The following is a 57,671-nucleotide window of genomic DNA, read 5'->3' as shown; positions in this document are numbered from 1 at the left end:
GTATCTTGTCATTTGTTGTATTCTGTTCTTTCCACTCATGGATTTTTCTCAGTATGGTTCTTGCAGTGATGATGCCGCAACATACAGGCAAAACAATAACAGAATAATCCAGAGGATCGTTATCTATTTTAGCTCCGACTATCTGTATCGTATAAACAATTAACTGGATCATTCCCAGATACATAGCAGAAATCGAATGCACAACTACTAACGGTGGCATTTTTGTCAGCTCTTTACGCTGAAGCAGAACGTATCCTGCAAAAGCGATTATAAAGATAACTACAACCGTGAAAAGCGAATCTGTATAGATTGGCGCATGTCTTTCTGCATTTACAAGCTGTACATTCCAGTCTTCCCATGTAATCCATTTATACACCCCATATAGGCGAGCATATATAGCTCCGAAAATGAACACCAGTGCATCAATAGCCCAACTTTCATCGAATGGATTCTTTTTTAGCTCACGTATAAATAAAGCTATTTCCCATATTGTAAGAAATATTGGTATGGATAAAAGTAAAATCATAATAAACCTCAACCACTGTACGCGGTTATCTCAAAACATCCACAACTTCCCCAATGTACATATCATGCTCCGCATCCCCGTCATAGAAGCGCTTTGAAATGTCCTGATGCATGTTCTTTGGATCAAGTCTCTGGCAAAAGAGCTTTTTGCAGACCAGAGTTACCTCTGCCTCCTCAAAAGTCATTGAGCCATTAACTTCTTTGGCAGTCAGCCCCGATGAATGCATCTTATCGATTTCTTTTCCTGATTTTGTTCCAAGTACTACAAGTGTATCCTTATACTTCTCAGGGTAGAAGCTGATCGTGAAATATTCGTTATTATCCATGAAATCATGAGTGTAACGGGGTGTCCTTACATAAACTGTAGCAACCGGCTTATTCCATAATGTTCCAAGACCGCCCCAACTAATCGTCATTGTGTTAAAATTGTCCTTTTCCCCCGCTGTAAGAAGTGCCCACTTCTTATCAAACTGACTGAAAATATCTGTTGTAAATTCCATAAACTCTCTCCTTTTGTATGCTTTCACATTAATCCAAAAGCAATCTTTCCACTGCTTCCACTGCTTTAACATAACGCTCCTGATATGTTCCGTTTATAACTATAAAATTCTTGCCGTGAGATGTGATCAGGTCTTTTATCTTATTGCTGTAGGTCTCCCTGTCATCGCGGATGACTTCGCTTCGATCACCGTCTTGAACGAAAGCAACATCCGGCTCCAGGAACAGGATAAGATCATATTCATTGACAGCATCTATCGCATCTGAAAGTGCTTTGTTCCTGTCTATTTCCGGATCGTTCAGAAAACTCATATAAAACTGTGTTACCAGTGTGTCCGTATCTATAAACAAAACTTTATTGCTGTTATTTATGGCGTTGATCTCATTCAACTTATGCTGCAATAAGATCTCCGTGAAATCCTCCGAGAGCATTAACATGTCGGTTCCGCTTCGCTCTGAGATTTCTCTTCCGGCTTCGTCAATATAGTTTGTATTGAATCTGTTTGCCAGGTTAATGGTAAGCGTTGATTTTCCGGTGCTCTCCCCGCCCATGAGGAGAACTTTTTTTACAAAATAAGGCTTTGCAACATTCGGGATCCAATCCCATCGCTTATACGGATTCTTCCTAATCTCTGTAGAACTTATATCATTCCGCGGGAAAAAATAGATCTCGCTTTCCGGATAGCACTTGTTCCAGAAGCTGTTTTCATCATAATCGTCTCCGCAAAAAACGATATCTATCGGCTTTCCGATCTGCTCCTTAACCTTCTTTGCATCGCTGTCCCAGTACTCTTCTGTATAATCAGCTTTTGTGGCAGCATCATCAAACAAAGTTATTATCTTTACATTTCCGATATGTTTTGTGAGCTGATAAAGCCATCTGTAGCGGACTCTGTAATTTATTTCGCCTCTGTTATTTCCTACGCTCAGAACTATATATAATTCACGACACATGTTTGCAGCCTGTATAATGCAATCCACATGCCCCAAATGAAGCGGATTAAAGCTGCCACCGTACATACCAACGTTATACTGCATTCTTTTTTGCCTCCTTATACCAGCGAATAAACATGATAAAAGCGTTTATAAGATATATGCTCCACATGGCAAGAGTAGAAATAGATTCTCCTCCCTTCATAAAATCCACTGCCCACATAAACACGGTAACAATATCAACGACGATCCACAGAACCCACTGTTCCGTTAATCGTTTAATGGAAAGAACCTGTGCAACAACCGAAACAACCGTGCTCATGCTGTCAACATACGGCAAATTTCCACCCATTCTTTTCAATATAGAACCATATATCACGATTGATACCGCAGTTATCGCATAGACAACAATACTCTTTGATAAGCTCAGGCGCTCCTTAATAACTTCGCCCGTCTCATCATTCATATACTTTTTCCATGCAATAAAGCCCACAAAATTCATCGGGAGGTAATAAATAAGATTCAGCATTACTTCCCCATAGTATTTTGCCCACAAAGCGACTATCGCGTACAAAATCGTATTTACAAGTCCAAAGATAAAAGAAGACCTTTTTCCTTTTCCTGTCAGAATAACACAGCAAACGCCTGTGACAGCGGCCCAGAGGCTGACCGGAGAATCCTTCCAGTAAATTGACAATCCCAGGATTACCGCAGTCGCAAAAACAAGCCAAATAACATCAAACGGCTTCCATCCGCTAAGTTCGCTTTTTACAAATTTTTTTATGGCATCCATTTTTTATTTCTCCTTAATCCCTCAAAAAAAGTGTCTTTTCACTAGAGTATATCACATAAAAATATACTCTACGCCGATGCGACTATTGCATATTTTTCCCACCTTGCTATTATTTTTTTATGAACACGAGAAATCTAAAATGTTTTCAAATCATATATGAAGAGCGCAACCTGCAGGTAGCTGCAAATAAACTTTTTCTGTCACCGCAAGGACTAAGTAAGATCATAAAGAACCTTGAAGAGGAATGTGGCACTCAACTTTTTTTAAGAACTAAAGACGGCTTTGTACCTACGGAGAGCGGAAAGATTTTTTATGAAAAATCCAAGACTATAATTAAAAGCATGAATGAAATGTTCTCGGAGATAAGAGCTGTGAATGACAGGGAGAAGCGCTTCAGGATTGGATTTGCGGCCGGGACACTGCGAGCTGTAGATATTCCTTCGGTGCATTCTTTTATGAAATCGAATCCGGAAATTGTTGCAAGCTGGGATGAACAGGAAAACAAAACTGTCCTGAAGCGTGTGCTGAACGATGAGATAAACTGCGGTCTCGTTGTAGGAAAGCCGCAGGTTCCGGGGCTTTTGTCGGAACTCATCAAATCTGTAGATATCGTCCTGTATGTCCACAAAGACCACAGACTCAGAAGCAAACAGCAGATCAGTATTACGGAGATCAAAGATGAACCTCTTATCTCCATGAACGAGAAATACCACATTTATCACGATTTCATAAACGCCTGCCACATGAATGATTTCAATCCCGAGATTGTTGCAAAGGTTGGCGAAGGGGATTCTATTTACCGTCTTGTAAAAAATGGGATCGGAATCGGCATTGCTCCAAGGTTTTTCAAAGATGATACCGACGTTAAAGCGATTCCTATAACTGATACCTATACTTGGGATGTGTATGGGATTTATCTGGAAAATTCACCTGATGCGGAACTGGCGAAGAGGTTTTTGGAGCAGTGTTCAGATAAGCTTCACTGAGCTTGTTAACTGCTCTACACAAAAACGACGAATGATTTATAAAATGAGCCATTCGTCGTTTATATTTATAATATTGATTTTTCTTTTTATCAGATATGATTTGCTACTTCAAATGCATCCCAGATACCGTACATAATGTTGGATACCTGTCTTGCATCTCCGAGAAGATAGATCTCATCCACATCGTTCTTGTACTGATTATAGAGAGTATTTTCGCTCGAATATCCAACGCATAAAACAACGCTGTCTGCGGCAAGTTCCTTAGTGCTGTCTGCAACTTCAGCTTTAAGAACGCCGTTCTTATACTCTGTAACCTTCGCTCCTGTTACAACTTCAATTCCGTTGAAAGGAATAAGCTTCTCAAGCATTTCCTTATTTGCTGAGCATAGAGGTCCGTTTACTGCCAAAATCTTATCAAGAGCTTCAACAATAGTAACCTTCTTACCCTTCATGGCAAGGTCAAGCGCGAGCTCACATCCGACAAGTCCGCCACCAACTACTGCTACGTTATCACCTGTTTCCTTCCGGCCAAGAAGTACCTGCTCTGCAGAATATACCTTCTCGTCATCTCCAAGTGAGAACATCTTCGGGCGAGAACCTGTAGCAATAATAACAGCATCGAACTGCTCGTCGAGAATTTCTTTTTCAGTAGCCTTGGTATTAAGGTGAACCTCAACTCTGAGACGGGTCATTTCATCTTCATACCACTTTGCAAGAGCTATATCGTCTTCCTTAAATGAAGGTGCGCCTCCGGGAATAAGATTTCCGCCAAGTCTGCCTGTAGCCTCATAAAGAACAGGCTCGTGACCTCTCTCTGCAAGTACACGTGCAGCCTCAAGGCCGGCAACACCACCACCTACTACGAGCACTTTTTTCTTTTTAACAATAGGATTGTACCTGTTTAATCTCTCTTTACCTGCCTGAGGGTTAACGGCACAGTTTATAAGCGAATAGCTCTGAATACGACCCATACAGCCTTCCTGACAGCTGATGCAAGGACGGATCTGACTCAAATTGTTTCTGCGAATCTTGTTTACGATATCAGGATCTGCAAGAGTCGGGCGTCCGAGAGATATCATGTCGCAAATATTGCTTTCAAGACACTCAAGAGCTGTGTCGGGATTATCTACACGTCCTGCCATGATAACAGGGATATTTACATTTTCTTTTGTAATTCTTGCAAACTCTTTGTAAGGTGCCTTCTCCATGTACATCGGGGGATGATTCCACCACCATGCATCATATGTTCCGGCATCAACATCAAGAGCATCATAGCCGTATTTCTCGAGAAGCTTTGCAGCCTCGATACCTTCTTCGATATCACGTCCCTTCTCCTCGAATTCTTCTCCGGGAAGTGCTCCTTCACGGAAATCTTTAACCATGCTCTTTAATGAGAATCTTAACGCAACGGGGAAATCCCATCCGCAAGTCTTAGCGATCTCTTCACGGATTTCTTTTGCAAATCTGAGTCTGTTTTCAAGTGATCCGCCATATTCATCTGTACGCTGGTTGAAGAAAGAAATAGCGAACTGATCGATAAGATATCCTTCGTGAACGGCGTGAATCTCAACACCGTCAAATCCCGCACGCTTAGCATTATATGCGCCTTTTCCGAAACTCTCTACGATTCCGTGAATCTCTTCAACAGTAAGAGGACGGCAAGTCTTATCAAGCCATCTGTGAGGAATTGGTGATGCAGATACAGGCGGAAATTCACCTAAGTTTGTAGGAATTGTAACTCGTCCGAATCCACCGCTCATCTGTAAAAAGATCTTTGATCCGTAAGCATGAACACGCTCTGTCATCTCACGGCTGGTTCTTACGAACTGAACCGGATTGTATGTTGAATTGGGTGTGTTGGGGAAAGAAGGTTTTTCCACCTCTGTATCCGAAAAAGTTACACCCGTAATAATAAGACCGATACCACCCTGAGCACGTCTGGTGTAGTAGTCGATACCTCTGTCATTCCATCCGCCTTCGCAGTCTCCGAGACCAAGCGGTCCCATGGGAGCCATGGCATAGCGGTTTTTGATTTCCAGTTTGCCGATTTTGATCGGCTCAAAAAGCCCTTTGTATTTCATTGAAACCTCCTTATTATCCGGCATATTTTTTAGTTCTGCCATATGCCGATAACCATCGTTTAAAAAAATTTGCCATAGAAATATTTTAAAATACGGGCTTTTTGATAACCATCAACAAATAGTTGTTGTGTAGCAACGTTTTATTTATGAAGAAAATAGAATCATATAAAATTTGAAAAACTAGCGGGTAAATATTTTTGTCTTTCTTTTTCAATTACTTTAGTAATCCATTCCTTGTCCATTATGTTATCGAAAGCGCCTGCAACTACGGACTCATCAGCATAGTTATCAAATTCTGTCTGTTTCTCATCAAGGATCAGCATCATCTCATCATCTATAGTATCAGGGCATAACAGCCTGTATACAAGCACGTTTCTGACCTGTCCCATTCTGTACACTCTTGAAAGGGCCTGGCTTTCCAAAGACGGTTTAATCTGTGGTTCGCAAAACACCACTATACTGGCAGCCTGAATATTTAATCCGACGCCCCCTGCAATTATCTGGCTAACAAGAGCGCTTCCTCCGGGAGCCTCGCCCAGCTTATCCACAAGAAACTGCCTTGTACTCATCTTAGTGTCTCCGCTGATCACACCTATGCATCTTCTTCCAAGAAGATCACTGACTTTAGATATTGTTTCTCTAAAGAAAGAATATATGATAACCTTTCTTCCTTCACTTTCTGCCTGATCAAGAAGTTCCAGAAGTCGCATGCACTTTGATGATGTAGTCATGTCATCCTGAAGAAAAGAAACCCTTCTCATATCGGAGAATCTTCCACTTACAATCGCATCTTTATAGGTGTCTTTATCTGTATCTGTAAGGCTGCACCACTCCTGTTCCTGTGCGATTTCCGGAAGTTCCTTGAGAACCTGCTGCCTTGTTCTTCTGATATATACCGGTGCCAAGCTTTCTTTAAACTGCGGCAAGTGACTGATATTTGCCAGTGCCTTTACCTGTTCTGTCATATCGGGCCGAACAAAATCAATCAGGTTGCACATCTCGTCAACGCTGTTTTCAAGCGGCGTTCCTGTCATCAAAAGAATTCTCTCCGACTCGTTATCAAGCCTTCTGATGTACATAGTTCTTTTGGCATCCGGATTCTTCATGTAATGCGCTTCATCTATAACCAACATAGAAAGAGACATGTGATTATCTATGCGATCTACAATCTTTCCCATGGACTCGTAGTTGGTTATTGCAGCACCGCCATTATCCTGCCATCTTTCAAAAGAATCTTCAAGTGTCTGACCATGTATAATAAAAGCCTCTATCCTGCTAAATTTCTTTAGTTCCCTTGCCCAGTTTATAAGCACGCTGGCAGGACAAACGATCAGAAAATAACATTTCTTTTGCTGCGTCACCTGTATATGAGCCATTGCAGCAATGGCCTGGATTGTCTTTCCAAGTCCCATCTCATCGCCAAGAAGAACCTTCTTCTGATGTAAAATATATTTTGCTCCAAATATCTGATAAGCCCTAAGCGATCCACTAAATCCATCCAAATTAAGAGCTGTTTTATTTATCTCTTCTGCAAGCTGCGCCGGAATACTGTCATATACAAAAGGCTTGTTGCCGGTCATATTGCCAAGGCTCTCCAGCAGCACATAGAATTCAGCGCTATTCCTGTTAAAAGCCTCCATGGCCGCAACCTTAGTTGTATGAGATGCTTCCTGATACTGATTAATGGCATGAAGCATATTATCAAAGAAAGAGCTACTCACAAACTCATATATGTCTTCAGCCATAGTCACGGTATTCTGCTTAGAAACACCTGAGGAAAAGATCCAGTGGAACCCGTTTCTTATCATCCCGCTGTTCTTTATCCTCTGAGCATAATCATCAAGATTTGATGAACCTTCCGAAACATCTCTTCTTACTTTTTCGCTATTAAGATAATTAGCAAGTTCTGTAATAAGCTCAGCATTGTCGTCTGCATTTTCAGACTTATCATCCGGATCAAGACGGATTGTCACTCTTGACGCCAAACTATTGGCAAATTCAGTAACGACATTTCTTATAGCCTCTGTCTGCTTTTCTCCTATGCCGTCAAGAGACTGTATTTCATAGTCAGTAGCTTTTGCCAGCTGTCCCAGACTCGTATAACCTGCATCCACAAGTGCCTGAACACGAATGCCTGCTCTTGCTTTTTTTAGCTCATCCACAGGAATGTTAAAAAGCTCCTTCCGAGCCTCAATTCCTGCGATCTTATTGCAAATCTGCTTGATATTACTTTCCTGCAGCGTCCGGTCATTATAGATATTTTTAAATGCCGCATTTGCATCATCAATTGCGTTTATTAACTTCTTTAAATCTTTGAAATTTGGTTTGTCCATAAGTATCGCCTAGTGGTATGAATCTTCTGCTTATAATCCATCAAAAATTCCCTATATATGTATAAATAGCGTGATTAAGATATCCATTCCATATCCTATCACGCCAAAATGTGACACTAATTATTCGCCCCAATATTCTTCTGTTTCTTGAGAAGTCGTTTTTATTCCAAACAATTTCCACATATAATCTTCACGTTCATCATAAATATTCACAATATATATCTGATTATCATCAATCCTGTAGAAAATATAATTCTTTGCAACATAAATAAAATAGTAATCAGTATCGATTCCAAACATATTTTTGACAGATATTCCTATATTTTCATTTTCCTTGACTTCATGGATTCTGCCATTTATTTTTGCGAATACTTCTTTCCTTTTTGCTTCTCCAAAATACGAGTCAATGTACTTCCGCATTTCTATAATCTTTTCTTTATAATCCTGAGAATAACGTAATGCCTTCAATCGTCAAGTCCCATCACTTTCTGCATTTCTTCATCACTAACCCAACCTTCTCGATTCGAACGCATTTCAGCCTTCTTAAGATTACCTAATACATTATGAAGAGTCCTTAAGCGATCAAGTTCATCTGCTTCCTCCACAGTCATTATTGCATAAGCACCTCTACCATTTCTGGTAAGGTATACTCTACTACTTGAATCAACTTCTTTAAGTACATCTGTATAATTTCTAAGATCGGAAATAGGCATAATAGCTGGCATGTTAAATAACCTCCTATCTACTACAATATATATAACTCTAACTTTTAGTATAAAACTCTTCCAGAAAAATCACAAGTTAATTCACCCGTAAATAAACACTGCTAATTTACAGCATATAACTTTTTATCCCTCTATGACCTACGCATCTTCAAGCTCTTCTTGTTTTCATACATTCTTTTGTCTGCAATTTCAAATACTGCAGCCACACAATCTTGTTGGTCATATTTTGCCATACCACAGGCAACGACTACTCCGCCGTTTATAAGAGCATCCTTGTTATGCCGTGCAATTACATCTACAAGTTCCTCACTACGAGCATAGTCCTCATCCTGCGAAATAACCACAAATTCATCGCCGCCTATTCTGTAAACAGGGCTGCGCTTAAAAATATTGCAGATTATGTCACACGCATCACATATATATTTATCACCGGCTTCATGCCCTTCAGTATCATTAATTTTCTTAAGATCATTTACATCCAAAACCACAATAGCGAACTCAGGCTGACGCTGCTCCTGAATTCTCTGATTCATGATACTCTCTCTTACCTTATATGCATTCTTGTTCTTGATGCCTGTAAGCGAATCAATCTCAGCCATATTCTGCACAAGCGCAAGCTTCTCCGTATATTCACGTTTAATGCGCATAGCATCAGTCACATCCTGACACAGACCTAACAAGCATTCCCTTCCGGTATCATCTGTAAATTTAAGCTTTGTTGTCTGAAACTGTCTCGGATTGCCGGCCGCATCAGGCACGTCCTCATAGAAAATATACGGTCCATCCATCGCAAGAGCTTTCTTATCATCCTCTATAAAATGAATATCAGTCTCTTCGTCAAAAATCTCTAAATCAGTCAGCCCTACAACACCTTCCGGAGTTTCTTTATTTGCATACTCGGTAAAGGCTTGATTACAAGCAAGATATTTCCCTGTGTCTACATCTTTTGAAAATGTCATGGCCGGCATATTGGTCAAAAGATCTGAAAGCGATTTCTTAAGGCTCATTATCTTTCGGCTTGCATCAGCCTCTTTCCTAAGACGCTCATTCTCCTGCTGAAGCCTCGCATATTCTGCTGAAATATCCTCATTTTCATTTATACTTTCTCCAACAAAAGCTCCCTGATCCGTGTACCAGACAAAAGCAAGTCTTGTGCCGTCTTCTTTGTAAATGTGCCTGCCATATGAATGGACTACCCTGTATTCTCCATCCTTTTTTTGCCTGTAGATCACATCAAATACGCCGCCTTCTGCCAAAAAGCAATTTACAGCCTCAACTATAGAAGACAGATCATCAGGATGTACATTACGATATATGTCGTCATTTACAAAATTATAGATTTCTTTTTTATCCACATCCTCATATCCTGAAAGCTCCAAAAAGCCTTCAGACATGACTATTGTAACCACTTTCCCATCAATACACTGGTAAATTGCAAAGGGAATCGGGCTACTTTCCAATAGATTTAGTTCTTCATCACTATACCTGTATTTTTCCAAGAGAGCCACCTTCTGTATAAGACAACAAAGAAACTGTTTTCCATAATATATTTTATCATGTAATTGCCAGTCTCCATCATTATTGCGATTATTTTATGAATTATTAACAAATTTACATTTACCGGTTATCACATTGATGATATAGTCTAATAAGAGATAACGATATTGTGATAACATTATTCAAAAGAAAGGACGTTCTTATGGAGAAAAAAAGCGGTTCTTTGATGTTACCTATCGTCGGATCTATCATCCTTGCAGTAGTGATCACTGCTTTTTCCATCGCCGGTTTTAATATGTACAGCACCATCAAGACCAATGCTTCCCAGGCACAGGCCTACGAGAACAGGCTTAGGGAAGATATTATGTCTGAGCTAAAAAATGAAACTCAGGAAGCCATGAGCATTTGTCAGGTTATGTATGACAGATCTCAAGCCGGTACAATGTCTCTGGAAGAAGCTAAATTAGAAGCTGCCAATATCATCAGAGAGCTAAAGTATAATGATGGATCAGGCTACTTTTGGGTTGATACTTCTGAAGGCATTAACGTGGTTCTTTTAGGCCGAGATACTGAAGGACAGTCAAGATGGGACAGCGTTGACCCTAACGGGACGTACTTTATCCAGGAAATGATAAAAAATGGTATGCAGTCCGGAGGCGGTTACACAAATCTTATGTTTGCTAAGCCCAATGAAACCGAGCCTCTTCCCAAGATCAACTATACAGCATATTTCGAGCCTTTTGACTGGGTTATGGGCACCGGCGTATGGGTTGATTATATCGATACGCTTAAGAGCGAATATACAACGGAATCCGGCAAAGCACTTGCAGCCACCATCAGAAACAGCATTATTACCATGATAATTCTTTTGCTCATCGGAATTGCCATCGCTGCTTATATGGGAAAAAGAATTACCACTCCCATTAAACTTGCTACAAGCCAGATGGTCAGAATGTCCAATAATGATTTTTCTGATAATAAAGAAATGAATAGCGTCCGAGCGCTTCCTGCCAGAGAGAACAATGAAATCGGACAGATTGCAAAGGCACTTGACCTTATGCACAACAACATAAGAGAACTTATGCTAAAAATCTCTGACACAACATCTTACGTAGCATCAGCATCTGAAGAGCTTTCATCAAGCGCTTCGCAATCCGCGAAAGCCAGTGAAATGGTTGCTACCTCCTGCACTTCAGTTGCCGAGTCATGTTCCGGACAGATAACCTCTGTAGCGGAAGCAAGTAACGAAACACAGGCATTTGTAAATAACATGCAGGAATTCCAGGATGCGATCAACAAGACCACTGAAATGATAAAAACCACTAATGAAGCTGCTACCAAGGGTGCTTCTGACATGACCAATGCTACAAATATGATGAGTTCAATCAAAAATTCCGTGGAAAGCACTGCCTCTGTAGTAGAAGCCTTAGGCGATCAGCTCAAGAATATCGACACTTTTGTTGATACCATAGCAGAAATAGCAAGCCAGACCAATCTTCTTTCCCTCAATGCCAGCATAGAAGCTGCAAGAGCCGGAGAAATGGGTAAAGGTTTCGCGGTTGTTGCCAGCGAGATCAGCAAGCTTGCCGACCAGTCCAATGAAGCTGCTTCAAAGATCACGGAACTGATTGATGAAATAATGCACAACTCCGACGAAGCTGTTTCTTCAATGCGTCAGGGTGCTCAGGACGTTGTATCCGGAACAGAAACCGTCAACGACGCAGGAAATACCTTCAACAATATCGTAGATATGGTATACTCAATCTCCGAGCAATCAGAAAGAATGAGTGAAATTGTCAACCAGCTTTCTGAAGGCACCGACACCATTGCAAGTAACATCAGCAAGATAGAGGATATGAGCGCCAGCGTTGCAGATGAAACCCAGAACGTTTCCGCCGCTTCACAGGAACAAACCGCTTCTTCGCATGAAGTTGCAGAAGCTTCCGATAAACTTGCCAGCAATGCACAAGACCTGCAGGAGTTCGTTTCCAAATTCTCACTTTAATAAACAAAAAACCGGATGCTTTCCTATATTTGACAGGACGCATCCGTTTTTTTATTCTATTATTCTACGTAGTAAACATAGTTTTCTTTTCTGGGAGCAGCATCCTTAGCAGGCTCAGCAGCATAGCCAAGTGCACAATGACCGATTCCTTCGAAGTTGCCTTCAACTCCTAATTTCTTAAGGAGGTCTTTTCCAAACTCAGAATCAAACTCTTCTTTTGCTCTGTGGATCCAGATGCTGGCAACACCGAGACTCTCTGCGGCATTCATAAGATTTCCCATTACAAGAGATCCATCATAAATATATGTTGGAATATCCGGATTAAAATTTCTACAGCTTCTCCTTGTTTCCAAAACTTTCAGTGTCCCGTTCATATTCTGCTTCCTCCGTTTCTTTACTCATCTATCTTGTTCTCTGTTTTGTAATATTAAATTGTATGCAATCTTTATTGCATTTATTTCAACTTAAAAATCAAGCCCCTAACTTCACAAAAAGTCAGAGGCGCTATTACACATCATTATACCCTGGTTTCTTAAGCAGCTTTGAAAATTCCAAAGCCTTTCCAACATCACCATCAACCTTAAGCTTGCCAATTGTAAATGCTGCAACAGGATCAAGTTTGCCGAAGATCAGCTTGTTAAAATCATCAGACTTGATAGTAATTGCGCAGTTTCTGTCGTGATAGTCATAGGGCTCCACGTTGATCTTGTGATCCTTGACCTCAACATAAAATACGTTAGGTTCAGTATCTGTAAGATTGACCTGCACCGCAAGAAAATCCACATTGCTGACATCAGCCTTCTCAGCCAGTTTTCTTACCTTAGATAACACTGTTTCAAACTTCATGGTCTTGGCCCTCCTCTTCCTATGGCTTAGGAAAATAGTTGTAATACTTTAGAATATAGTGATCATAAAGATGTGCAAAGAAAACTTCTCCTAGCTTTATTCCGTTTCTCTTTTGAATAGGATCATTTCTGGTCAAAAGTCAAAGCGTAATTTCCATAGTAGTCTTCTGCACCTTCATTCCAAGACTCTCATAGAAAGCTCTGGCGCTGTCATTGCCTTCCCAGACGTTAAGGGTAATATCCCTGCAGCCAAGTGCCTTTGCTTCCTTGCAGACATGCGCAAAAAGCTTCTTGCCAATGCCTTTACCTCTGCACGCAGAATCAACGCAAAGATCGTCGATATACATATATTTAAAAGAAACAACAAAAGGCTTATGCAAAGTCTCCTGCAGCATGCAAAACGCATAACCAAGGACTTTACCGCCATCATCCGCAACATATACTTTCACATCCTCAGCTTTAAGGATAGCCTCAAGCTCAGCTTCACTATACTTCGTATAACCGGATACAAAGTAATCCGGCTTTATCTTTGCATGAATCTCAAGCACCTCAGATAACAGCTCAAGAAGCTGCGGAATATCTTTATTCTGTGCATCTCTTATTATCATATTTCACCTCCCGAGTAGCTTACATGCGTTTCCGCCAAGAATCTTGGTAGCATCATTCTCATCAATCGGTAATCCCTTGATGAACTCAGCCGCCTCTTTCTGATCGGACCAAGGTGAATCACTTCCGAACAAAAGCCTGTCACTACCAAAAGCCTTTACAAGCTTCATAAATCCATCTGCATCAAGCATTCCTGTATTCTTATCATCCCAATATCCATCAGAAAGCGCTTGAATTCTCCCGGAGGAAAAAGATGTATCCAGAAAAGCCGTCGTATCCTCAAGATACAAAGGAACCTCATCCCAGTTCCTCCATCCGCCCATGTGTGCGAGAACAAACTTAAACTCACCGATCGCGTTAATTACATTTCTACACATCTTAGGTGAACATCTGACAACGCCCGGAAAACCGATATCAAGCCCTGCGTGGGTAATGACGATAAGGTCATTCTCGCAAGCCGCATAGATGATATCAAGAAAAGTCTTTGAATCAATATCCTCGTTCTGATAAACGGGATGAATCTTGATTCCCTTGATGCCGTTATTTTTGAGCCTTCTAAGCTCCTCTTTGAAACGTGAATATTCAGGATGAATACATCCAAAAGAACATAACCTGTCACCGTACTTCTCATTATTTCTAAGAGCCTTGTCATTGATACTCTCCACCTGAGAAGACGCCGTTGCAACAGGCAAAAGGACGGACATATCTATGCCGCCCTTATCCATTGAATCCAAAAGACCTGAAACCGTACCGTCAGTATGCGGAACGATATGCGCCTCTTTGCTGAGGCTGTCAACCGCCCTTGCAGCGATTGAATCAGGAAATATATGTGTATGAAAATCAATTATCATAAAATAATCTGCTCTGTCACTTCATTACAAGATCTCAATCTCAAATGAAGTATCAAAGCTCTCTCCCGCCGCTAATTTATTGCCGTACTCTCTATCTTCAATGCCACCTTCAAAGCCTACTCTGTCGCACCTTCCGTTCCAAGGCTCGATGCAGACAAAAGGCGCATTCTTTTTAACAGGTGACCATACTCCAAACAGCGGAACATCACAAGTAACACGAAGTTTATCTCCGTCATTCGCACTTACAAGTGTAACCGCGTCAGCCTGCCTTCCCTCAAATATAAGTGCGTCACCGTCAAAGAGCTCGGGACTTAAATTTACAATTCCTTCCAAAGTTTCTACATCAATCTGCTTATCGGAAAGACAACCGCAGGACATATCAATAACATTTGATCTAAGAGTTCCCGCAACAGGAGATCCGTCTTTTTCAAACAGGAGCTTATCCTTATTAAGATCGCAGTTAAACGCAGGATGCGCACCGATTGAAAAATACATCTCTTTGTCATCCGGATTGGAAACCGTATAAGATACTGTAACCTTGCTTCCAACAATCTTATATCCGATCTTCAAAGAGAATTTAAAAGGAAATTTCTTAAGCGACTCCTCATTGTCTTTAAGCTCAAATACAAGTTCATCCTCAGCTTCTTTTATAAGAGAAAACTCCATATCCCTTGCAAATCCGTGCTGTGAAAGCTTATAAGAAACGCCTTCATACTTATACTCACCGTTCCAAACCGAACCTACAATAGGAAAAAGAACAGGTGCAGTCCTTCCCCAAAACCTAGTATCTGCCTGCCACATGTATTCTTTTCCCGATTTAGCTCCTATAAGCGACTTAAGCTCAGCACCGTGCTCTGATACCTTGATCGCAATATGATCATTCTTTAAAACATGTTCTGCCATAAACAACCTCTTTAACCAAAATATTTACTCTGAATCATCAGAAAGTGATGTGCTCTGATGAACAAGTACTTCCTTGTTATAGCATGCAAACGCGCTGTCCACAAGGTCCTTCGGAGGCCTCTTGGTGAAAAGAGATATCAAAGGGACAATGATAAGACCTGCGATCATGCAGAATGCTCCTGCATTTATGGGCGACTGAAGAAGCTGAGGGAACTTCGGTCTTACAAACATATTTGCAAGCATAACTACTGTAGAAAATATGAAATTCACCCATACAGCAGCTTTTGTAATGAACTTAAAATACAATCCGTAAAAGAAAGGCGCAAGGAATGCTCCCGCAAGCGCTCCCCACGAAACACCCATGAGCTGCGCGATAAATGTCACATTCTGCTTGTACTGAACAATCGCAATAACAACAGAGATGCCGACAAATACGACGATAAGAATTCTCATGATAAGAAGCTGCTTCTTTTCATCCATATTCTTGATAACATGGCCCTTCAAGAGGTCAAGCGTAAGAGTCGAACTACTTGTAAGAACAAGTGATGAAAGTGTGGACATTGAAGCTGAAAGAACAAGAACAACAACCACAGCAATAAGGAAATCCGGAAGTCCCGAAAGCATCGTAGGAACGATACTGTCAAAGCCATCCGCCGCAATATCTATCTTATCGGAAAAGAGTCTTCCGAAACCGCCGAGGAAGTAACATCCGCCGGCAACAATAAACGCAAAGAATGTAGAAACAATGGTACCTTTTGAGATTGACTTCTCACTCTTTATCGCATAAAACTTCTGAACCATCTGAGGAAGCCCCCAAGTTCCGAGCGATGTAAGGATAACAACTCCGAGAAGATTAAGCGGATCAGGTCCAAAGAATGAAGCGAACACGCCCGGTGTTGTCGATACGCTCTCATCTGAGATTCTTGCAAGTCCGTCAAGAGCTGCAAGGAAACCGCCCTGCGAATTAAGAACAGAAAGAACAACCGCGCAGATACCGATAAGCATGATTATTCCCTGAATAAAGTCATTTATCGCAGTTGCCATGTAACCGCCCGCGATTACGTAAATACCTGTAAGTACGGCCATAACAATAACGCAGATTGAATAATCGATGTTAAAAGCCATACCAAATAGTCTTGAGAGTCCGTTATACAATGAAGCTGTATAAGGAATAAGGAAAATAAACGTGATAACGGAGGCTGCTATCTTAAGAGATCTTCCTCCGAATCTTGCAGCAAAGAACTGCGGCATCGTGGCTGAATCAAGATGTTGACTCATGATCCTTGTCCTTCTTCCGAGGATAGCCCATGCAAGAAGTGAACCTATGAGTGCATTGCCGATTCCAACCCAAGTTGCGGCTATACCGTATTTCCATCCAAACTGTCCCGCATACCCCACAAAAATAACCGCGGAAAAATAGGATGTTCCATAAGCAAAGGCTGTAACCCATGGGCCTACTGCTCTTCCACCAAGTACAAAACCGCTTACGTCAGTCGAGTTCTTCCTGCACATCAGACCGATGTAGATCATTACAGAAAAGAACACAAGTAACATTAACACTTTAATAATCATACCTTCTCTCCTTAAAGTAAATAATCTTTCTTCACTTTAACACTTTCAATCGCTAAAGGCAATCAAATAGTACAAAAAAGTCAAAGTAAAATATACAAGAAATTCATATTGAAAAAAAATAATATAGTGCTATCCTAGTGGTATCATTTTTATTTGGAGATCCTTTGGGATTATCCATAACTATCAATAAGGTTACAGACAAGGAGTATATGCAAAAATGAAATTCTTTTTGGACACAGCCAATGTCGATGAGATCAGAAAAGCCAACGACATGGGCGTAATTTGCGGAGTTACAACAAACCCTTCTCTTATCGCAAAAGAAGGACGTGATTTCACACAGGTAGTTGCTGAGATCGCATCTATCGTTGACGGACCTATCAGTGGCGAAGTTAAGGCTACAACAACTGATGCAGAAGGTATGATCAAGGAAGGTCGCGAGATTGCTAAAATACACAAGAACATGGTTGTTAAGATCCCCATGACCGTTGAAGGTCTTAAGGCTTGCCACACACTTGCAGCCGAAGGCATCAAAGTCAATGTGACTCTTATCTTCACAGCTAACCAGGCTCTTCTTGCAGCAAGAGCAGGCGCTGCATTTGTAAGCCCTTTCCTCGGAAGACTTGATGACATCAGTGTTCGCGGAACAGATCTTATCTCTGAAGTTGCCGAGATCTTCAATATCCACGGAATTGAAACAGAGATTATCGCAGCAAGCGTACGTCATCCTATGCACGTTACCGACTGCGCACTTGCAGGTGCAGACATCGCTACTGTTCCTTACAAGGTAATCGAGCAGATGACTCATCACCCTCTCACAGATCAGGGAATTGAGAAATTCGTAAAAGATTACGAAGCAGTATTCGGCAAATAATAAAGCGTTACACACATAAATACAGGCATATCACTTTAGTAAGCTCTAAGGTGATATGCCTTTTCTTTTTCTTTAAATCCCGCCAAGACTACCCGACAATTTGATCCACTCTGCCAACGTCAGCGGTTCATAATCAGATCTCATGCAGAAACAGTTTATCATATTACATGGAATGGTTTTCTCATGCTCCGCAGCAATCGGCACATAAGGCGTCGATCCTATCATCTCAATTATCTTCTTCATGAGGACTTCATCTCTTGTTTCATGCACATGCCCGTATAACATATAAGTCTTAGGTTCTCCGCTGTGTTTCAGCCTGTACTGCCCGTCATAGAAAGGCATCGGATAATGGCAACAGACAACCTTCTTCTGGGAATCCGTGATCACTCTGTAATTGTCGATCCACTCAAATCTGTCCTTATCAAAATTTAAAGATTTGACATATTTATCATGATTCCCTGTTATAAGACAGAGCTTTCCTTTCAGCCTGTGAATAAGTTCATTGGTCTCTTCAACCGTGCCAAAAGATAAATCTCCAAGAATAACAACGGTATCGGCGCGCGTAACCTTGTCATTCCACTTTTTTATCATGTACTCATTCATCTCTTCGCAGCTTGAAAAGCCACGCTTATCCATCTTCTCATTAAGTGCGTTATGAAAAAAATGGCAATCGGCAATATAATATATCATCGAAGGTCACCGCCGTCATCGTGAAGTAGTGTGGACGGATCGTCATCGGCAGCAGTTGTCGCAAGCTCGTCGCACCTCTCATTCTCAGGATGTCCCGCATGGCCCTTGACCCAGTTCCACTTTATCGCATGTCCCTTTGTTGCCTCAAGAAGTCTTTTCCAGAGCTCTACATTTTTTACAGGCTGCTTTCCCGCTGTCTTCCAGCCTCTTTTTATCCATCCGTCTATCCACTTGTCGTTAAATGCCTTGATAACATATTGCGAATCGGAAAACATCTCAACTTCGCATGGTCTGTTAAGGCACTCAAGACCGACTATTGCGCCCATAAGCTCCATTCGGTTGTTAGTCGTCTTATCATAGCCGGCGCTCAGTTCTTTTTCATGAACCTCGCCCTTTGAATCGACATATCTAAGCACAGTGCCGTATCCTCCGGGTCCGTCCGGATTTCCTCTTGCAGCACCGTCTGAATATATTTCAACTTTCATATTTATTCCCAAACTCCCGTATTCAAAAATTTCTCCGCAAGATTCTGCGCGTTGTCTACAAGACTGCTGTCATATCCAAGAACGCTCAAAAGCTTGATCGCATTCCTGTTCGTCGCAGGACCTTTTTTAAGCATATAATCAAAATGTACATCGTTGTCAGAGACATTTCCCTCAAAGTGATAGAGGTCGTACTTATCCTTAAGAAGCTGAGTGAGCTCGATGTCATGCGTAGCGGCAAAACAATTAACTCCGGAATCTGTAAGGAACTTAAGTATCTCTGTCGACGCAGCGATTCTCTCAACCGTGTTTGTTCCGCGAAGTACCTCATCAACGAAGCAAAGAACAGGATTTCCCTCTTCCTTCGCCGCATCAATTATTCTCTTCATGGACTTGATCTCGACAATATAATAACTGTCACCCTCATAGATATCATCCTTAAGCGCCATTGAAGAATAAATTCTGAGAAGAGGTGCTTTGTAACTCTTTGCAAGAACTGTATGCACAGACTGTGCAAGTAAAACGTTGATACCGATGGTCTTAAGGAATGTCGATTTACCCGAAGCATTCGATCCGGTCAAAAGAACTCCTTTCTTAGTATCGATACTGTTAGAAACCGCATTCTCGATAAGAGGATGCATCACGTTCTCAAAGTTCATCTCGCCGTTTGCAAAAGTCGGAGTGCAATATTGTCCCTTTACAGACTCTCTGTAACAAGCAATCGAAATATACGCATCCATTCTTCCTATCACTGTGATTATCACATCAAGATCATCTTTCTTTTCCATGAGCTGACGGTACATCTTATTAAACTTGATAAGATCGATATGCGTGATCATTCGAACATAATCCATGATTATGTCAGCCGGACTTCCGCCTCCTGCCTGCTTCATAAGAACATTTGCCCCATTGGAAAATCCTTTAAGACTGTCATAAGATTTATTCAAAAGTTCAATGTCATCACTAAGTTCAGGATAACCTGCACCTTTAAAAAGCTTTGCCGAAGCAAGCGCCTTAAGAATATATGCATATGTTGAAAGATACGGATCAATCTTCCCTTTGATATTAAAATACATGATCACATTTGCTACTACGGCAGCAAGAAAAAGAAATGCTCCGAGCTCAAACTTAATGCATGTAATAACGATCGTCAAAGCAATAAGAGCTATCATCAGATAGTGCTTTGTATTGCTGAAATTCCCTACATCATTGAGAACTTTGAGGTAATCATAGATTGAATATCTGTTGCCTCTTCCGATTCTGGCAAAGATCTGCTGATACTTAAGCCTTGCCTCATCATTTTCGGAAAAGAACTTTATCTTTTTCTCCTCATTTTCAAAATCATCAGTCTGCTTGGGCGTTCTGAGCATATAATAAAGATACTCTTCACCAGAAGCGCTGAGGCAATAGTTCATTCTTGTAAATACGCCGTCCATATTAAGGTCATTCCAGGTCGTGTCGTCTACCTGAAATCCCTCTCTATGGTTATCGTAGTAACCGGTAATATGATCAAAGTCATCTTCCTTATATTTTCTCTTTGGCGAATCGCCCCAATTTTTCTTTAGTTTATAAATAAGATTCTTCTTTGCAAGCGCAGCATCCCTCACGCCCAAAACGTAAGCAATGATAATAAATGCAAAAAGAAATCCCAAAATATATACAAGTCCCGAATTATCCATATACTGTCATCATCCTTTGCTGAATTTTTTGATTGATTCCGTCACAAGCTTTGTAAATAACGGAGCCGCTTTATCTGCAGCTTCCTGCACTTCCTCGTGAGACAAAGGATTCTCCGAAAGTCCCGATGCAAGGTTACAGATACATGAAACTCCGCAGATTTTAAGTCCCATGTGATTTGCAGCGATTGCTTCATTTACTGTACTCATTCCGACTGCAGAAACACCCAGCTTTGCAAGCATCTGAATCTCAGCGGGTGACTCAAACGAAGGTCCCGTAAGCTGACAATAAACGCCCTCTTTAAGCTCGATACCGTTTTCCTTCGCAGTTTCCTTAATGATATCCTGAAGATCTTTTTTGTATACCTCACTCATATCGGGGAATCTGGGTCCGAGTTCATCGATATTCGCGCCGATAAGAGGATTGGGTGCAAAGCATGAAATGTGGTCCGTTATAAGCATAAGGTCGCCTGCCGCAAAGCCCTTTCCAAGTCCTCCGGAAGCATTTGTCAAAAAGAGAATCTTAGCGCCCAGCATTCCCATAAGTCTAACAGGAAGAACGACATCGCTGATATCATATCCTTCGTAAAAATGAACTCTTCCCTTCATGCAGACAACTTTAGTATCGCCCACATATCCGAATATGAATTTACCTGCATGTCCGGGAACAGTAGAAACAGGAAATCCCGGTATATCCTTATATTCAATCTCAGCGCAGACTTTAATATTCTCCGCATAATTTCCAAGTCCCGAACCAAGAACCAATGCTACATCGGGAACGAAATCAGTCTTACTTCTAACCGCATCAACGCAGCCTGTAAGTTTTTCATATAATTTATCAGCCATTTTGCCACCTCTCTCATCTGAAATTACATTGTTTTCCAAAAAACACTTTAAATAATATTAAAATCAATCAGTGTTTCCTTAGACATTCTATCATAATTACCACTGCGACAATACTCCACGAACTTTCGGTTCGAGCATATTCTTTATCGCATCCTCAAAAAGCCCTTTGACACCGCCTTTTATGATCTTTCCAAAGATAATACCCTGAAGTCCTCCAAGACCTTCGGGAGAAACATTCTTCATCGCATCAATCAGCATTTCACCGCCCGGTGTTTCAAAGAATCTAACCTCAATACCGCTTGGAACCGACGGATAAATAAATGTACCTTTCCTGTCCGCTCTGTCGGAAGCATCGTCGTCAAAATAGATATTTATTGTTCTGCTGCAGGCTTCCTCAAGGAACACAATCTCATTTCTAAGCACAAATCTGTTGTATTCGTCAGTCTTGCAATACGACTCGAGACTTACCTGATACATCTCACCGTGCATGTTGATATTTGTGACATATCTCTTACCGCCAAAGCCGCATTTAAGCGCATAAAGAGCATCCCCTTCATAGATATCTATGAAAAAGAATCCGTTGTCATCAATCCTGAATCCGATTTTCTTGATGCCGTCGGTAAAGTTATTGTGCACAACCTGCATCATAATAGGAAATACGCCTATATTATTATTTTCAATATCATAGATCTTTCCGTCGATCTTGCGAAGCCATTTCGCAGCGAGAAGGCTTTCATTTCTCATATTGAAATAATTAAGGGATTTCTTAAAGTCGCCTCTCCTGCTCTTATAAGCGGCCGTCCTTCCTCTTGTACTTCCGACAGATTCTTTAATCGCCCTGTTTTTCCATCCTCCGCTGACAATCGCAGGGTAACTGACAGTTTCTCCACTAATCGATTTGCATAGTGCCATAAGCTCTGAATACGCCGAGAAATTCTCATCCAAAGGCTTATTTCCTATCTCAAGGTTCTTAATAGCCTCTCGAATCTTAACTGCCATCAATGACGTCTGGAAAATATCGCTGTTTCCGGCATTCGTAACCACAACCATATTAATATCCGGATAGATAAAAACATTCTGACCGAGCATTCCGTTAAACGCATAAGAATCCTGCCTGTCCCCGTTAATCCATAACTGATAACCATAGTGCGTGCTGTCTTCACGTCCCGTAAGAATCTGCGGAGTGATAGACTCTTCCACCCATTTCTCAGGGACAATCTGAATACCGTTCCACTTTCCCTTGTTAAGATAAAGCTGTCCGAGCTTTGCCATATCCTCCGTACGGATAAAGAGCCCCCAGCCGCCTTTTGTTATCTTCTTTGGGCAACTCTCCCAGAACACTCTTTTTATCCCCATCGGATCAAAAATACGTTCTTTGCAAAATTCAAACAAAGACTTGCCCGTTATCTGTGTCACGATAGCCGACAGCATATAAGTATTCATGCTGTTATATTCAAACTGCGAACCCGGTTCAAATTTGGTTCCCGCTTCAAGAAACGCCGATACCCAGTCATTTCCGCTTATGGCACCTGCTTCGTTGAATTCGGAGCCGCTTGTCATATCGAGAAGATTTTTTACCGTTATTGTCTTTCTGTGGAATTTAAGAAGACCTATCTGCTCACTGAAGATATCATCGATCTTATCTACAATAGTGAGTTTCCCGTCGTTTATGAGTATGCCTATTGCCATAGCGACAATACTCTTACACATAGAATAAGAAACATGCCAATAATCAATGGAATACGGCTCAAATCCACACTCACAGATAACATTTCCGTTTCTTAGAGCCATGAATTTGTGCATCTTACATTCTTTGTTCTCGGCAAGTTCCCTTAATAAAGACGTAAAAAAAGCAGAACTGACACCCTGCGATTCAGGCGAACATCTTTTTAGCTTTTGTTCATCATTTGCACTGATGGTGCTGAATTTCGGTTTTTGTGCAACATAATCAACCTTGCTGATCTCGCCGGTTTCGCCGGTAGCAATCTTTAAAAGAAGCTCTCCTATGTCAAGTCCTGCTTTTGCCATTATTCTGTTTCCTCCGTCAGAGCCCGGATCTTTTTTATGATAAAAAAATATTATATCTTATCTGTCTTAAGCGCTCTCATGGAATTCAGAATAGCTATTACGGCCACTCCGACATCTCCGAACACCGCAAGCCACATCGTTGTAAGTCCCAGTGCTCCCAAGATCAAAATGATGACCTTTACGGAAAGCGCAAATACAATATTTTCTTTCACGATCCTGATAGTCTTGCGGGCAATAGCAATAACCGAAGGTATCTTGTTGATATCATCATCCATGATAACAATATCCGCAGCCTCAATGGCCGCATCACTTCCAAGTGAACCCATGGCTATTCCGACATCCGCTCTCATAAGGACCGGAGCGTCGTTAATTCCATCGCCAACAAACGCAAGCTTACTACCATTATCCTCTGATGAAAGCATTTTTTCAACCCATTCCACCTTATCTGCAGGCAGAAGCTGTGAAATAACTTCATCTATACCAAGCTTCCTTCCGACATCTTCGGCAACATCTTTCCTGTCACCCGTAAGCATGACTGTCTTTGCAACGCCAACCTTCTTGATGCCTGCAATCGCAGCTTTGGCTGTATCCTTTATAACATCAGAGATAACAACATATCCCTTGTATTCTCCGTCATATCCTACATAGACAATTGTTCCGGATACAGAGTCAGCTTCCGCAAAAGAACTTATGGCATTTTCGTTCATAAGCTTTGAATTGCCAAGAAGAAGCTTTTTTCCATTATAAAGAGTCTCTATTCCTCTTCCTGAGATTTCCTTTGTATCAGCTTCGCTTATGCTGCTTCTGTCTATGTCTTTTTTGCCCGACTCATTAAGATAAGCAGTAAATACAGACCTTGCGATCGGATGATTTGAGAATGCTTCACCTGTAGCCGCCATCTCAAGAAGTTCATCTCTCGAAATCTTTGCCCCGTTCGAAGATACAACATCTGTAACTTTGAACTCGCCCTTGGTAAGTGTTCCCGTTTTGTCAAAAACGACCGTCTTTATACCCGACGCAGCTTCAAGGAAATTACTTCCCTTAACCAAAACACCGATCTTTGAAGAAGCTCCGATTCCACCAAAGAATCCAAGCGGAACAGATATTACAAGCGCACATGGACAAGAAACAATAAGAAAGATACAAGCTCTTTTTATACTGTCAGATAAAGCCAGCTGTCCGAGAATCGGCGGTATGATCGCAAGAAGGAGTGCTCCTATTGTAACCACGGGAGTGTAATATCTTGCAAATCTCGTAATGAAGTTCTCCATACGGGACTTCTTATCGCTCGCATTCTCAACAAGCTCCAAAATCCTTGAAACAGTTGAATCTTCATATGCTTTAACGGCTCTGATCTTAAGAATTCCTTCGCCGTTTACGCATCCGCTAATAACATCAGAGTCTTTTACAACTCGTCTCGGAACAGATTCGCCTGTAAGCGCTGCCGTATCAATAAAGGACTCACCCTCGATAACAACACCGTCTACAGGAATCTTCTCACCGGCTCTTACAAGTAATGTGTCACCAATCTTTACTTCAGAAGGGTCAACTTCATTCACTTCACCGTTCTCGCCGACAATATTGGCAATCTCAGGTGCAATGCTCATCATCTCAGTGATGGACTGGCGCGACTTTCCAACAGCATAGCTCTGGAACAGTTCTCCGATCTGGTAAAAGAGCATTACCGCAACCGCTTCGGGATACTCTCCGATACCAAAAGCACCAAATGTAGCGATCATCATAAGGAAGTTCTCATCAAAAACCTGTCCGTGACTGATATTTACTGCCGCCTTTTTAATTACGTCGTAGCCGATCATCACATACGGAACGAGGAATATGAGGAATTTCACGATAAGCGGAACATTTTTAAGCAAGCCTGTCTTTTCAAGAATAAGTAATACCGTAAATATTCCAAGTACAATAAGTATTCTGTTTCTTGTTTTCTTTTGCTTCTTAGTCATAGTGACATCTCTTCTTTCTTAATTAAGCGCCCTCTATCTCACAATCGGGCTCAACCTTCTTGCATGCCTTAACAGCCTTGTCAAAAACATCATCAAATACATCATCTGCTGCTTCAAGAACAAACTTCTGAGTCATAAAATTAACTCTGGCATTTACAACGCCTTCGATTTTCTTAACAGCTTCCTCCATCTTTGCAGCACAGTTTGCGCAATCAACTTCACACTTAAATGTCTTCTTCATAATAAATATCCTTTCTCCTCTTGGGATGAATTTTATAAATTTATGTATGCATACGCATGCCAAATTACAGTTCCCGATTACTCATTTATATGGCTCATTCCCTGAGCAATAATCGTTCTCACATGATCGTCAGCCAGATAATAAATGATTGACTTACCTTCGCGCCTGTTTCCTACAAGCTTACTCTGCTTCAAAATCTTCAGCTGATGCGATATCGCCGACTGAGTCATGTTGAGTGTCTCAGCTATATCACATACGCACATTTCAGATTCAAACAAAGCAAACAAAATCTTGATTCTGGTCGAATCTCCAAATACTTTAAAGAGTTCAGCCAGATCATAGAGTTCATCCTCCGGAGGCATTTCTTTCCCGATTCTGTCTACAAGCTCTCTGTGAACATTATGTACTTCGCAGTGTTCTACATCATTTATAGCCATTCGCTTTTCCTTTCATTTAAACATATGAATAACTGTTCATATGTTTAATATAAAACTACCGCATCGGTTTGTCAATATCGATGCGGTAAATTATTAATCGCAATTAAATTAAAATAGGACATTGCACTAATAACCTTAGAGCAACGTCCTATTTTCGTAAGTTATCAATTTATTTTAGAGCTGAAAAGCTTTGCCCGCTGCATAAGCCAAAAGAAAAGATACAATAGATATACCAAGGTAAAGCAATACACAGAACAATACTTTGGTTAATGTGTTTCTCTTCTCATCAGCAGAAATATTTGCTGATGCATATGCTCCGATTGCTGAAGTAGCACCTCCAAGTGCACCTCCGAGAAGCACAAAGAAATTTACAATATATAAAACCACAAAGACATAAACCCACTTCGGCAGCTGAATAGTTTTGTACTCTTCACCTGTTTCTACATTTCTTCCGTTATATACAAGTACCTGCTTATTTCTGACGCATAGTTTTGCAATTTCCCCATTGCCTAAAGGAATATCAAATACTCTCTCAGCAAAATTGCTCTCAGGTGATTTAAGTGCCATCACCTTTGTCTCAGGACTTCCGTTAACAGACACCAGTTTGTTTTTATTTAACGTAACTCTGACCGGCATACCGGTAGACGTATTAAATAACCACTCTCTTGTCTTTGCCATTTAAAAACTCCTCCCTTTCAATAACATATAATCTCTCTTTCTTCATTTCTATTATTACAATAATTTTAATTATTTAACAACAAAGTAATAACATATTATCATACCATTCACCCTAAATCAACAATAAATTGTATAAATTATAAATATATTTACGCAAAAACATGGGCTGTTGCGCAATGTTTGCGCAACAGCCCATAATTAACGCTTTTATACATTTTAATTAATAATTATACATATTATTTCAACTTATTTTTCTTCATCATCAAACTCCCTGCTGATATCTTCTTTCCATTCATCTATATCTAGCTTACTGAGACCAATCTCATCAGCTCTTTTTAGCATACGTTCTTTGAGTTCTTTTTTTGAATAGAACTTATAACCGTCATCAATAAACGATTTTTTTATCCATGTATCAACGAAGCCCTCATCTGTACACATAGAGTCTTCACTCTTAGCATCACCATACATACCAAAACTATAAACAAGAAGTTGATTATTATTGAGCACATCCTCATCCTCTATGCCTGCCATTCCCAAATCAAGCGCCAGATAATATTGACAAGTATAAAAAAAATGATATCTCGCATCTTTATCAAGATAGCCATAATCATATATGGCAAGAGATGCTCCGGCTTTTCCAAAGCCACTGACATAACCGTCTTCACATATTCCTTCATAGAATTTCTCACCGGATTCAGAAACATATCGAATATAAAGTTCGCCACCTTCATCTTTTAAAACAAAACCAAAACCATACTCACTTTTGCTTACCCATATCAACAATTCTTTTTCGCCGTCACACCCACAGTCTATATATCTATAGTCAGAATCACATGGATTCTCACGAAGACTGGTGCTATCTGATGCAAGCTCTTTCAACTCCTCAAAATCGTATTCCTTTTTTTCTTCACTCTCGAATACATAATCATCACAATCAACTTTTGCCTTTTTTTCATTGTTCAAAAAAGCTGTATAATTTCCGCTTTTATCATCTTTTGCCTGCTGATAACGCTCATGGGAGATAAAAGAGGATGCATCATTTTCATTATCTGAAGCTTCCGTACCGGCATCATCAGCAATAGACATATTCGCAACAGATATATCTGCAACAGACGCACCATCAGATACATTTGCCTTCTCTTCATCAATCTTTCCACATCCCGTCAGCATAAGCACAATGGCTAATATTGTTATGACTAAAGGCTCCATATGTACCTCTTTCGTATAATTTTTAAGTAATTTACTTGATACAAGAATAAAGAGCCTATGAAAAATATTTTTCCTATTTTTCACAAGCTCTTCAATTATATTATGCAGTAACTTTCTTAAATGACTTCTTTCCTTTCTTTACCATAACTCCGTCAGCAAAGAAGTCCTTATTGTAAGTAGTCTTTACGTCTGTAACCTTTGCATCCGCTACAGTTACACCGCCCTGCTCAACTGCACGTCTTGCTTCGCTTCTTGTATTGCAAAGTCCTGCCGATACAAGAACCTGAAGGATATCAACAACACCGTCTCTGAAGTCCTCTTCTTTAAGTGCAACAGCCGGAACATTATCCATATTTCCGCCGCCTGCAAAAAGAGCTCTTGCTGCATCCTGAGCTTTCTGAGCTTCTTCCTTGCCGTGTACAAGAGATGTAAGCTCAAATGCAAGAATTTCCTTCTTCTCATTGACTCTTGAAGGATCCCATTTTTCCATCTCAAGGATTTCTTCAATAGGAATAAATGTAAGCATCTTTATGCACTTATCTACATCAGCATCTGCTACATTTCTCCAGTACTGATAGAAATCGTAAGGAGATGTCTTCTTGGGATCGAGCCATACGGCATTTCCTGCTGTCTTACCCATCTTCTTACCCTGAGAGTCTGTAAGAAGAGTAATTGTCATAGCGTGCGCATCTTCACCGAGCTTTCTTCTGATAAGCTCTGTTCCGCCAAGCATGTTGCTCCACTGATCGTCTCCGCCGAACTCAAGATTACAGTTGTACTTCTGGAACATGTAGTAGAAGTCGTATGACTGCATGATCATGTAGTTGAACTCAAGGAATGAAAGACCTTTTTCCATTCTCTGCTTGTAGCACTCGGCTCTGAGCATATTGTTAACTGAGAAGCAAGCACCAACTTCACGAAGAAGTTCAACATAGTTAAGGTTAAGAAGCCAATCTGCGTTGTTGACCATCATAGCCTTTCCTTCTCCAAACTCAATGAAGTTCTCCATCTGTTTCTTGAAGCAGGCTGCATTGTGATCGATATCTTCTCTTGTAAGCATCTTACGCATATCGGTTCTTCCCGAAGGATCGCCGATCATTGTTGTACCGCCTCCTATAAGAGCTATAGGCTTGTTTCCGGCCATCTGAAGCCTCTTCATAAGAGTAAGTGCCATGAAGTGACCGGCTGTAAGTGAATCGGCCGTACAATCAAAGCCAATGTAAAAAGTTGCCTTTCCTTCATTTACAAGATCTCTGATCTTTTCTTCGTCAGTAGTCTGAGCGATGAGGCCTCTCGCCTGTAATTCTTCATAAATCTTCATTTTTCCCTCCTGTATTTTCCGATTGCGAAGTGCTATTGGGATATGTACTAATGAGGTTCTGGTCTCGGCATAAATGCCTCGACAGAACTAAGTTCGATTACAGAAATCATAGATTTCTTATCTCACTTATCGCCAAGTGCTCTGCTCAAAAAATCCTCCGCAACCAACAATGATTGCGAAGGACGAAATAATCGTGTTACCACCTTCATTCGCATGTAGCTCACACTACACGCCTCAGCAAGTACGATCCGCAAATCATTTACGAACGATACTCTTCCGATATAACGGTCAGTCCCGTCGAAGCCTACTATAATTTCCGCCTCGCAGCTCACGGAGGTATTCATCATCGCCCTTAACATACGCCTCTCACCACCCGGCAATTCTCTGTTGTCAGCTTGCGAATCTTACTTATTCCGATCATAGCCTTTTTATGTTTAATCTATTTACAGATTCTAATTAAAAAACGCTTATATGTCAAGCATACCGCTGTAACATACGATTACCAATCAAGCATGCTGTTCTCAGTCTTCTTATCTCTTTGCATAAGATCGTTAACAGCTTCCTGAAGCGATTTGCCTTCAAATAATATATCATTTACCGCAGTAATGATAGGCATCTCAACCTCATACTTCTCGGCAAGTTTAAGTGCGGCTCTTGCACTGTAAACCCCCTCAACAACCATGTTTACTTCATCCATGGCTTCCTGATATGACTTGCCCTGTCCGATAAGGATACCGGCGCGTCTGTTACGTGAATGCATCGATGCACAGGTTACGATAAGATCACCGATTCCCGAAAGTCCGGCAAAAGTCTCAAACTTACCACCCATCGCCATACCAAGTCTAGAAATCTCGGCAATTCCTCTTGTAATAAGTGCAGCCTTTGCGTTATCGCCACATCCGTAACCATCAGCAATACCCGCAGCAAGTGCAACTACGTTCTTAAGAGCCGCGCCGATCTCGATACCGAGCATATCGGGACTGATATATACTCTGAGGAAGTTATTCATAAATATATTCTGTATATATTTAGCAATCTCCTTTTCAAAAGCACCGACTACAAGTGTCGTAGGCATGCTCTTCCCAACTTCTTCCGCATGAGAAGGGCCTGAAAGAACGCATACATTGCATCCGGGGATTTCATCAAGAATAACATCGGACATAACCATAAGTGTGTCTTCTTCGATTCCCTTGCTGCAATTAACTATTATCTGTCTATGTTCTTCACTCTCGTTAATGAAAGGCTTCATAAGCCTAATTGTTTCACGCATATGAGCCGAAGGAACAACAACAACGATAATATCTTTATCCTTCACGGCATCTTCCATGCTTGATGTGTATTTAACCGATTCCGGAAGCTTTACACCGGGGAGTTTCTCCTCGTTTCCGTGATATTGCTTGAGTTTCTCAACTGACGAATTGCTTCTGGACCAGACGGTGACATCATGTCCATTACCCGCCAGCACGTACGAAAGCGCAATACCCCAGCTTCCCGCACCAATTACACCTACTTGTATACCCAAAAAATTAATCCTCCTGATCAGTCGACTTTATTTTTCTTTGAAATATAAGTCTTTCTCTCTGTTCCTGAAATAAGCTTTTTAATATTTGCTCTGTGCTGATAAAAAGCAAGAGCTGTAAGAAGCGCAACGATCACATACATCTCATTGAGCGCACTCTGCGGAAGGTTTCCCAAAAGCCCCATCTGTCCGAATATTACATACTGGGCAAAAAAGCATGTATACAGGCAAAGGCTGCTGAGTGACACAAAATGTGTGATGTTAAAAGGTCCGAAAAATGCGATAAGTCCGACAAGGACAAACTTCCATCCCATTGAGATGATGTATCCTGCTGTGCATGCGATACCTTTTCCGCCCTTAAACTTTAAAAAGAACGGGAAGTCATGTCCAAGTACGGCTCCTGCCGCTGTATATATCATATAAAAATATCTGTAATCCGGATTGCTTCTTCCAAAAATAAAATAAGTAACGATTATGGCAAAGATACATTTGAACATATCTCCAAACAAAACAACAAGTCCTGCCTTGGCTCCCATAACTCTGAGTGTGTTTGTTGTTCCGGCGTTCTTACTTCCAACGCTTCTGATGTCAACGCCCTTCATTTTTCCGTACAATACAGCTGTCTGAAACAGGCCAAATACATATCCTATGATCAAACAAACTACTCTTTCCATGTTACTTATCCTCTTTTCTCTCTCTTATTATAAATCTAAGGGGTGTACCCTTAAATCCGAATGCTTCTCGGATCTGATTTTCTATATATCTCGTATAACTAAAATGCATGAGCTTCTTGTCGTTTACGAAGATAACGAAAGTCGGCGGCTTCACCGAAGCCTGAGTAATGTAATAAAGCTTTAATATCTTACCCTTGTCACTCGGTGGCTGCTGCATAACAACTGCCTGAGTCATGATCTCGTTAAGAACACCCGTTGAAACTCTGAGCGCATGATTTTCACTTACGATATCAATCATGTCATAGAGTTTTACAAGTCTCTGACCTGTCTGGGCAGAAATAAAGATAATCTCTGCATAGTTCATAAACGCCAGGGTATTCCTGATGTTCTTGGTAAATTCCTTAACGGAATGATTATCTTTTTCAATAAGATCCCACTTATTAACAGCTATTATTACGGCCTTTCCGCTCTCATGCGCAATTCCCGCGATCTTGGCATCCTGATCCGTAACCCCGTCCTCGGCATTGATAACAAGGATGGCAACATCAGCTCTCTCAACAGCTCCGACGGTACGGAGTATCATGTAATGCTCAAGTTCGTCCTTGACCTTACTCTTTCTTCTAAGTCCGGCCGTATCGATAAACGTGTACTTCTTACCGTTGTATTTAACATCGGTATCGATGGCATCTCTCGTAGTTCCCGCAATGTCGGAAACAATGAGCCTGTTCTCACCGATAAGCTTATTGATTATAGATGACTTACCTACATTTGGCTTACCTATGATGGCAATCTTTGTAGTGTCATCTTCCTCGTCATTTGTCGAATCCTTGCTGAAGTGACTTACAACTTCTTCAAGAAGATCGCCGATACCGAGCTTATTAACCGCAGAAATAGGGAAAGGCTCGCCTATTCCAAGGTTGTAGAACTCGTATACATCGAGCGAATCCCTGCTATAACTGTCAACCTTATTTACACACAAAACAACAGGCTTTCCCGATCTTCTGAGCATATCAGCCACTTTGGAATCAGAATCGGTAAGTCCCTGCTTTACATCAACCATAAATAAGATAACATCTGCCGTATCTATGGCAATCTGCGCCTGCTCTCTCATCTGTGAAAGGATAATATCCTTTGAATCAGGCTCGATACCACCGGTATCAATAAGAGTGAAGCTGTGATTAAGCCACTCAACGTCCTGATAAATTCTGTCTCTTGTAACACCGGGAGTATCCTGCACAATAGCAATCCTGCTTCCCGCAAGAGCATTAAAGAGTGTTGATTTTCCGACATTTGGTCTTCCGACCACCGCTACTATATTTTTTCTGCTCATGTGTTTTCCTTTTTTATATGTTTAATTCAAAAATGTATGCTCAACCGGAACACCGAATAACACTGCGGCAAGTTCATGCCCGTCGCATTTTGATATTCCGACATTGATATCAAGCTCTTTTTCGATATCTCCTATCTTAACATCATCAAGAAGATAATCCTCGCCGCTTCTAAGCAGATTCTCGGGAAGATACAACATTGTTCCAAGTTCCCTGCCTTTAAGCTGCTTTATTATATCCTGTCCGGTAAGAAGTCCCGAAACGGTTATCCTCTCACCAAAGAACTCATTGACTATCTCATATGTATGAACCTTAAGTCCCTTGCATACTTCCATAGCTCTCTCAGCCATCTGCTTTATGCACGGATAGACAAGTCTTCCGGTCGCAAGTGAGATTTCTCTTTTTACAGAATCTATTTCATCTGCATAATTATTAGTAAGCGCCTCCAGAGATTCTCCGAACTCATCAAGAAGAAGTCTCATCATTCCGACACCGTTCTCATACTGAATATAACCGTCATAGCGCTCAGCCTCGGGAAAATCTCTTTTCGCAAGGAAATACCACTCGTCACTTGCATGTATGAAATGAATGCCGTGCTCATCATACACTTTTTTCTGCCATTTTTCTATCATATCAATGACAGCGCACGCATCCTCATATTCAAACGGCTCAAGCGGATACAATCCGTCTCTGTACTTGGAAAGGCCAACGGGTACAACCGATACGCTCTGAAGATTCGGAATATACTTGGTAAGATCCGATATCGATCTCTCAAGCTCAGCTCCGTCATTTACGCCCTTGCACAAAACAATCTGGCCGTTTAGCTCAATTCCCGTTCCGGGCGCACACAGTTTGTCCACCTTTTTGAGAGCCTCACCGGCAAATCTGTTTCCAAGCATTTTGCATCTGAGTTCAGGATTGGTCGTCTGAAATGAAACATTGATAGGCGAAAGATGATACTTCAGGATTCTGTCGATATCCGCATCGGACATGTTAGTCAGTGTGACATAATTACCCTGCAAAAAAGAAAGTCTGGAATCATCATCTTTGAAGTACAAAGTATCGCGCATGCCCTTCGGCATCTGATCTATGAAGCAAAAGATACACTTATTGCTGCAAGATCTGTAGTTATCCATGAGCCCGTTATCAAATTCTATTCCAAGATCCTCATCAAATTCTTTGTCGATATCAAGGATCCACTCCTCGCCATCGCTCTTTCTGATAAGAACCTCCAAATGCTCATCCTGCACAAGATACTGGTAATCAAATATATCCTGGATATCCTGATCGTTTATCTTAAGCAGTGTGTCACCCGGCTCAATATTCAGTTCTTCGGCAATACTGCCCTCATCGACTCTGCCGATAAGGTGCCCTTTCTTTGAAACCATTTAAAAAATAACCTCATATTCTGCAGGATTACCCCAATAATGTATTATATATGAAATTCCTTGACTTGTCAGTAATCATAATGATAAAACAATATAGGAAGTTAAATGCTTCATAAAAATATAAACTTCATATTCCGAAGAAAGGAACAAATATGCCAGATTTTTCTAAACTGGAAACCTCTATTCCGGTAGCTCCGCTTAATTTAATTGTTATGGACTCAGCAAAAGAGCTGGGTGACAGCGTAGATCATTATATCGCGGAGTTTCGCCACAATCTTTACAAAATGCCTGAAAACGATCCCGCATTTCACGGCTATGTCAAGGACAGCTACAAGATAAAATACTGTCTTGACCGTTTCGGAAGCGGCGAAGCAAAAGCTGCTATCAATGAAAGCGTCCGCGGAAACGACGTCTATATTCTTACCGATGTATGCAATTACAGCATTACTTATAAAATGTATAACTACATAAATCACAAATCTCCCGACGATCACTATCAGGATCTTAAGAGAGTTATCGGCGCCCTTACGGGAAAGGCCAAGAGAATCAATGTCATCATGCCCTTCTTATATGAAGGAAGACAACACAAGAGAAACGGCATGGAATCTCTCGACGCGGCTCAGATGTTTAAAGAGCTGTATGACATGGGCATTTCAAACTTCATCACTTTTGATGCTCATGACCCGAGAATCTCAAACTCAAAACCTCTCGGAGGATTTGACAACTTCCTAGCTTCATACCAGTTTATGAAGGCACTTCTCTCACACATTGATGACCTTATCGTAGACAAAGATCATCTCACTGTAATCAGTCCTGATGAAGGAGCTCTCGACAGAGCCGTATACTTTGCAAACGTTATCGGCGCAGATACAGGTATGTTCTATAAAAGACGTGACTATGCCCACGTTGTAAACGGAAGCAATCCTATCGTTGCACACGAATTCCTTGGTTCTGATATTTCAGGAAGAGATGTTATCATCATCGATGATATGATCTCATCGGGATCAAGTATGATCGACACAGCCAAGCAGCTTAAGAACATGGGTGCTAAGCGAGTATTTATCTGCACTACATTTGGTCTTTTCACAAACGGAATGGATAAGTTTGATGAGGGATATGAAAAGAAATACTTCGATGCGGTAATTACTACAAACCTTACATATATGGATTCCGAAATAACAACAAGACCTTATATATTTATTGCCGACATGGGCAAGTTCCTTGCAACGATCATCGACTTCTTAAATCACGATGCCACAATGCAGAGCGTTAACATGCCTACAGAAAAGATCCGCGAGATCGTCGGTAAGTACAATTCAGGATGCAAGACTCCCGGCGAATTGTTCGACTGAAGATAAGCAAAACCTCCGACTTTTCAAGTAAAATTGAAAAACCGGAGGTTCTTTTTTATTTGAAATTCCTTGTTCTTATTGTTCTACACAATCAAACACTATCACTACTTTAAAAAGATCACCGTCAAGTCTTATATCAAACTCTCCGCCCTGTGCGATTGTGAGGTTCTTTGCGATAGAAAGTCCAAGTCCGCTTCCTTCCGTTGTTCTGGACTCATCTCCTCTTATAAATCTTTCCGTCAGTTCATCCGCACCGATATCAAGCTCGGATTCAGAAATATTCTTGATTGAAAACTCAACTTTCTTATTCTTACTATCTTCTGTGATATAGACCATATCCATATATACTCTGGTTCCCGGAAGAGCATATTTGCAAACGTTATTCAAGAGGTTCTCTATAACTCTCCAAAGATGCCTTGCATCTGCGCTTATGCACATGCTCATATCTTCATGTTTAAATATCGGAGTAAGTGTGTGAGTCTCAAACTTCTCATAGAATTCGCCTATAGTCTGATTTATAAATTCAACAAAATCAATGGTTCCAAGCTGAATGCTTATATTTCCCGAACTTATCTTAGATGCTTCTACCAGGTCTTCTGTGAGCTGTTTAAGCTTCTGCGACTTGGTCTCAAGAACCTCGACATACTCTTTTACCTTCTTATTATCGATATTCTCACGTTTGATAAGATCGACATAATTGATGATCGAAGTAAGTGGTGTCTTGATATCATGAGATACATTCGTGATAAGATCGGCCTTTAGCTTCTCATCCTTCATGCTTGTATTAACCGCGATCTTAATTCCTTCGCCGATTGAATTGACCGCTTCAGCAAGATTTACATTGTCGGAATGAAGGTCCGTCACATCAACTTTAGCACTGACATCACCTTTTTTAATATTCTCTATGACATGAATTATCCCTTGCCTGTCATAATTCTGTCTGTATAAATAAAGTCCTACAAGCATGTCAAAAAATCCGGCAATAACTATTCCAAGAATTCCTATCCTGAAAAGCAGGAAATTGAGCACAACAAACAGTGCGTACGGACCCCATGTCCTTATGATCACACTGCCGTTGTTCGTGGTATTTAGAATCATCTCCCTAAAGATTGCCACGATTTTTTTCAAAAAGCTGTCTTCCCAAAGAACCTTATCTTTTCCCTTTTGCACAAGTCCGTATACAAGAGAAAGAAGTCCTATATCAATAACGACAGATGACACCATTCCGTAATACGGGAACAGCACATGTCTGAATATCTTGTCGAAACTTACATTCCAAGCAGTCATAACAGCGCCGACCACAATAAACGGAATAGCCATCAAAAGCGCGCAAACAAGCAAGAGTATTTCCGTCGGAATTCTCTTTTTACCATAGACAAGTTCTTCTCTTACAGGGATCTTTACGATATATACCGTAAAGATGATCAGATAAGAAAGAATCGCAAGTCCGCAGACAATGTAGATCTGGCTTCGATAAGGCATGTATTTTGAAAAGCTTGCCTTTCCTTTTGTAAAATCATCGGATGCCGGATATTCCTTTGTATCCACTCCAAGATATACCTTGATCTGGTCGGGATATGCATAGCCGTATGTGTTGATAACGGATCTTACCGTGTTCTCATTTATAAGAGTGTCGGTCTCATATTGGAATTCGTAAGGACAGTAGTAAATATATCTTCCGTATCTCTTAAACTTTTCAAGAATATTAACGCCTATTGTCTCGTTCTTGAGCTCTTCGACATTGGTATAGACTTCCGTCTTACCGTTGATCATTCTGGTAATGTAATATCTTAAATTTGAATTCTGGTAGCTGTAGTAATTGATAAGCTTTCCGTATTCCGCAAAATTCAGCGCAAGATTGTTCGCCGACTCTTCGACATACGAAGCCAAAAGATTGTAATCTTCCCATGTCGAAACGATATTCTCAATATTTTTTCCGTCGACAGTCTTGTATCTCTGCGTAAGTATATTGTATGTTCCGCCTTCAGGCGCAGAATTCCCCGATATGGTAAAAATCAAACTGTTATCATCAAGCTGCGAACTGAGATAAGAGTTCATACCACCTGATACCACGTTGTTCTTAAGATGTGTATATGTTGTTACGGGACTCAAGAACTTACTGCTGTCTTCATCGGTAAATTTGAGAGTTTTATATTCAAAACCGCTCTTTCCCCAGTTTAAGAGATCTGCAAGGTAATAATTTGCGGTAATATAATCTCCCGGTAGAACACTTCCCTTACTGGCATATGCGGTGACATCGATAACCTTCTTGCCGTTATACTGTCCCTTAGTCTCAAGCTGGGTTCTTTCCGCAACAAGCCTGAATACATTCGACATATTGTTTCCAAGGATGTTGTTAAAAAGATATGACTCCTCATAGCTTCTGCTTTTATCGGACTCATAGAGGTTGTAGGAAACATCTTTTCCCGCACTGTTAATAACAACGCTGGTTCCGACAACCGAGTATATAATGATAAATACAACAAAAGCAGCCAGAATATGCTGTATTATGCGCATTGTCACGCTATATCTAAAGCCTTTTTTCCTCATACAACCTCATCCTCAACCTTGTATCCTACTCCCCATACAACCTTAAGGAATTTGGGATCTTTGGGATTTATCTCAATCTTTTCACGAATATGTCTGATATGAACCGCGATCGTATTATCTACGCGAACCGCGGAATCATGCCATATCTGCTCATAGATCTGATTTATTGAATAAACCTTTCCCTTATTTTTTACAAGAAAAGCAAGGATATTGTATTCAATAGGTGTAAGTCTGATGCTCTCACCGTAAACAAAACATTCCTTGGAATTATCGTCAATCACAAGTCCGCCCGCCGAATACACATTTTCCTTTTCCACCATGCGTCCGAGAGATACATATCTTCTGAGATTGGACTTAACTCTTGCGACGAGTTCCAATGGATTGAAAGGCTTTGACACATAGTCGTCAGCACCGATGTTAAGCCCGAGTATCTTATCGGAATCTTCGCTCTTTGCGGAAAGAAAGATAACGGGAACGGTGCTGAATTTCCTGAGCTCTTTTACAAAATGGATTCCGTCCATTCTGGGCATCATGATATCAACTATCGCAAGCTGAATCTCAACTTTCTTCATAACTTCGATAGCTTCTATGCCGTCATATGCCTTGTATACCCTAAATCCCTCCTGTTCAAGATAAATCTCAATGGCATCAACTATTTCTTTATCATCATCACATACTAAAATGTTTTCCATATCAACCTCACAACAAATTATTCTGTTTCATCCTTAAGTGACAAAAATGCGCACAGATTACCCCTGTTATCCTTATGAACTCTGTGCGAGAACAAAAGATCCGGATTGCATCTGGTGCATATATCGGTAATAAGTATATTTTCAGTTTTAACACCGCTCTTTATAAGCGTATATCTAATGGCATTCCACAGATAAAGCCTGAATTTTCCGTTCGGATACGGAACAAGGATTTTTTCTCTCTCAAGTTCTTCCTCAGTATAATTCTCGGCAAACTCATCCGCAACATCGCCGCCGATCTCGTAGCATTCGCCGCAAATAGAAGGTCCGACGGCGCAGATAAGGTCAACAGGATCCGTTCCGTATTCCCTTGTCATTGCTTCGATCGTTCTTGCGGAAATCTCACCTTTTGTTCCCTTCCATCCCGAATGAGAAAGGCCTATAGCCTTTTTGACGGGATCGATAAAGAATACCGGAGGACAATCCGCATGGAACGTTGATAAAATAATCCCCGGAATATTCGTGATAAGTCCGTCTATATCCGTATAATCGCGAAGTTTTGCAGGGCCTTTACCCCTGTCTTCTTCCGTAACTTTCATTACATTTACGGTATGCGTCTGGAAAGTGCACACAAAATCATCGAGCTTTTTCCCGTGTCCCAGGACTTCTGAAATTCTCCTGTAATTCTCATCTACAGCTTCTTTTTCATCTCCACGTGTATAGCTTAGATTCATCTCGGAAAAGCATCCCTTTGAAACTCCGCCGAGCCTTGTACTAAACAGATGATCTACAATTCCAAGTTCTTCTATTTTAGGAAAAACAAGGTAATGAACACCTTTCTTTTCCCTAAGCTCCATTGTCTTCTCGCCGCCGCATCTCTTTATGTCAATATATCTGATCATTTAAATCTCCAATTTCTTCATTTCTTCAATTTAATACGTATTCAAAGGCATTCTTAAGCCAGTTTACATTAAGTGTTCCTCCTTCGGAAGCATTAACTGCAATTACATCATACCTTATCGGCGCATCAAAATCCGCTCCGTTCATCTTAATATAAACGTTCGAAACTTTGCATATGGTTCTCTGTTTAGTATAACCCACACAATCAAGCGGATTGCCGTAATCGTCTTTTTTCCTGTATTTAACTTCTACAAAGCAAAGATATTCGCCGTCTCTTGCAATAATATCAATTTCGCCCTGTCTTGTCCTAAAGTTTCTCTTTATGACCCTGCCACCTTTGTTTTTAATATACTCGGCAGCAATATCCTCATAAAAAGTTCCCAAATCTCTTTTATTCATAATAACTTATTTCTAACTTATTTCTATCTTTGAGACTTATCTTTTGCCTTAATTTTATCCATTGCATCGACAAAGACAAGAATCTCCGCCACAACCTCATATAACTCAGGAGGGATCATCTCTCCAATTTCCAGCTTTGAAAGCGTATCCGCAAGCTTACTGTCCTCATGAACCGGGATTTTGTTCTCCTGAGCCTGCTCAATGATTTTCTCGGCAAGTGCGCCCTTTCCCGAAGCAAGTACTACGGGTGCCCCGTTTTCATTGGGATCATATCCCAGAGCGACGGCGGTTTTTACTTTTTTGTTTTCATCTTTATCTGCCATAGTTACGCCCTCGCATCAAACGAAGCTGTGGAGATCACAGACATCTTATTAACATCAAACATCTCATTCACAGCCATGTCACCTTCGTCCTTATCATCATGAAGCATCATCTTGACCTGCATGGTATATCCGCGCTTTTCAAGCCTTTCGTTGAGGATATGGATATTGTCATTTATAAGATCAAGAACGCTTTCATCCATGACATAGAAGTTTGTGGAAACCTTATTTTCCTTCATCTTAACAAGCACGTCAACAGGCCCGAGATTATCCATATCAAGATGCAGAACCGCACTGACCGAACCGTCCTCGCTGACTCTTTTGTTCTTATTCCTATAGACGTAAAGATCGCCGTGCGCTTCCTGTCCGCTCATCTGAAGCGGCAGCTGAACATACTGAAAGATCTGATTAAGCTGATTCATAAAATCAAGGTTGTTCTGCATATTGGTCACGGTGCTTCCAAGTTTTGATTCAGCGCCCAGTGTATTCGTGATCGTATCAGACATGCTCTTTAGCTGACTTCCCAGCTTTTGATAAAGCGAAGTCACATTGTCCTTCTTCTCGACATCAAACGGCTTAAGAAGCCAATCATCAGCTATGGCATTCTTCAATATCTTTCCGAATTCTTTATGTGAAAAGAGATCCTTAAAAAGAGCTTTAGTCTCATCCGACATGTTCTCTGTGTCCGAGAGCATGAATGACAGTTCTTTTAACAACTCTTTTCCGTCAAACTTGACATCCGTATTTTCGTTAAGAGAAGCCGCCAAATATCTCTCTGTTATCTTTGGGGAAATATTTAAATTGTTAAGTTTTTGTACGAAATCTTCCTTCGAAATGTCCTCAAAAGGCATTTTTTCAGAATTTTTTGTAAACTCGTCAGCCCTTGCCACATCTAAAGAAATGACACCCCTATCATTTTTATCAACAAACTTATCTACATTATCCACAGATGAATTAGCGGTAACACCTGTCTGTTCTCCCGACATCTTTTCACTGCTTTCAATATTCGGTGAAACATTAACCGCACTTTCTTCTGCTTCGTTTTGTAAAGAAGATGATCCGGTTGAAACAAATTCATCTATGATTCCTTTATAAAGATTAAGAGCCTGATCAATCTTTCCTTCCGATGCAAGCGCATTAAAAGCCTGCGGAAGTTCGTCTGCAAATTCCTGCATCTCGTTTATTACCTGATGCTCATAATTCTTGTAGTTTTGGTACTGTGAAATATTGTTTTCGGTAATTGGAATATCAAGACTCTTCATCTCAACAAGTGTTGAAATAGAAGCATTCTGAAAAGAAGAAACCACATTGTTCATATCACGGAGCGCATCCTTATTTATCGGAAGGCCTGATTTCATCATACTCTCGACCATAGCAACGCTGTCACGTGTAATCGCTATGCCCGCAGCATTTAATGCTTTCTCCGTGCTTAAAGAAACTGCCGTGTTTTCAAAAAGAGGGGTAAGAGAAACTCCGTTTTTAGACAAGGACTTAACAGCAAAATTCAATGTCTGTCCCTGCCTAAGCCCCATATCCTCAGAGAGTTTGGCGCGTATAACATTATCGCCCAGACTTATATCGGCGTATTTCTCGCCGTTTTCCTCAGCTACGGATACAACCGTTCCCTGAATACTGTCGCCCGCCTTAAGCTCGACCGGCTTACCTTCGGCAGGCTGTAATTTAGTCTGAACGCCCTCAACGGTAATCGTAGTATTTTGTTGTGATACATTTAAAATACCGCTCATATAAAATTCCCTATAAAAGATCTGCGATGAATGGGACAAGGGCCGTATTTCTTTATGGCGTCGATATGCTCTTTACTTCCGTAGCCTTTATTCGAATCAAATCCATACTCGGGATATTCTTCCGCGTACTTTTTCATGACTCTGTCTCTCGTAACCTTGGCAATAATACTTGCCGCCGCGATCGACGCACTCTTTGCATCTCCCTTTATTATAGAAATCTGCTTGTACTCTTCAAGCTGGGGAATATGCACCGCATCGATCAAAAGAGCTCCGGGTTTAACGGAAAGCTCGGAGACCGCCATAGTCATCGCTTCAAAAGTTGCCTGCAAAATGTTTATCTCATCTATCCTTTTTTCGGATGCATGTCCTATGCCCACCGCTACAGCTTTTTCCATTATTTCAGAGTATAACTCTTCTCTCTTTTTTTCGGATAATTTCTTGGAATCGTTAATATATAAAATATCAACATCCTCGGGAAGAATTACAGCCGCAGCATATACGGGTCCCGCCAAAGGGCCCCTTCCTACTTCGTCAATTCCGCAAAGAAGACCGAACTGCCTGTTCTCATTTTCAAACTTTCTCATTTCCTTGAGTCTGGCAAGTTCTTTCTCTATAGAATCAATGCGCTTTTTTGCCGTATCAATAAGTTTACGGACACCCGCTCTCTCATCACTTTCATACGTGGCAATAAAGCTCTTAAGCGCATCGACGGTAACAGATTCATTTAGAACGCTCTTGATGTCATTAAGAGATTGCATTACTTTACTCCCCCGATTTTATCAAAGGGGAATATCCTGCAAACAACTCTTCCAAGGAACTTATCCTTGCTGATATTTCCGACATTTTCAAATCGGCTGTCCATACTTCTGTTTCGGTTATCTCCCATTACAAAGTATTCATCATCTCCGAGAACAACGTCGTTTATTGCCACTCCCGGATCCTCGATTACTTCATTTCCGTAGTTTTCCTCAAGCTTCTGACCGTTTACGAAGATATTACCTTCTTCGTCAATCTTTATAGTCTCGCCGGGAAGTCCGATTATTCTCTTCACAAAGAATTCCTTTCCCTGGTTGCCATGCTCATAAGGAAAAACAATTATATCAAATCTCTTTGGTGCACTGAATCTGTAAGAAACCTTCTCAATGATAAGGCTGTCGGCATCCTGCAACGTAGGCTCCATTGAATGTCCGACTACACGTGTCCTCTGTGCAACAAAAGTTATAAACAAAAAGGTAAGTACAAAAACAACTGCAAGATACAATACTGTACTCAGTATTTCTTTAAATACATTTTTCATTTCCACGGTCCCACTCCTTATATTGGTTTTACTGCGGTCTTTCAAGTGATATTCTGCCAAGCTTGCCATTTCTGAAATCATCAAGAAGAAGAGCCGCAGCTCTGTCGATGTCAGGTTCCGCTCCCTGCTTAAAGCATTTTCTGTTCTCGGCTATGGCAGATAGAATTGCACTATAATGAGTAGCATACTGCCTATTCTCAAGTTCTTCAACCTGTTCGTCAGTAATGCCGTACTTGTCGGGAATAGCGTTCTTGTAATTAACTTCAAGGATCTTAATAAGCTCACATGCAAGCTCACACACATCAAGATTCTCGTCATTCATGGATCCGATAAGTGCAAGGTGAAGACCTACAGTCTCGTCCTCAAACTTAGGCCACAAAATTCCCGGAGTATCGAGAAGCTGCATATTCTTTCCAAGAGAGATCCACTGCTTTCCCTTAGTAACACCGGGCTTATTACCCGTCTTGGCAGATGCCCTTCCTGCAAGCTTATTTATAAAAGTCGACTTGCCGACATTGGGAATTCCGGCAACCATCGCTCTGATAGGTCTTCCGACAATTCCACGCTTTTTATCTCTCTCTATTTTCTCGGCACAGGCTTTCTGAACCAGATCTTTTACCTTGGCTGCCTCATTTCCGGTCTTGGAATTCATCTCCATTACCAAGGTCTTGCCATCACTAAAAGCTTCCTGCCACTTCTTCGTCACGGAAGGATCGGCAAGATCTGCTTTATTCAGTATAACAAGCCTGTACTTGTTTTTTCCAAGTTCATCTATATCGGGGTTTCTTCCTGCTGCAGGTATTCTTGCATCAGTCAGTTCTATGATAATATCAATAAGTTTGATGTTTTCCTGCATCATCCTTATTGCCTTTGTCATATGCCCCGGGTACCACTGATAATTCATATAACCACCATTTTCTTATATGTTTTCTGTCAATTGATAAATCCGCCGGATCTGCTACCGAATCTAAGCTTAAACCACGCTTTACCGACAATCATATTATCTTTTACAATTCCGATATTAGGACTTCTGGAATCCTCACTGCCGTTTCTGTTATCACCAAGAACAAAATATTCTCCGCTACCGAGCGTGATCTCATTATTGGCAATGCCTCCATTTTCCATTTTATCATAATTATCTTTCTGAATGTTTCCGTTCACATAAAGTTCTCCGTCAATTATCTGAACTCTGTCTCCGGAAGTAGCCACAACTCGCTTAACATAGTAATGAGAATTCACATTTCCGTTTGGCAAAAAAACTATCACATCATTCTTCTTTGGTCTAAAAACCTTATATGCGGTTCTGTTCACGAGTATTCCCTGTCCGTTTGCAATCGTATCTTCCATCGAATCTCCGACGTTTCCGATTCGTGTTCCGTAAAAATGAACGATCACAAATGCAAGCATAATAGCAATACAGGTTATAATGATCCAGGAAAGGATCTCTTTTAACAGCTTGGGTGTAATAACTCTTTTTTTCTGATAAAAAGAAAGTGTTCGCTTTCTTCGAAACTTAAACATATATGATCCCCTATTATAGAAAAAAGGCAATTACTACTAAAAGTAACTGCCTTTCCTAACCAATTATCTGGTAACAAGTTCCTTAACCTTAGCCTTCTTACCTGTAAGACCCTTAAGGTAGTTAAGCTTAGCTCTTCTAACCTTACCTCTTCTAACAACCTCTACCTTCTCAACGATAGGTGAGTGAAGGGGCCATGTCTTCTCAACGCCAACACCATAAGATTCTTTTCTTACTGTAAATGTTGTACGGTTGCTTCCACCCTGGATCTTCTTAACAGTTCCTTCGAAAACCTGTACTCTTTCACGGTTTCCTTCCTTGATCTTAGCGTGTACTCTTACAGTATCACCTGTGTTGAACTGAGGCGCATTAGCGTTCAGCTGCTCTTTCTCGAGCTCTTCGATAATTGTACTCATATCTTTTCTCCTATTAAATGGACGTTCTTAATACAAAAACTTAGTAACAGAGGACCGTCTGATTTTTACAACGCAAAATATAATAACACGAAATCATAGCAAAAGTCAACCCAAAACATCCTTAGGGCCGAATCTTTCGGGCAACATCTGAGGCAAAGTATAAACTTTGTACTCTTCTTCCGACTTTGCGATTATTATTAAAAAATCATCATCGCAGAATTCGCTCATAACCTGTCTGCAAACGCCGCAAGGGAAACAATACTCAAGTTCCTCTGCATCTGATGCACCTCCGATAATGGCTATAGCTGTAAATTCCCTGACATTTTCGCTGACAGCCTTGAAAAAAGCTGTTCTCTCAGCACATATTGTAGGCGTATACGAGGCGTTTTCTATATTGCACCCCGTATATATCTGTCCGTTCCCGGCAAGAAGAGCCGCTCCGACATTAAACTTTGAATAAGGAGTATATGAAATCTTCCTCATTCCGGCAGCTTTGGAAATAAGCTCTTTTATAATCTTCTCATCCATAACAACGCTTCCTTTTATCTGGATCCCTTATCGTAAGGAATGCCCTCAGCCTTAGGTGCACGAGAATTTGCAGATGTAAATGCAAGCACGATAAGTGAGATGATATACGGCATCATGTTGTATACAGAGCCGGGAATATTCAGTGCCGCAAGGAAATCAAAGCCTGAATATACATTTGAAAGAGCTCTGAAGAATCCGAATAACAACGCTGCAAGTCCGATATTTACAGGTTTCCACTGGCCAAAGATCATAACCGCAAGTGCAAGGAAACCAAATCCTGCAACACCGTTCTCAAACTTCCACTCACTTACGCCGGCCGTAATATAAACAATTCCGCCCACACCGGCAAGCATACCGGAAATAAGAACTCCTGCCCAGCGCATGGTATATACGTTAATACCTACGCTGTCAGCAGCCTGAGGATGCTCACCGCAGGCCATGAGTCTTAATCCGAATCTGGTCTTATAAAGTACCATATATGCACAAACAAGTGCCAAGAAAGCTATAAGCATAAACCAGTTAAACTGGAACTTTCCGATACTTACAACAAGTGCTTTCTTTGCTTCAACGTACTGTACGGTCGAAGATACGTTATTGGGATCTTCAATAATATTGATAGACTTTGCAATAACCGTTGCGGCAGCTGCAGCAAGCAGATTAAGCGCTGTTCCTACAAGAGTCTGATCAGCCTTAAAGTTAATGCAGGCAAAAGCAAGAAGCATTGAGTAAACCGCACCACACAATACCGAGATCAAAAGTACAGCCAATACGATAATAATCTTAGGAAGTGAAGGATCTATATACTTAAGTGTAAGCGCTCCTCCGAGAGCTCCCATAACCATTATTCCTTCAAGTCCGAGGTTGATAACACCAGAATGCTCCGAGAAGCATCCGCCAAGAGCTACGAGTATCAAAACCGAGGCAAACAAAAGTGTATATTGAAGAAGTAATACCATTATTTGTTACCTCCTTCTGCATTATTCTTTTTATTTCTGATCCTGCTGTTTAAGAAGAACTTAAAGAAAAGTACAAAACCGCAGAGATAGATGATGATCGCCGAAATAAAGTCGGAGATCTGTGAAGGATATGCATTCTTATCAATATACGATCCTCCACTTGTAATATGCTGTATGAAATATGAAGCAAAAATTGTTCCGATAGGATCGAGTCCTCCGAGGAACGTAGCAGCAATACCGTTAAAGCCCATTCCCGGAACCGATGACTGTGTTACAGACCATTGCTCATATCCTGTAAGGAAAAGGAATGCAGCTCCGATTCCCGCAAGTGCACCGCCGATAAAGAGTGTCAGAATGACATTTCTCTTCTCTTTCATTCCGCTGTACTTTGCGGCATCCTTAGCTATTCCGGTTGCTTTTATCTCATAACCGAAAACCGTCATGGAAAGAACAACCTTAAGAAGAATTGCAATAATAACAGCAAGCGGGATTGCTATGGTAACGTATTTGTTATTAGAAAAGAGCTTTTCAAGACCAAGTGACGGTAAAACTGCCGAAGCATTTGTCTTCTCAAGCGAGACCGTATAAGGGCTCGAAGCCTCTTTTACACTAGTAAGTATCATATTAACCGAATAAAGGCCGATCCAGTTAAGCATGATACCCGAAATAACTTCATTAACATTAAGATATGCCTTAAGCACTCCTACGAAAACTCCGTATACTCCTCCTGCAACAAGTGCTGCCAAAAGACATACATGCCAAGGAAGTCCAAGTTTAAGTGCGCAAAAAAGTGATGCTCCCGCTCCGACTACGTACTGTCCGGCTGCTCCAATATTGAAAAGACCTGCCTGATAACAGAACTGGATTGAAAGAGCGCACATAAGAAGCGGTGCCACCTTTACAAGTGTATTACCGCAATACTTAAGCGCAGCTGCCTTTGTAGGGTAAGTAAAATAGTTCTTTATAATTGTTATTATGGCATCCGTAGCACCTTGTGCATTTATAAAAAGAAGTGCAATATAGCCGATAAAAAGTCCTACAATTATACAAAGAAGCGATGCAATAATTGACTGAACGGCGGGCTTAGACAAAAAGCTTTCTTTTTCAGCCGTTTTCTTAATCTCTGCTGACATTATGCACCTACCTCCTTTCTTTTTGCTCCTGCCATGTAGAGTCCGAGTTCTTCGGGAGTTGTCTTCTTGGGATCAAACTCTCCCACTATCTCTCCTTCATACATGACAAGTATTCTGTCTGAAATGCTCATAACTTCTTCAAGTTCAAGCGAAACAAGAAGAACCGCATGGCCTTCATCTCTTCGTGCAATAAGCTGCCTGTGAATATATTCGATGGCACCTACATCAAGTCCTCTTGTAGGCTGAACCGCAATGAGAAGATTGGGATCTTTATCAATTTCTCTTGCAATAATAGCCTTCTGCTGGTTACCGCCGGACATACTTCTTGTTACCGTTTCAGCCCCCTGGCTCGAACGGATATCATACTGCTCAATAAGTTTATCCGCATATTTATTGATATCTTTCTTTTTAAGAAATCCGAACTTCGAACTAAACTCAGGCTCAAAATATCTCTGAAGAACAAGATTATATGCAAGCGAATAATCAAGTACAAGCCCGTGTTTGTGTCTATCCTCGGGAATATGACTCATTCCGCTTGTAGAACGCTCTCTTATGGAAGCATGAGTAATATCTTTTCCGGAAAGTGTGACATTACCCGAAGTAATATTTTCAAGTCCCGAAAGGCCGTAAACGAGCTCTGTCTGGCCGTTTCCGTCAATACCTGCGATACATACGATCTCGCCTTCTCTTACATCAAAAGAGACGTTCTTAACCGCATTATTCTTATGAAGCTTTGAAGGAACCGTCATATTCTCGACATGAAGAATAACTTCGCCCGGAGTCTTGTCTTCCTTTGTTGCGACAAGCTGTACATCACGGCCGATCATCATTCTGGAAAGCTCTTCCTGATTGGTATCGGAAATATTAACGGTACCGATATATTTACCTCTTCTCAAAACGCTGCATCTGTCTGCAACAGACATGATCTCAGCAAGCTTATGTGAGATAAAGAGAATGGACTTGCCCTCTTTGGCAAGATTCTTCATGATCTGCATAAGCTCATCTATTTCTGCGGGAGTAAGAACCGCCGTAGGCTCATCAAAGATAAGTATCTCATTATCTCTGTAAAGCATCTTAAGGATCTCGGTTCTCTGCTGCATACCGACAGTAATATCCTCAATCTTGGCATCGGGATCGACTTTGAGACCGTACTTCTCAGAAATCTCCAATATCTTCTTTCTTGCCACGTCCTTTTGTAAAAAACCGTTCTTGACCGTCTCAACACCCAAAATAATATTATCAAGAACAGAAAAGCACTGAACAAGCTTAAAGTGCTGATGAACCATTCCGATACCAAGGTCGTTGGCATCATTGGGATTGTTTATCTGCACTTCCTTTCCGTCCTTTTTAATCACGCCTTCTTCAGCCTGATACAAACCAAAAAGCACACTCATAAGAGTTGATTTACCGGCTCCGTTTTCACCCAAAAGAGCATGTATCTCGCCTTTTTTCAGCTGAATGGTAACGTTGTCATTAGCGATAATACCCGGGAAACGTTTTGTTATACCAAGCATTTCAATAGCATATTCGCTGTTTTCTGCCACTTTTGTCTCCTCCATTAAATTTTGAATCTTCGTAAAATAAAACCATAAATTGGTAAAAAGGACCGGAAGACTATGAATCTGCCGGTCCCTGTCAGCTTATAAGCTGTAATAAGTAAAATTACTTGATGTTACCCTGGAAGTTGATCTTGATGTTCTCAGCAGAAGGCTTCTCAGCACTTGTGTCATTGGAAACTTTGACTGTTCCGTTTGCCATGTCAGCAACGAGCTTGAGATAATCCTCTTTCTTAAATGTGTCGTTCCATAAAGTTGTTTCCTCAGGAAGTCCTACATAGTTAAGAGAAGTATCATCACCGGATACAAGACCAAGACTTGAGATCTTTCCGGCATATTCATCCCACTTACCGCCAACGATTGCTGTAAGAAGTGTATTAACTGTTGCCTTAAGTCCCTTCATAGCTGAAGTAACAGTCATGCCCTTACCGAACTTTCCGTCGATTGTTGCAGCCTGGTCAACGTCAACACCGATAACCTTGCCGTTTGCCTTAGCAGCTGCCTCACCTGCAGAAGTAAAGATACCACCGCCGCAAGCAAATACAACTTCTGTTCCGCCCTGATACCATGTATCCATAGCAGCTGTGATATCAGCATCACCGGAGAACTGGTTACCGTAAGCATAATTAAGAGAAACATCAGCGCCTAACTCTTTAGCGGCAGCGTCAGCACCCTGAACGAATCCGTAACCGTAACGCATAACAGCGGGAACTGCCATTCCACCAAGGAATCCAAGCTTTGTATATCCCATCTTTACAGCAGCATATCCTGCCATATATCCGGGAAGCTCTTCCTGGTATACTGCAGAAAATACATTGGGATATGTCTCGTTATTGAAGTCTGAGCTTTCACCTTCAAGGTCAAACTCAGATACGTCAAGAGCTACAAATTTAACATCGGGATACATTTCAGCTGTCTCTACGATAGCTTCAGCGAAAGCATATCCCGGCATAACGATTACATTATAACCATCGGCTACTGCCTTATCGATCTGAGCTACTCTCTCAGCTGTTGAATCGCCTTCAGGCTTGTAATATGTGAAACCGAGTTTGTTTTCGTCACAAAAAACCTGACAAGCTTCATATGTTGACTGGTTGAATGACTGGTCTGTGATGTCGCCGTAATCTGTTACCATTGCAACTTTGATGTCGCCGGCAGGTTCACTTGCATCAGCTGCATCTGCGCTGTCTGCCTTAGCTTCAGTTGCTGAAGTCTCGGTTGTTGCGCTTGCATCGGGTGCCTTAGAACCACATCCAGCAAGAGAAAATACCATTGTTGCAGCCATAATTACTGCAAAAATTCTTTTTTTCATAATTATCCTCCATTGTTTATAATGAAAAAAATTTATATAAAACCTTATTTGGTTTTATCCATAGCAATCAGGCTCTTAATAGCCTCTATCGTTGTCTTATAGACAATTTCCATATCATGAGCCTGTGGATTGGAAAGACCTTTTTTTGCTCTTTCCTGATTCGCTACAACCAGAAGAACAGCTCCTGTTCTGGCTCTTAAATAACTACCCACAATAAACAATGTTGAAGACTCCATCTCAGAACAAAGTGCACCGCACTTGATCCAGGCATCCCATTTATACATGAGTTCCGGTCCTACGGGCTTTGTCTCGGGTTCATGCTGTCCAAAGAAAGAATCTTTGCACTGTGCAACGCCCACATGATACTTTGCTCCTGCTTTCTTAGCTCCGTCAACAAGCGCAGAAACAACATCAAAATCAGCCACGGCTGGATATTCTATAGGAGCATATTCCTTAGATGTCCCCTCCGCTCTGATGGCTCCGTTTGCAATAACAATGTCACCGCCTATTACATCTTCCTGCATTCCGCCGGAAGTGCCCATTCTTATAAAGGTATCAGCTCCGCAATTAGCAAGCTCTTCAATAGCAATAGCCGTTGAAGCGCCTCCGATACCATGAGACATAACCGTAACCTTCTCACCGCACAATGTGCCTGTATATGTATTATATTCTCTGTTATATGCTATAAATTTAGGATTGTCAAAAAGTTTAGAAATAGATTCACATCTTCCGGGGTCGCCGGTAAGGATCACATACCTGCCGACATCGCCTTTCTTGACGTGCGTATGATACTGATAACCTGCACCTTCAGTATAATCAACCATAAAAAAATCCTCACACAATATATAGTGCCAGATAAAAAATTAAATCACAAAATAATTATAGAGCATTATCTGTAAAAAGTCATCAACTATAAATTAGTTAAAATAATCCTTCCATTACGTGAATTACGATCCTGCCATTCTTGGTGTCAATCTCTTTAACACAGTCCTTTATCGCAGGAATATACACCTTCTCCACACCATCCTCGGGTGTCATTTCATATACATCATTTGCTCCTGTCTGAATAACATCAGAAAGAACTCCAAGTTTTTTTCCATCCTCATCAACTATATCAAGTCCGACAAGATCAGCAACATAATATTCTCCGGGAGCAAGTTTTATCGCATCCTTTCTTGAGATCGTAAGCTCACATCCGCGGAACTTCTCAACGTCATTTATATTGTCGAACTGTTTGAACTTTACAATAACGAACTTCTTAAAAAATCTGGCGCTCTGAACATCAAGTTCAAGCTGCTCGCCTCTGTTTGTATGAAGTGTCACTTTCTTAAGTTTTTTGAATCTGTTTGGATCTTCGGTCGTGGGAAAAACATTTACCTCACCGCCTAAACCGTGTGTTGAAGCTATTACTCCCACCTGGAATCTGTCTGTCATAAATTATCTCCATCATTCTCAGAATCTTTGACTGCTTCAGCATTTGTCTGAGCTTCTGCGCTCTTTCTGCGTCTTTTCTTTTTCTTTTCAACGGGTGGATTCTCTGAAAGCCACTTCTCATAGAGATCGGGACGTCTTTCCTTAGTCCTCAATATGGACTGCTCAAGTCTCCACTCATCCACTTTTTTATGATCTCCCGAAAGAAGGATCGGCGGAACTTTTTTACCCATCCACTCCTCAGGTCTTGAATACTGAGGATATTCCAAAAGATTGTTGTTAAAGCTGTCTGTCATAGCAGACTCATCATTATTAAGAACTCCCGGAACAAATCGTGATATTGCATCTATCATTACCATTGCCGGAAGCTCACCGCCTGTAAGAACATAATCCCCGATAGAGATATAATCCGTCACTATCTCTTCAAGAACTCTCTCATCGACCCCCTCGTAATGTCCGCACAAAAAAACGAGATTTTCTTCCTGCGCAAGCTCTGTTACAATGTTCTGATTAAAAACCTTACCCTGCGGAGTAACATAGATGACTCTCGGAGCCTTACCGTTTTCTTTTTCAATCCTGTTTTTGATATCTATATAGCAATCATATATCGGCTGTGCCTGCATAAGCATTCCGGCACCGCCTCCGTATGTATAATCGTCAACTTTATGGTGTTTGGTATCATTTGAATAATCCCTGATATTAACAGCATTTAATCTTATAAGCCCTTTTCCCATAGCTCTTCCGATAATGCTGGAAGAAAGGCAATCTGTTACCATCTCAGGAAATAACGTCATTATATGAAAATTCATACTCGTCCCAATAATTTAGAAAATAGAATAATTGTTTTGATTAAAAAAGAGCCGAATAAGATTTTCCTATTCGGCTCAATATTTCCGGCAGCCTTAGACGATCTCAACGTCAACCTTAAGGTTTTCTCTGGTTGAAGCCGCCTTAACTACAGAACGTATAGCTTTTGCTATACGGCCCTGTTTGCCAATTACCTTGCCCATGTCTGAAGGTGCAACATGAAGCTCGATCATAATATTGCGCCCGTCTTTTTTCTCGGAGACTACAACTTCACTCGGATTGTCAACAAGCGCTTTTGCGATTACTTCGACTAACTCTTTCATTGTTTATCCTCCGGCATAAGTAATTACATGTACAAAAGTGTGATTACTTGCTAATTCCTGCCTGTCTAAACAACTTAGCAACTGACTCTGTAGGCTGTGCACCGTTAGCGATCCACTTCTTTGCAAGCTCCTCGTTAACCTTTACTGTGCTGGGATCTGTATTAGGGTCATATGTTCCGATCTCCTCGATGAACTTACCCTGTACAGGGAACTTTGAATCAGAAACGATAATTCTGTAGAAAGGAACCTTCTTCTTACCAATTCTCTTTAATCTGATCTTTACTGCCATTTTTAAACTTCCTCCGTAAAATAATGAAATTTATTGTTTTTTATATGTATAAAACAGCTGCTCGCTGCATGACATATCAAAAGAATTTGTTCTTACCGAATCCGCCGAGGCCACCGAATTTACCAAAGCCGCTTCTCTTGCCTCCCATGAGGCCGGGCATCTGCTTCATCATCTTCTGCATCTGCTCAAACTGCTTGATAAACCTGTTTACATCGGCAATATCATTTCCCGAACCCTTAGCGATCCTGAATTTTCTCTGTGGATTCATAAGCTTGGGATTTCTTCTCTCCTCAGGTGTCATGGAAAGAACGATTGCTTCCATCTTTGCAAGTTTCTTCTCATCGGGAAGCTGGTCATCGCTTATCTTGCCCATACCGGGTAGCATTCCCATTATTGAAGAAAGACCGCCCATATTGCGCATCTGCTTCATGCTCTCGAGATACATCTCGAAATCAATCTTGCCTTTCTTCATCTTGGATGCCATCTCTTTGTCTTTTTCGATATCGCGTTCAGCGTTTGCCTCAACCGCCTTATCGATAAGACTGAGCACATCACCCATGCCTAGGATTCGGCTTGCCATTCTGTCAGGATAGAACTGCTCAAGATCTGAGAGTTTCTCGCCCATACCCACATACAAAATAGGCTTCCCGGTAACAGCCTTTGTTGAAAGAGCCGCACCACCTCGTGAATCACCGTCCATCTTTGATAAGATGATACCGTCGATTCCGACTTTCTCATTAAACTCTGATGCAACATTGACGGCATCCTGACCTGTCATGGCATCAACTACAAGAAGTGACTGATGAACTTCAATTGCTTCCTTGATGTCGCAAAGTTCCTTCATCATTCCTTCATCTATCTGCAACCGACCGGCTGTATCGACGATGACAACGTTATTGCCATTCTTCTTAGCCTGGTCGACAGATGCTTTCGCAATATCCACAGGACTTACACCGGTACCCATGGAAAAGAAATCCACCTGCTGTTTCTCAGCATTTATCTTGAGCTGATCGATAGCCGCAGGTCTGTATATGTCGCATGCTGCAAGAAGCGGCTTTCTGCCTTTTATCTTGAGCTTTCCTGCAATCTTGGCTGCAGTTGTTGTCTTACCTGCACCCTGAAGACCGCACATCATGATGACTGTAATCTTATCAACCGGAAGGAGTTTGAGCTCTGTTGTCTCGGATCCCATAAGTGCAGTCATCTCTTCGTTAACTATCTTGATAACCATCTGTCCGGGATTGAGGCCGTTCAAAACATCCTCGCCCACAGCTCTTTCCTGTACGGAAGCAACAAACTGCTTAACCACCTTAAAGTTTACATCCGCCTCAAGGAGAGCCATCTTTACTTCTTTAAGGGCAGCCTTAACGTCTTCTTCCGAAAGACGTCCCTTACCTCTTAAATTCTTAAATACGTTTTGTAATTTATCTGTAAGACTTTCAAAAGCCATTAATTACGTAAGCTCCTCTATAATTTTGCCCGATAAGATCCTGAGATTCTTCTTAAGTTCATCACTTGATATCTCATCGGCTTTATCCGAAAGTTCCTTGAGAAATTCAGCATCCTGCTTGATTGCTTCAAACCTCTTTATCATGTGAAGCCTGTTCTCATATCCCTGTAATGTCTTGGTGCATCTCTTTATGAGATCGTGCACTCCCTGCTTACTGATACCATGTTCATCGGCAATCTCTGTAAGAGACATATCTTCGTAAACCGCGGCCTCGTATATACTTTTCTGATGATCGGTAAGAAGCTCGCCGTAAAAATCATACAACAAGCCCTGCTCTACGATTTTTTCCATAGAATTCCTCTTCTCTACCAGTTGCACAAATGTTATATTATATCAAACAAAAATAGGTGTCAAGTATTTTTTCTTGACACCTATATCTTCACCTCAGAAGGCAGGATTCCCAATTGATTCTTAAATGCGCGGCTAAAAGATGAATAATCCTTAAATCCGCACTCGAGACATGCCGTCGTTGACGGAACTCCCGACATTATAAGATTCCTTGCAAGCAGAATTCTTTTTTCGGAAATATAACGGTGAACCGAATATCCGGTCTCACTCTTAAATATCCTCATCATATGATATTTACTGAGATAAAACTTATCGGCGATTGAATCTATCGACAGATCTTTTTGCAGATTCTCATTAATATACTCGATTATCTCGATAACCTTCCTGTTGAACCTTGCTTCGGGCCTGAAGCCAAAATCCTCGGAGATGCACGCCTTATTAAACTCTATAAGTGTTGTGATCACATCGATCTTAGCCGTAAGTTCGCCCGCATATTCGGTATCTTTTATCTTGATATCCTCTTCTGCCTTAAGAAGCATATCATAGATGTGGGCACTTGTTCCCGAATTAAAACGGACAACATAGCTCTCAAGCTCCTTTGCCTTCATAAAAGCATCAAGAAGCCCAAGTTTTTCAAGAAACTCAGGTTTAAGATACAAAATGATTCTGTCATAATCGTCCTTGCTCTCGACAACCGGCTTATGTATATCAAATCGGTTTACAAGCACAAAATCGAAGGGCAAGAGCTCATACTCTCGTCCTTCGATCAAATACCTGACATTACCTTTCAGAATCAGGATTATCTTGTAAAAATCATGATAGTGAAAGTCAATATCTGAAGTTACCTTATCGGAAATATGAAAATACTTAAAATCGCTGTCCAAGTATCCTCTCTGCTCATATTCCGTTATATTATCTGTCTTTTTCATCATCAATACTCGGTAATACAAATGTTAAGGTCAACGTTTTTCTCAATTCCGGGTACTTTGCCCGACGCTGTATACTGCCAGATGTTAAAGTGATACGGATAATAAAGAGATGAGTTGTACTGTGCAAACCATATATCTCTGTTATCAACGTTCTCCGCGTTCATAAGAACAGTGAACGACAAAAGATTGCCGTATACCATGGACTTATATCCCGCTTCTTCAACTCTGTTGCAAAAAACATTTGCAACCTCTTCATATTCTTTTGCCGAAAGATTAAGTGTTCTGGCATTGTCTGAATCAGCCGATTCAATATCTATAACAACCGGATATGTTATCTTATAGGGCTTGATCATCTCGATAACATGATTGGCCTCTTCAAGCGCTTCTTCCTTGTTGATTGCCTGGGAGTAAACATACACTCCGACATCAATTCCATTCTCCGTCGCACCCTTGATATTATCCTCAAAAGTCTCATCATCAATGATAAGACCTTCGGTTATTCCTCTGTAGCATGCCCTTATAATAGCAAACTCAATTCCGGCATTTTTTACCTTAGCCCAGTCAATCTTCCCCTGAAACCTCGATACGTCAATTCCGTGCTTGTACTTAAAATCTTTCTTCTCACCTTTGTACTGAAGAAAGCCCTTGTCATCAAACTCAAAATCATCGGGTTTAAAATCATGGTGCGCGATCTTGTCACTTATGGGGAAGAAATAATATCTGTTGTTTCTTGCAACAACAAGCTCATCGGGGAAAAGAGACTTAAAAATTGAATTCGGTCCTTCTCCTTCTTCGAGTCTTTTCTTGATATCTTCTTTAAGAGCCCTGTCCGCATTTTCCGCAGCCTCTATCCTGGCTTCTTCAATACGACTGCCCATTTCGCCTTCTGTAAAAAAGTGTTCCTTGTCCATAGTGTCAAG

Annotated in this window: 58 protein-coding genes, 1 pseudogene and 1 other annotated feature (2 of these 60 only partly in view); of the genes and pseudogenes, 4 read left to right on the top strand and 55 right to left on the bottom strand. The window is 41.0% G+C overall.

Features of this window, described 5'->3' with window-relative positions; genetic code table 11:
* The 4 genes in view from G628_RS0102320 to pnuC are tightly spaced (at most 28 nt apart) and all read right to left on the bottom strand, a layout consistent with a single transcriptional unit that may run on beyond the window.
* Positions 1 to 526, bottom strand: partial view of a DUF6688 domain-containing protein gene (locus G628_RS0102320; RefSeq protein ID WP_034500514.1) — the 5' end (the start) only. 563 nt of this gene lie to the left of the window's left edge; the window shows 526 of its 1,089 coding nt (coding positions 1-526); its start codon is at positions 524 to 526; its stop codon lies beyond the left edge, outside the window.
* A gap of 25 nt (positions 527 to 551) precedes the next feature.
* Positions 552 to 1,025 carry a flavin reductase gene (locus G628_RS0102315; RefSeq protein ID WP_026654916.1) on the bottom strand — a complete coding sequence of 158 codons (474 nt, stop codon included), beginning with the start codon at positions 1,023 to 1,025 and terminating at the stop codon, positions 552 to 554.
* Between the two features lie 28 nt (positions 1,026 to 1,053).
* Positions 1,054 to 2,061, bottom strand: coding sequence for an AAA family ATPase (locus tag G628_RS0102310; protein WP_034468334.1), 1,008 nt, complete (start codon positions 2,059 to 2,061; stop codon positions 1,054 to 1,056).
* A complete protein-coding gene (gene pnuC / locus G628_RS0102305; protein WP_034468332.1) occupies positions 2,051 to 2,749 on the bottom strand; it encodes a nicotinamide riboside transporter PnuC in 699 nt (232 codons plus the stop codon). The genes G628_RS0102310 and pnuC overlap by 11 nt, the downstream gene beginning before the upstream one ends.
* 119 nt (positions 2,750 to 2,868) lie before the next feature.
* On the opposite strand from pnuC, the gene G628_RS0102300 reads away from it, so the two are divergent.
* Positions 2,869 to 3,735: a LysR family transcriptional regulator gene (locus tag G628_RS0102300; RefSeq protein WP_027208348.1), complete on the top strand. Its 867-nt coding sequence runs from the start codon at positions 2,869 to 2,871 to the stop codon at positions 3,733 to 3,735.
* Between the two features lie 89 nt (positions 3,736 to 3,824).
* On the opposite strand, the gene G628_RS0102295 is transcribed toward G628_RS0102300, so the two are convergent.
* The 5 genes from G628_RS0102295 to G628_RS17885 form a co-directional block, all read right to left on the bottom strand.
* A complete protein-coding gene (locus tag G628_RS0102295) occupies positions 3,825 to 5,816 on the bottom strand; it encodes an FAD-dependent oxidoreductase (RefSeq protein WP_027208347.1) in 1,992 nt (663 codons plus the stop codon).
* Positions 5,817 to 5,977: 161 nt separating this feature from the next.
* Positions 5,978 to 8,149 (bottom strand): DEAD/DEAH box helicase, encoded by a 2,172-nt coding sequence (locus tag G628_RS16160; protein WP_051198962.1) that lies wholly within the window; start codon positions 8,147 to 8,149, stop codon positions 5,978 to 5,980.
* A gap of 120 nt (positions 8,150 to 8,269) precedes the next feature.
* Positions 8,270 to 8,617: a type II toxin-antitoxin system RelE/ParE family toxin gene (locus G628_RS16155; RefSeq protein WP_034461977.1), complete on the bottom strand. Its 348-nt coding sequence runs from the start codon at positions 8,615 to 8,617 to the stop codon at positions 8,270 to 8,272.
* The gene (locus G628_RS0102280) at positions 8,614 to 8,874 is read right to left on the bottom strand and encodes a prevent-host-death protein (RefSeq protein WP_027208346.1); all 261 of its coding nucleotides are present in this window, start codon (positions 8,872 to 8,874) and stop codon (positions 8,614 to 8,616) included. The genes G628_RS16155 and G628_RS0102280 overlap by 4 nt, the downstream gene beginning before the upstream one ends.
* A gap of 131 nt (positions 8,875 to 9,005) precedes the next feature.
* On the bottom strand, positions 9,006 to 10,373 hold the full coding sequence (locus G628_RS17885; protein WP_155833752.1) for a diguanylate cyclase domain-containing protein: 1,368 nt from the start codon (positions 10,371 to 10,373) through the stop codon (positions 9,006 to 9,008).
* Between the two features lie 200 nt (positions 10,374 to 10,573).
* Between G628_RS17885 and G628_RS0102270 the strand changes: the two genes are divergently transcribed.
* Positions 10,574 to 12,376 (top strand): methyl-accepting chemotaxis protein, encoded by a 1,803-nt coding sequence (locus G628_RS0102270; RefSeq protein ID WP_027208344.1) that lies wholly within the window; start codon positions 10,574 to 10,576, stop codon positions 12,374 to 12,376.
* Between the two features lie 59 nt (positions 12,377 to 12,435).
* Here the strand turns inward: G628_RS0102270 and G628_RS0102265 are convergent.
* From G628_RS0102265 to G628_RS0102240, 6 genes and pseudogenes are all read right to left on the bottom strand, one after another.
* Positions 12,436 to 12,690: pseudogene (locus G628_RS0102265) on the bottom strand (diguanylate cyclase); the annotation flags it as partial.
* A 193-nt stretch (positions 12,691 to 12,883) separates the two neighbouring features.
* Entirely contained in the window at positions 12,884 to 13,222 is a 339-nt protein-coding gene (locus G628_RS0102260) for an SCP2 sterol-binding domain-containing protein (RefSeq protein WP_027208342.1), read from the bottom strand.
* 139 nt (positions 13,223 to 13,361) lie between these two features.
* The gene (locus tag G628_RS0102255; protein WP_027208341.1) at positions 13,362 to 13,829 is read right to left on the bottom strand and encodes a GNAT family N-acetyltransferase; all 468 of its coding nucleotides are present in this window, start codon (positions 13,827 to 13,829) and stop codon (positions 13,362 to 13,364) included.
* 3 nt (positions 13,830 to 13,832) lie between these two features.
* A complete protein-coding gene (locus G628_RS0102250) occupies positions 13,833 to 14,678 on the bottom strand; it encodes an amidohydrolase family protein (RefSeq protein WP_027208340.1) in 846 nt (281 codons plus the stop codon).
* Positions 14,679 to 14,702: 24 nt separating this feature from the next.
* Positions 14,703 to 15,581, bottom strand: a complete 879-nt coding sequence (locus G628_RS0102245) for an aldose 1-epimerase family protein (RefSeq protein ID WP_027208339.1) — start codon at positions 15,579 to 15,581, stop codon at positions 14,703 to 14,705.
* A 24-nt stretch (positions 15,582 to 15,605) separates the two neighbouring features.
* Positions 15,606 to 17,153: a sodium:solute symporter family protein gene (locus tag G628_RS0102240; RefSeq protein WP_027208338.1), complete on the bottom strand. Its 1,548-nt coding sequence runs from the start codon at positions 17,151 to 17,153 to the stop codon at positions 15,606 to 15,608.
* Between the two features lie 217 nt (positions 17,154 to 17,370).
* On the opposite strand from G628_RS0102240, the gene fsa reads away from it, so the two are divergent.
* Positions 17,371 to 18,024 (top strand): fructose-6-phosphate aldolase, encoded by a 654-nt coding sequence (gene fsa, locus G628_RS0102235; protein ID WP_026654927.1) that lies wholly within the window; start codon positions 17,371 to 17,373, stop codon positions 18,022 to 18,024.
* 72 nt (positions 18,025 to 18,096) lie between these two features.
* On the opposite strand, the gene G628_RS0102230 is transcribed toward fsa, so the two are convergent.
* The 15 genes from G628_RS0102230 to G628_RS0102155 form a co-directional block, all read right to left on the bottom strand.
* A complete protein-coding gene (locus tag G628_RS0102230) occupies positions 18,097 to 18,714 on the bottom strand; it encodes a metallophosphoesterase family protein (protein WP_027208337.1) in 618 nt (205 codons plus the stop codon).
* Positions 18,711 to 19,199, bottom strand: a complete 489-nt coding sequence (gene rnhA / locus G628_RS0102225) for a ribonuclease HI (RefSeq protein WP_026654929.1) — start codon at positions 19,197 to 19,199, stop codon at positions 18,711 to 18,713. The genes G628_RS0102230 and rnhA overlap by 4 nt, the downstream gene beginning before the upstream one ends.
* 2 nt (positions 19,200 to 19,201) lie before the next feature.
* Entirely contained in the window at positions 19,202 to 20,875 is a 1,674-nt protein-coding gene (locus G628_RS0102220) for a MutS-related protein (protein ID WP_051198961.1), read from the bottom strand.
* 9 nt (positions 20,876 to 20,884) lie between these two features.
* A complete protein-coding gene (locus G628_RS0102215; RefSeq protein WP_026654932.1) occupies positions 20,885 to 21,718 on the bottom strand; it encodes a purine-nucleoside phosphorylase in 834 nt (277 codons plus the stop codon).
* Between the two features lie 96 nt (positions 21,719 to 21,814).
* The gene (locus G628_RS16145) at positions 21,815 to 23,746 is read right to left on the bottom strand and encodes a serine hydrolase domain-containing protein (protein ID WP_051198958.1); all 1,932 of its coding nucleotides are present in this window, start codon (positions 23,744 to 23,746) and stop codon (positions 21,815 to 21,817) included.
* Between the two features lie 50 nt (positions 23,747 to 23,796).
* Positions 23,797 to 25,707, bottom strand: coding sequence for a heavy metal translocating P-type ATPase (locus tag G628_RS0102205; RefSeq protein WP_027208335.1), 1,911 nt, complete (start codon positions 25,705 to 25,707; stop codon positions 23,797 to 23,799).
* A 22-nt stretch (positions 25,708 to 25,729) separates the two neighbouring features.
* Positions 25,730 to 25,948, bottom strand: a complete 219-nt coding sequence (locus tag G628_RS0102200) for a cation transporter (protein WP_026654934.1) — start codon at positions 25,946 to 25,948, stop codon at positions 25,730 to 25,732.
* Positions 25,949 to 26,025: 77 nt separating this feature from the next.
* Positions 26,026 to 26,385, bottom strand: a complete 360-nt coding sequence (locus tag G628_RS0102195) for an ArsR/SmtB family transcription factor (protein ID WP_026654935.1) — start codon at positions 26,383 to 26,385, stop codon at positions 26,026 to 26,028.
* A gap of 174 nt (positions 26,386 to 26,559) precedes the next feature.
* On the bottom strand, positions 26,560 to 27,063 hold the full coding sequence (locus tag G628_RS0102190; RefSeq protein WP_027208334.1) for a hypothetical protein: 504 nt from the start codon (positions 27,061 to 27,063) through the stop codon (positions 26,560 to 26,562).
* Between the two features lie 246 nt (positions 27,064 to 27,309).
* On the bottom strand, positions 27,310 to 28,272 hold the full coding sequence (locus G628_RS0102185) for a hypothetical protein (protein WP_026654938.1): 963 nt from the start codon (positions 28,270 to 28,272) through the stop codon (positions 27,310 to 27,312).
* A 100-nt stretch (positions 28,273 to 28,372) separates the two neighbouring features.
* The gene (tyrS, locus tag G628_RS0102180) at positions 28,373 to 29,593 is read right to left on the bottom strand and encodes a tyrosine--tRNA ligase (protein WP_026654939.1); all 1,221 of its coding nucleotides are present in this window, start codon (positions 29,591 to 29,593) and stop codon (positions 28,373 to 28,375) included.
* Positions 29,594 to 29,768: 175 nt separating this feature from the next.
* Positions 29,769 to 30,023: a binding site (T-box leader), on the bottom strand.
* 69 nt (positions 30,024 to 30,092) lie between these two features.
* Complete coding sequence (locus G628_RS0102170) at positions 30,093 to 31,115, bottom strand: NAD(P)H-dependent glycerol-3-phosphate dehydrogenase (protein WP_155833751.1); 1,023 nt, start codon at positions 31,113 to 31,115, stop codon at positions 30,093 to 30,095.
* Positions 31,116 to 31,132: 17 nt separating this feature from the next.
* A complete protein-coding gene (plsY, locus tag G628_RS0102165) occupies positions 31,133 to 31,786 on the bottom strand; it encodes a glycerol-3-phosphate 1-O-acyltransferase PlsY (RefSeq protein ID WP_026666728.1) in 654 nt (217 codons plus the stop codon).
* Position 31,787: 1 nt separating this feature from the next.
* Positions 31,788 to 33,116, bottom strand: a complete 1,329-nt coding sequence (der, locus tag G628_RS0102160; protein ID WP_026654942.1) for a ribosome biogenesis GTPase Der — start codon at positions 33,114 to 33,116, stop codon at positions 31,788 to 31,790.
* 21 nt (positions 33,117 to 33,137) lie between these two features.
* Complete coding sequence (locus G628_RS0102155) at positions 33,138 to 34,502, bottom strand: DUF512 domain-containing protein (protein WP_027208331.1); 1,365 nt, start codon at positions 34,500 to 34,502, stop codon at positions 33,138 to 33,140.
* 152 nt (positions 34,503 to 34,654) lie between these two features.
* Here G628_RS0102155 and G628_RS0102150 point away from each other — a divergent pair, with 152 nt between their 5' ends.
* The gene (locus G628_RS0102150; RefSeq protein ID WP_027208330.1) at positions 34,655 to 35,854 is read left to right on the top strand and encodes a ribose-phosphate pyrophosphokinase; all 1,200 of its coding nucleotides are present in this window, start codon (positions 34,655 to 34,657) and stop codon (positions 35,852 to 35,854) included.
* Between the two features lie 75 nt (positions 35,855 to 35,929).
* Here G628_RS0102150 and G628_RS17880 read toward each other — a convergent pair whose 3' ends face one another.
* The 25 genes from G628_RS17880 to G628_RS17875 form a co-directional block, all read right to left on the bottom strand.
* Positions 35,930 to 38,371, bottom strand: coding sequence for a sensor histidine kinase (locus tag G628_RS17880; protein ID WP_196803688.1), 2,442 nt, complete (start codon positions 38,369 to 38,371; stop codon positions 35,930 to 35,932).
* Positions 38,372 to 38,400: 29 nt separating this feature from the next.
* Positions 38,401 to 39,096: a response regulator transcription factor gene (locus G628_RS0102140; RefSeq protein WP_026666724.1), complete on the bottom strand. Its 696-nt coding sequence runs from the start codon at positions 39,094 to 39,096 to the stop codon at positions 38,401 to 38,403.
* 17 nt (positions 39,097 to 39,113) lie between these two features.
* Positions 39,114 to 39,995 (bottom strand): peptidoglycan editing factor PgeF, encoded by an 882-nt coding sequence (gene pgeF / locus G628_RS0102135; protein WP_034500511.1) that lies wholly within the window; start codon positions 39,993 to 39,995, stop codon positions 39,114 to 39,116.
* A 25-nt stretch (positions 39,996 to 40,020) separates the two neighbouring features.
* A complete protein-coding gene (locus G628_RS0102130) occupies positions 40,021 to 40,392 on the bottom strand; it encodes a YraN family protein (RefSeq protein WP_027208328.1) in 372 nt (123 codons plus the stop codon).
* Positions 40,393 to 40,415: 23 nt separating this feature from the next.
* Positions 40,416 to 40,715 (bottom strand): EscU/YscU/HrcU family type III secretion system export apparatus switch protein, encoded by a 300-nt coding sequence (locus G628_RS0102125; RefSeq protein WP_026654948.1) that lies wholly within the window; start codon positions 40,713 to 40,715, stop codon positions 40,416 to 40,418.
* A 2-nt stretch (positions 40,716 to 40,717) separates the two neighbouring features.
* The gene (locus tag G628_RS0102120; RefSeq protein ID WP_026654949.1) at positions 40,718 to 42,457 is read right to left on the bottom strand and encodes a flagellar hook-length control protein FliK; all 1,740 of its coding nucleotides are present in this window, start codon (positions 42,455 to 42,457) and stop codon (positions 40,718 to 40,720) included.
* Positions 42,454 to 43,215, bottom strand: coding sequence for a ribonuclease HII (locus G628_RS0102115; protein ID WP_027208327.1), 762 nt, complete (start codon positions 43,213 to 43,215; stop codon positions 42,454 to 42,456). The genes G628_RS0102120 and G628_RS0102115 overlap by 4 nt, the downstream gene beginning before the upstream one ends.
* Positions 43,215 to 43,754, bottom strand: a complete 540-nt coding sequence (gene lepB / locus G628_RS0102110; RefSeq protein WP_027208326.1) for a signal peptidase I — start codon at positions 43,752 to 43,754, stop codon at positions 43,215 to 43,217. Before lepB (G628_RS0102110) ends, G628_RS0102115 begins: the two co-directional genes overlap by 1 nt.
* Positions 43,755 to 43,782: 28 nt before the next feature.
* Positions 43,783 to 44,658, bottom strand: a complete 876-nt coding sequence (gene ylqF / locus G628_RS0102105) for a ribosome biogenesis GTPase YlqF (protein ID WP_026654953.1) — start codon at positions 44,656 to 44,658, stop codon at positions 43,783 to 43,785.
* 29 nt (positions 44,659 to 44,687) lie between these two features.
* On the bottom strand, positions 44,688 to 45,275 hold the full coding sequence (gene lepB, locus G628_RS0102100; protein ID WP_026654954.1) for a signal peptidase I: 588 nt from the start codon (positions 45,273 to 45,275) through the stop codon (positions 44,688 to 44,690).
* Between the two features lie 63 nt (positions 45,276 to 45,338).
* The gene (gene rplS, locus G628_RS0102095; protein ID WP_026487880.1) at positions 45,339 to 45,689 is read right to left on the bottom strand and encodes a 50S ribosomal protein L19; all 351 of its coding nucleotides are present in this window, start codon (positions 45,687 to 45,689) and stop codon (positions 45,339 to 45,341) included.
* A gap of 105 nt (positions 45,690 to 45,794) precedes the next feature.
* Positions 45,795 to 46,217, bottom strand: coding sequence for a cytidine deaminase (cdd, locus tag G628_RS0102090; RefSeq protein WP_027208325.1), 423 nt, complete (start codon positions 46,215 to 46,217; stop codon positions 45,795 to 45,797).
* 14 nt (positions 46,218 to 46,231) lie between these two features.
* Positions 46,232 to 47,173, bottom strand: coding sequence for an ABC transporter permease (locus tag G628_RS0102085; RefSeq protein WP_026654956.1), 942 nt, complete (start codon positions 47,171 to 47,173; stop codon positions 46,232 to 46,234).
* Positions 47,173 to 48,306 (bottom strand): ABC transporter permease, encoded by a 1,134-nt coding sequence (locus G628_RS0102080; RefSeq protein ID WP_034500509.1) that lies wholly within the window; start codon positions 48,304 to 48,306, stop codon positions 47,173 to 47,175. The genes G628_RS0102085 and G628_RS0102080 overlap by 1 nt, the downstream gene beginning before the upstream one ends.
* Positions 48,306 to 49,820 carry an ABC transporter ATP-binding protein gene (locus tag G628_RS0102075; protein WP_081670533.1) on the bottom strand — a complete coding sequence of 505 codons (1,515 nt, stop codon included), beginning with the start codon at positions 49,818 to 49,820 and terminating at the stop codon, positions 48,306 to 48,308. Before G628_RS0102075 ends, G628_RS0102080 begins: the two co-directional genes overlap by 1 nt.
* Before the next feature lie 148 nt (positions 49,821 to 49,968).
* Complete coding sequence (locus G628_RS0102070) at positions 49,969 to 51,174, bottom strand: BMP family ABC transporter substrate-binding protein (RefSeq protein ID WP_027208323.1); 1,206 nt, start codon at positions 51,172 to 51,174, stop codon at positions 49,969 to 49,971.
* 44 nt (positions 51,175 to 51,218) lie between these two features.
* Positions 51,219 to 51,998 carry a uridine phosphorylase gene (gene udp / locus G628_RS0102065; protein WP_026654961.1) on the bottom strand — a complete coding sequence of 260 codons (780 nt, stop codon included), beginning with the start codon at positions 51,996 to 51,998 and terminating at the stop codon, positions 51,219 to 51,221.
* A gap of 97 nt (positions 51,999 to 52,095) precedes the next feature.
* Positions 52,096 to 52,608, bottom strand: a complete 513-nt coding sequence (gene rimM / locus G628_RS0102060) for a ribosome maturation factor RimM (RefSeq protein ID WP_026654962.1) — start codon at positions 52,606 to 52,608, stop codon at positions 52,096 to 52,098.
* The gene (trmD, locus tag G628_RS0102055) at positions 52,605 to 53,414 is read right to left on the bottom strand and encodes a tRNA (guanosine(37)-N1)-methyltransferase TrmD (RefSeq protein ID WP_026666715.1); all 810 of its coding nucleotides are present in this window, start codon (positions 53,412 to 53,414) and stop codon (positions 52,605 to 52,607) included. The genes rimM and trmD overlap by 4 nt, the downstream gene beginning before the upstream one ends.
* A 93-nt stretch (positions 53,415 to 53,507) precedes the next feature.
* Positions 53,508 to 53,735: a KH domain-containing protein gene (locus tag G628_RS0102050; RefSeq protein ID WP_026512873.1), complete on the bottom strand. Its 228-nt coding sequence runs from the start codon at positions 53,733 to 53,735 to the stop codon at positions 53,508 to 53,510.
* A gap of 43 nt (positions 53,736 to 53,778) precedes the next feature.
* Positions 53,779 to 54,024: a 30S ribosomal protein S16 gene (gene rpsP, locus G628_RS0102045; protein WP_026512872.1), complete on the bottom strand. Its 246-nt coding sequence runs from the start codon at positions 54,022 to 54,024 to the stop codon at positions 53,779 to 53,781.
* Positions 54,025 to 54,100: 76 nt separating this feature from the next.
* Positions 54,101 to 55,474 carry a signal recognition particle protein gene (gene ffh, locus G628_RS0102040; protein ID WP_027208322.1) on the bottom strand — a complete coding sequence of 458 codons (1,374 nt, stop codon included), beginning with the start codon at positions 55,472 to 55,474 and terminating at the stop codon, positions 54,101 to 54,103.
* 3 nt (positions 55,475 to 55,477) lie between these two features.
* Positions 55,478 to 55,825, bottom strand: coding sequence for a YlxM family DNA-binding protein (gene ylxM, locus G628_RS0102035; RefSeq protein WP_026666713.1), 348 nt, complete (start codon positions 55,823 to 55,825; stop codon positions 55,478 to 55,480).
* An 80-nt stretch (positions 55,826 to 55,905) separates the two neighbouring features.
* Entirely contained in the window at positions 55,906 to 56,754 is an 849-nt protein-coding gene (locus G628_RS0102030; protein WP_081670521.1) for an AraC family transcriptional regulator, read from the bottom strand.
* On the bottom strand, positions 56,754 to 57,671 hold the 3' portion of the coding sequence (locus tag G628_RS17875) for a glycoside hydrolase family 25 protein (RefSeq protein ID WP_051198956.1). Its footprint extends 171 nt past the window's final position; the window shows 918 of its 1,089 coding nt (coding positions 172-1,089); its start codon lies beyond the right edge, outside the window; it ends in the stop codon at positions 56,754 to 56,756. Before G628_RS17875 ends, G628_RS0102030 begins: the two co-directional genes overlap by 1 nt.

The sequence above is a fragment of the Butyrivibrio hungatei NK4A153 genome, assembly GCF_000424465.1.
In the GTDB taxonomy this organism is placed as follows: Bacteria; Bacillota; Clostridia; order Lachnospirales; family Lachnospiraceae; genus Butyrivibrio; species Butyrivibrio hungatei_A.
The sequence above is the reverse complement of the archived record's forward strand: the minus strand, read 5'-3'. Positions and strand labels throughout refer to the sequence as shown.

What these genes read in the sequence shown, in the direction of transcription:
- rnhA (WP_026654929.1), bottom strand. Translation starts at nt 19,199, where the DNA reads ATGAAAGTTGAAATATATTCAGACGGTGCTGCAAGAGGAAATCCGGAC.
- lepB (WP_026654954.1), bottom strand. Translation starts at nt 45,275, where the DNA reads ATGTTTAAGTTTCGAAGAAAGCGAACACTTTCTTTTTATCAGAAAAAA.
- udp (WP_026654961.1), bottom strand. Translation starts at nt 51,998, where the DNA reads ATGGTTGATTATACTGAAGGTGCAGGTTATCAGTATCATACGCACGTC.
- G628_RS0102150 (WP_027208330.1), top strand. Translation starts at nt 34,655, where the DNA reads ATGCCAGATTTTTCTAAACTGGAAACCTCTATTCCGGTAGCTCCGCTT.
- G628_RS0102230 (WP_027208337.1), bottom strand. Translation starts at nt 18,714, where the DNA reads ATGATATATTATATTGCCGATTGCCATTTTTTTCATAACGCACTTAAT.
- G628_RS0102240 (WP_027208338.1), bottom strand. Translation starts at nt 17,153, where the DNA reads ATGATTATTAAAGTGTTAATGTTACTTGTGTTCTTTTCTGTAATGATC.
- G628_RS17880 (WP_196803688.1), bottom strand. Translation starts at nt 38,371, where the DNA reads ATGCGCATAATACAGCATATTCTGGCTGCTTTTGTTGTATTTATCATT.
- trmD (WP_026666715.1), bottom strand. Translation starts at nt 53,414, where the DNA reads ATGAATTTTCATATAATGACGTTATTTCCTGAGATGGTAACAGATTGC.
- G628_RS0102310 (WP_034468334.1), bottom strand. Translation starts at nt 2,061, where the DNA reads ATGCAGTATAACGTTGGTATGTACGGTGGCAGCTTTAATCCGCTTCAT.
- G628_RS0102270 (WP_027208344.1), top strand. Translation starts at nt 10,574, where the DNA reads ATGGAGAAAAAAAGCGGTTCTTTGATGTTACCTATCGTCGGATCTATC.
- G628_RS0102115 (WP_027208327.1), bottom strand. Translation starts at nt 43,215, where the DNA reads ATGCAATCTCTTAATGACATCAAGAGCGTTCTAAATGAATCTGTTACC.
- G628_RS0102280 (WP_027208346.1), bottom strand. Translation starts at nt 8,874, where the DNA reads ATGCCAGCTATTATGCCTATTTCCGATCTTAGAAATTATACAGATGTA.
- rimM (WP_026654962.1), bottom strand. Translation starts at nt 52,608, where the DNA reads ATGACAGACAGATTCCAGGTGGGAGTAATAGCTTCAACACACGGTTTA.
- G628_RS0102130 (WP_027208328.1), bottom strand. Translation starts at nt 40,392, where the DNA reads ATGAATAAAAGAGATTTGGGAACTTTTTATGAGGATATTGCTGCCGAG.
- pnuC (WP_034468332.1), bottom strand. Translation starts at nt 2,749, where the DNA reads ATGGATGCCATAAAAAAATTTGTAAAAAGCGAACTTAGCGGATGGAAG.
- G628_RS0102250 (WP_027208340.1), bottom strand. Translation starts at nt 14,678, where the DNA reads ATGATAATTGATTTTCATACACATATATTTCCTGATTCAATCGCTGCA.
- G628_RS0102155 (WP_027208331.1), bottom strand. Translation starts at nt 34,502, where the DNA reads ATGGTTTCAAAGAAAGGGCACCTTATCGGCAGAGTCGATGAGGGCAGT.
- G628_RS0102050 (WP_026512873.1), bottom strand. Translation starts at nt 53,735, where the DNA reads ATGAAAGAGTTAGTCGAAGTAATCGCAAAAGCGCTTGTTGACAATCCG.
- G628_RS16145 (WP_051198958.1), bottom strand. Translation starts at nt 23,746, where the DNA reads ATGGCAAAAGCAGGACTTGACATAGGAGAGCTTCTTTTAAAGATTGCT.
- G628_RS0102120 (WP_026654949.1), bottom strand. Translation starts at nt 42,457, where the DNA reads ATGAGCGGTATTTTAAATGTATCACAACAAAATACTACGATTACCGTT.
- G628_RS16160 (WP_051198962.1), bottom strand. Translation starts at nt 8,149, where the DNA reads ATGGACAAACCAAATTTCAAAGATTTAAAGAAGTTAATAAACGCAATT.
- G628_RS0102195 (WP_026654935.1), bottom strand. Translation starts at nt 26,385, where the DNA reads ATGGCTATAAATGATGTAGAACACTGCGAAGTACATAATGTTCACAGA.
- ylxM (WP_026666713.1), bottom strand. Translation starts at nt 55,825, where the DNA reads ATGGAAAAAATCGTAGAGCAGGGCTTGTTGTATGATTTTTACGGCGAG.
- rplS (WP_026487880.1), bottom strand. Translation starts at nt 45,689, where the DNA reads ATGAGTACAATTATCGAAGAGCTCGAGAAAGAGCAGCTGAACGCTAAT.
- G628_RS0102260 (WP_027208342.1), bottom strand. Translation starts at nt 13,222, where the DNA reads ATGAAGTTTGAAACAGTGTTATCTAAGGTAAGAAAACTGGCTGAGAAG.
- G628_RS0102205 (WP_027208335.1), bottom strand. Translation starts at nt 25,707, where the DNA reads ATGACTAAGAAGCAAAAGAAAACAAGAAACAGAATACTTATTGTACTT.
- G628_RS0102300 (WP_027208348.1), top strand. Translation starts at nt 2,869, where the DNA reads ATGAACACGAGAAATCTAAAATGTTTTCAAATCATATATGAAGAGCGC.
- G628_RS0102075 (WP_081670533.1), bottom strand. Translation starts at nt 49,820, where the DNA reads ATGCTTGGTATAACAAAACGTTTCCCGGGTATTATCGCTAATGACAAC.
- G628_RS0102080 (WP_034500509.1), bottom strand. Translation starts at nt 48,306, where the DNA reads ATGTCAGCAGAGATTAAGAAAACGGCTGAAAAAGAAAGCTTTTTGTCT.
- G628_RS0102070 (WP_027208323.1), bottom strand. Translation starts at nt 51,174, where the DNA reads ATGAAAAAAAGAATTTTTGCAGTAATTATGGCTGCAACAATGGTATTT.
- G628_RS0102200 (WP_026654934.1), bottom strand. Translation starts at nt 25,948, where the DNA reads ATGAAGAAGACATTTAAGTGTGAAGTTGATTGCGCAAACTGTGCTGCA.
- G628_RS0102125 (WP_026654948.1), bottom strand. Translation starts at nt 40,715, where the DNA reads ATGGCAGATAAAGATGAAAACAAAAAAGTAAAAACCGCCGTCGCTCTG.
- G628_RS0102190 (WP_027208334.1), bottom strand. Translation starts at nt 27,063, where the DNA reads ATGGCAAAGACAAGAGAGTGGTTATTTAATACGTCTACCGGTATGCCG.
- G628_RS0102295 (WP_027208347.1), bottom strand. Translation starts at nt 5,816, where the DNA reads ATGAAATACAAAGGGCTTTTTGAGCCGATCAAAATCGGCAAACTGGAA.
- G628_RS0102255 (WP_027208341.1), bottom strand. Translation starts at nt 13,829, where the DNA reads ATGATAATAAGAGATGCACAGAATAAAGATATTCCGCAGCTTCTTGAG.
- G628_RS0102220 (WP_051198961.1), bottom strand. Translation starts at nt 20,875, where the DNA reads ATGGATAATTCGGGACTTGTATATATTTTGGGATTTCTTTTTGCATTT.
- ffh (WP_027208322.1), bottom strand. Translation starts at nt 55,474, where the DNA reads ATGGCTTTTGAAAGTCTTACAGATAAATTACAAAACGTATTTAAGAAT.
- G628_RS0102085 (WP_026654956.1), bottom strand. Translation starts at nt 47,173, where the DNA reads ATGGTATTACTTCTTCAATATACACTTTTGTTTGCCTCGGTTTTGATA.
- tyrS (WP_026654939.1), bottom strand. Translation starts at nt 29,593, where the DNA reads ATGAAGATTTATGAAGAATTACAGGCGAGAGGCCTCATCGCTCAGACT.
- lepB (WP_027208326.1), bottom strand. Translation starts at nt 43,754, where the DNA reads ATGAAAAATGTATTTAAAGAAATACTGAGTACAGTATTGTATCTTGCA.
- G628_RS0102030 (WP_081670521.1), bottom strand. Translation starts at nt 56,754, where the DNA reads ATGATGAAAAAGACAGATAATATAACGGAATATGAGCAGAGAGGATAC.
- G628_RS0102315 (WP_026654916.1), bottom strand. Translation starts at nt 1,025, where the DNA reads ATGGAATTTACAACAGATATTTTCAGTCAGTTTGATAAGAAGTGGGCA.
- G628_RS0102215 (WP_026654932.1), bottom strand. Translation starts at nt 21,718, where the DNA reads ATGGCTGATAAATTATATGAAAAACTTACAGGCTGCGTTGATGCGGTT.
- cdd (WP_027208325.1), bottom strand. Translation starts at nt 46,217, where the DNA reads ATGGATGAGAAGATTATAAAAGAGCTTATTTCCAAAGCTGCCGGAATG.
- G628_RS0102245 (WP_027208339.1), bottom strand. Translation starts at nt 15,581, where the DNA reads ATGGCAGAACATGTTTTAAAGAATGATCATATTGCGATCAAGGTATCA.
- fsa (WP_026654927.1), top strand. Translation starts at nt 17,371, where the DNA reads ATGAAATTCTTTTTGGACACAGCCAATGTCGATGAGATCAGAAAAGCC.
- pgeF (WP_034500511.1), bottom strand. Translation starts at nt 39,995, where the DNA reads ATGATCAGATATATTGACATAAAGAGATGCGGCGGCGAGAAGACAATG.
- plsY (WP_026666728.1), bottom strand. Translation starts at nt 31,786, where the DNA reads ATGGAAAGAGTAGTTTGTTTGATCATAGGATATGTATTTGGCCTGTTT.
- ylqF (WP_026654953.1), bottom strand. Translation starts at nt 44,658, where the DNA reads ATGAATTATCAGTGGTACCCGGGGCATATGACAAAGGCAATAAGGATG.
- der (WP_026654942.1), bottom strand. Translation starts at nt 33,116, where the DNA reads ATGAGCAGAAAAAATATAGTAGCGGTGGTCGGAAGACCAAATGTCGGA.
- G628_RS0102140 (WP_026666724.1), bottom strand. Translation starts at nt 39,096, where the DNA reads ATGGAAAACATTTTAGTATGTGATGATGATAAAGAAATAGTTGATGCC.
- G628_RS0102185 (WP_026654938.1), bottom strand. Translation starts at nt 28,272, where the DNA reads ATGGAGCCTTTAGTCATAACAATATTAGCCATTGTGCTTATGCTGACG.
- rpsP (WP_026512872.1), bottom strand. Translation starts at nt 54,024, where the DNA reads ATGGCAGTAAAGATCAGATTAAAGAGAATTGGTAAGAAGAAGGTTCCT.